At 71.8% G+C, this 57,671-nt stretch carries 44 protein-coding genes (2 of these 44 cut by a window edge); 36 read left to right on the top strand and 8 right to left on the bottom strand.

The window, feature by feature from the left end; genetic code table 11:
- The 8 genes from IT347_05645 to glgC all read left to right on the top strand — a co-directional run.
- On the top strand, positions 1 to 90 hold the 3' portion of the coding sequence (locus IT347_05645) for a segregation/condensation protein A (GenBank protein ID MCC6349059.1). Its footprint begins 846 nt before the window's first position; 90 of the gene's 936 nt are visible here — the last part of the coding sequence; its start codon lies beyond the left edge, outside the window; its stop codon occupies positions 88 to 90.
- Positions 59 to 1,036 (top strand): SMC-Scp complex subunit ScpB, encoded by a 978-nt coding sequence (gene scpB / locus IT347_05640; GenBank protein MCC6349058.1) that lies wholly within the window; start codon positions 59 to 61, stop codon positions 1,034 to 1,036. Before IT347_05645 ends, scpB begins: the two co-directional genes overlap by 32 nt.
- 23 nt (positions 1,037 to 1,059) lie before the next feature.
- Positions 1,060 to 1,554, top strand: a complete 495-nt coding sequence (locus IT347_05635) for a cupin domain-containing protein (GenBank protein MCC6349057.1) — start codon at positions 1,060 to 1,062, stop codon at positions 1,552 to 1,554.
- 10 nt (positions 1,555 to 1,564) lie between these two features.
- Entirely contained in the window at positions 1,565 to 2,881 is a 1,317-nt protein-coding gene (locus IT347_05630; protein MCC6349056.1) for a pseudouridine synthase, read from the top strand.
- A 351-nt stretch (positions 2,882 to 3,232) separates the two neighbouring features.
- On the top strand, positions 3,233 to 3,649 hold the full coding sequence (locus IT347_05625) for a hypothetical protein (protein MCC6349055.1): 417 nt from the start codon (positions 3,233 to 3,235) through the stop codon (positions 3,647 to 3,649).
- A 94-nt stretch (positions 3,650 to 3,743) separates the two neighbouring features.
- Positions 3,744 to 4,859, top strand: a complete 1,116-nt coding sequence (locus IT347_05620) for a hypothetical protein (protein MCC6349054.1) — start codon at positions 3,744 to 3,746, stop codon at positions 4,857 to 4,859.
- Positions 4,860 to 5,084: 225 nt separating this feature from the next.
- Positions 5,085 to 6,326 carry a glucose-1-phosphate adenylyltransferase gene (locus tag IT347_05615; GenBank protein ID MCC6349053.1) on the top strand — a complete coding sequence of 414 codons (1,242 nt, stop codon included), beginning with the start codon at positions 5,085 to 5,087 and terminating at the stop codon, positions 6,324 to 6,326.
- Positions 6,323 to 7,603 (top strand): glucose-1-phosphate adenylyltransferase, encoded by a 1,281-nt coding sequence (gene glgC / locus IT347_05610; protein MCC6349052.1) that lies wholly within the window; start codon positions 6,323 to 6,325, stop codon positions 7,601 to 7,603. The genes IT347_05615 and glgC overlap by 4 nt, the downstream gene beginning before the upstream one ends.
- A 75-nt stretch (positions 7,604 to 7,678) precedes the next feature.
- Here glgC and IT347_05605 read toward each other — a convergent pair whose 3' ends face one another.
- On the bottom strand, positions 7,679 to 9,349 hold the full coding sequence (locus tag IT347_05605) for a LysM peptidoglycan-binding domain-containing protein (GenBank protein MCC6349051.1): 1,671 nt from the start codon (positions 9,347 to 9,349) through the stop codon (positions 7,679 to 7,681).
- A gap of 287 nt (positions 9,350 to 9,636) precedes the next feature.
- Between IT347_05605 and IT347_05600 the strand changes: the two genes are divergently transcribed.
- From IT347_05600 to IT347_05505, 20 genes are all read left to right on the top strand, one after another.
- Entirely contained in the window at positions 9,637 to 12,900 is a 3,264-nt protein-coding gene (locus tag IT347_05600) for a PEGA domain-containing protein (protein MCC6349050.1), read from the top strand.
- A gap of 114 nt (positions 12,901 to 13,014) precedes the next feature.
- The gene (locus tag IT347_05595) at positions 13,015 to 15,420 is read left to right on the top strand and encodes a DNA internalization-related competence protein ComEC/Rec2 (GenBank protein ID MCC6349049.1); all 2,406 of its coding nucleotides are present in this window, start codon (positions 13,015 to 13,017) and stop codon (positions 15,418 to 15,420) included.
- Positions 15,421 to 15,475: 55 nt separating this feature from the next.
- A complete protein-coding gene (gene purN, locus IT347_05590) occupies positions 15,476 to 16,114 on the top strand; it encodes a phosphoribosylglycinamide formyltransferase (protein ID MCC6349048.1) in 639 nt (212 codons plus the stop codon).
- A 13-nt stretch (positions 16,115 to 16,127) separates the two neighbouring features.
- On the top strand, positions 16,128 to 16,880 hold the full coding sequence (locus tag IT347_05585; GenBank protein ID MCC6349047.1) for an HAD family hydrolase: 753 nt from the start codon (positions 16,128 to 16,130) through the stop codon (positions 16,878 to 16,880).
- Between the two features lie 106 nt (positions 16,881 to 16,986).
- Positions 16,987 to 17,862: a phosphoribosylaminoimidazolesuccinocarboxamide synthase gene (locus tag IT347_05580; GenBank protein MCC6349046.1), complete on the top strand. Its 876-nt coding sequence runs from the start codon at positions 16,987 to 16,989 to the stop codon at positions 17,860 to 17,862.
- Positions 17,859 to 19,436, top strand: coding sequence for a bifunctional phosphoribosylaminoimidazolecarboxamide formyltransferase/IMP cyclohydrolase (gene purH / locus IT347_05575; GenBank protein MCC6349045.1), 1,578 nt, complete (start codon positions 17,859 to 17,861; stop codon positions 19,434 to 19,436). The genes IT347_05580 and purH overlap by 4 nt, the downstream gene beginning before the upstream one ends.
- Positions 19,437 to 19,523: 87 nt before the next feature.
- On the top strand, positions 19,524 to 21,062 hold the full coding sequence (gene guaA, locus IT347_05570; GenBank protein ID MCC6349044.1) for a glutamine-hydrolyzing GMP synthase: 1,539 nt from the start codon (positions 19,524 to 19,526) through the stop codon (positions 21,060 to 21,062).
- Positions 21,059 to 23,131, top strand: a complete 2,073-nt coding sequence (locus tag IT347_05565; protein ID MCC6349043.1) for a lytic transglycosylase domain-containing protein — start codon at positions 21,059 to 21,061, stop codon at positions 23,129 to 23,131. The genes guaA and IT347_05565 overlap by 4 nt, the downstream gene beginning before the upstream one ends.
- A gap of 138 nt (positions 23,132 to 23,269) precedes the next feature.
- The gene (locus IT347_05560) at positions 23,270 to 23,917 is read left to right on the top strand and encodes a hypothetical protein (protein ID MCC6349042.1); all 648 of its coding nucleotides are present in this window, start codon (positions 23,270 to 23,272) and stop codon (positions 23,915 to 23,917) included.
- A 57-nt stretch (positions 23,918 to 23,974) separates the two neighbouring features.
- Positions 23,975 to 24,913 (top strand): tetratricopeptide repeat protein, encoded by a 939-nt coding sequence (locus IT347_05555; protein MCC6349041.1) that lies wholly within the window; start codon positions 23,975 to 23,977, stop codon positions 24,911 to 24,913.
- A gap of 81 nt (positions 24,914 to 24,994) precedes the next feature.
- Entirely contained in the window at positions 24,995 to 25,204 is a 210-nt protein-coding gene (locus tag IT347_05550) for a cold-shock protein (GenBank protein MCC6349040.1), read from the top strand.
- A 108-nt stretch (positions 25,205 to 25,312) separates the two neighbouring features.
- A complete protein-coding gene (gene secA / locus IT347_05545) occupies positions 25,313 to 28,285 on the top strand; it encodes a preprotein translocase subunit SecA (GenBank protein MCC6349039.1) in 2,973 nt (990 codons plus the stop codon).
- A complete protein-coding gene (locus IT347_05540; protein MCC6349038.1) occupies positions 28,282 to 28,764 on the top strand; it encodes a DUF494 family protein in 483 nt (160 codons plus the stop codon). The genes secA and IT347_05540 overlap by 4 nt, the downstream gene beginning before the upstream one ends.
- A gap of 214 nt (positions 28,765 to 28,978) precedes the next feature.
- Positions 28,979 to 31,363, top strand: coding sequence for a type I DNA topoisomerase (gene topA, locus IT347_05535; GenBank protein MCC6349037.1), 2,385 nt, complete (start codon positions 28,979 to 28,981; stop codon positions 31,361 to 31,363).
- Entirely contained in the window at positions 31,356 to 32,297 is a 942-nt protein-coding gene (locus IT347_05530; GenBank protein MCC6349036.1) for a tyrosine-type recombinase/integrase, read from the top strand. Before topA ends, IT347_05530 begins: the two co-directional genes overlap by 8 nt.
- The gene (locus tag IT347_05525) at positions 32,272 to 33,384 is read left to right on the top strand and encodes an Ig-like domain-containing protein (GenBank protein MCC6349035.1); all 1,113 of its coding nucleotides are present in this window, start codon (positions 32,272 to 32,274) and stop codon (positions 33,382 to 33,384) included. Before IT347_05530 ends, IT347_05525 begins: the two co-directional genes overlap by 26 nt.
- The gene (locus IT347_05520) at positions 33,381 to 34,196 is read left to right on the top strand and encodes a diaminopimelate epimerase (GenBank protein ID MCC6349034.1); all 816 of its coding nucleotides are present in this window, start codon (positions 33,381 to 33,383) and stop codon (positions 34,194 to 34,196) included. Before IT347_05525 ends, IT347_05520 begins: the two co-directional genes overlap by 4 nt.
- 110 nt (positions 34,197 to 34,306) lie before the next feature.
- Positions 34,307 to 35,197, top strand: a complete 891-nt coding sequence (locus IT347_05515; GenBank protein ID MCC6349033.1) for a 4-hydroxy-tetrahydrodipicolinate synthase — start codon at positions 34,307 to 34,309, stop codon at positions 35,195 to 35,197.
- Positions 35,194 to 35,970: a 4-hydroxy-tetrahydrodipicolinate reductase gene (gene dapB / locus IT347_05510; GenBank protein MCC6349032.1), complete on the top strand. Its 777-nt coding sequence runs from the start codon at positions 35,194 to 35,196 to the stop codon at positions 35,968 to 35,970. The genes IT347_05515 and dapB overlap by 4 nt, the downstream gene beginning before the upstream one ends.
- A gap of 31 nt (positions 35,971 to 36,001) precedes the next feature.
- Entirely contained in the window at positions 36,002 to 38,797 is a 2,796-nt protein-coding gene (locus IT347_05505) for a PD40 domain-containing protein (GenBank protein ID MCC6349031.1), read from the top strand.
- A gap of 37 nt (positions 38,798 to 38,834) precedes the next feature.
- Here the strand turns inward: IT347_05505 and IT347_05500 are convergent, their stop codons facing one another.
- The 3 genes from IT347_05500 to rpsT are packed head-to-tail and all read right to left on the bottom strand — an operon-like array spanning position 38,835 to position 40,769.
- The gene (locus tag IT347_05500; GenBank protein ID MCC6349030.1) at positions 38,835 to 40,091 is read right to left on the bottom strand and encodes a hypothetical protein; all 1,257 of its coding nucleotides are present in this window, start codon (positions 40,089 to 40,091) and stop codon (positions 38,835 to 38,837) included.
- Positions 40,067 to 40,498, bottom strand: coding sequence for a hypothetical protein (locus tag IT347_05495; protein ID MCC6349029.1), 432 nt, complete (start codon positions 40,496 to 40,498; stop codon positions 40,067 to 40,069). The genes IT347_05500 and IT347_05495 overlap by 25 nt, the downstream gene beginning before the upstream one ends.
- A gap of 13 nt (positions 40,499 to 40,511) precedes the next feature.
- A complete protein-coding gene (gene rpsT / locus IT347_05490; protein MCC6349028.1) occupies positions 40,512 to 40,769 on the bottom strand; it encodes a 30S ribosomal protein S20 in 258 nt (85 codons plus the stop codon).
- Positions 40,770 to 41,005: 236 nt separating this feature from the next.
- Here rpsT and uvrC point away from each other — a divergent pair, with 236 nt between their 5' ends.
- From uvrC to IT347_05450, 8 genes are all read left to right on the top strand, one after another.
- Positions 41,006 to 42,829 carry an excinuclease ABC subunit UvrC gene (uvrC, locus tag IT347_05485; GenBank protein ID MCC6349027.1) on the top strand — a complete coding sequence of 608 codons (1,824 nt, stop codon included), beginning with the start codon at positions 41,006 to 41,008 and terminating at the stop codon, positions 42,827 to 42,829.
- The gene (locus IT347_05480) at positions 42,826 to 43,767 is read left to right on the top strand and encodes a tyrosine recombinase (protein ID MCC6349026.1); all 942 of its coding nucleotides are present in this window, start codon (positions 42,826 to 42,828) and stop codon (positions 43,765 to 43,767) included. The genes uvrC and IT347_05480 overlap by 4 nt, the downstream gene beginning before the upstream one ends.
- Positions 43,768 to 43,801: 34 nt before the next feature.
- A complete protein-coding gene (locus IT347_05475; protein ID MCC6349025.1) occupies positions 43,802 to 44,437 on the top strand; it encodes a hypothetical protein in 636 nt (211 codons plus the stop codon).
- 3 nt (positions 44,438 to 44,440) lie between these two features.
- A complete protein-coding gene (locus tag IT347_05470; GenBank protein MCC6349024.1) occupies positions 44,441 to 45,850 on the top strand; it encodes an MBL fold metallo-hydrolase in 1,410 nt (469 codons plus the stop codon).
- Positions 45,847 to 47,844 (top strand): DEAD/DEAH box helicase, encoded by a 1,998-nt coding sequence (locus IT347_05465; protein MCC6349023.1) that lies wholly within the window; start codon positions 45,847 to 45,849, stop codon positions 47,842 to 47,844. Before IT347_05470 ends, IT347_05465 begins: the two co-directional genes overlap by 4 nt.
- Positions 47,841 to 48,968, top strand: a complete 1,128-nt coding sequence (locus IT347_05460) for a hypothetical protein (GenBank protein MCC6349022.1) — start codon at positions 47,841 to 47,843, stop codon at positions 48,966 to 48,968. The genes IT347_05465 and IT347_05460 overlap by 4 nt, the downstream gene beginning before the upstream one ends.
- 214 nt (positions 48,969 to 49,182) lie before the next feature.
- Positions 49,183 to 49,803 carry a tetratricopeptide repeat protein gene (locus IT347_05455; protein MCC6349021.1) on the top strand — a complete coding sequence of 207 codons (621 nt, stop codon included), beginning with the start codon at positions 49,183 to 49,185 and terminating at the stop codon, positions 49,801 to 49,803.
- Positions 49,804 to 49,835: 32 nt separating this feature from the next.
- Positions 49,836 to 51,959, top strand: a complete 2,124-nt coding sequence (locus IT347_05450; protein MCC6349020.1) for a glycoside hydrolase — start codon at positions 49,836 to 49,838, stop codon at positions 51,957 to 51,959.
- A 49-nt stretch (positions 51,960 to 52,008) separates the two neighbouring features.
- Here the strand turns inward: IT347_05450 and IT347_05445 are convergent, their stop codons facing one another.
- The 4 genes from IT347_05445 to IT347_05430 form a co-directional block, all read right to left on the bottom strand.
- Entirely contained in the window at positions 52,009 to 55,128 is a 3,120-nt protein-coding gene (locus tag IT347_05445; GenBank protein MCC6349019.1) for an efflux RND transporter permease subunit, read from the bottom strand.
- Positions 55,125 to 56,258 (bottom strand): efflux RND transporter periplasmic adaptor subunit, encoded by a 1,134-nt coding sequence (locus IT347_05440; protein ID MCC6349018.1) that lies wholly within the window; start codon positions 56,256 to 56,258, stop codon positions 55,125 to 55,127. The genes IT347_05445 and IT347_05440 overlap by 4 nt, the downstream gene beginning before the upstream one ends.
- A 180-nt stretch (positions 56,259 to 56,438) precedes the next feature.
- Positions 56,439 to 57,344, bottom strand: a complete 906-nt coding sequence (locus IT347_05435) for a radical SAM protein (protein MCC6349017.1) — start codon at positions 57,342 to 57,344, stop codon at positions 56,439 to 56,441.
- 247 nt (positions 57,345 to 57,591) lie between these two features.
- Positions 57,592 to 57,671 carry the 3' end of a leucine--tRNA ligase gene (locus IT347_05430; GenBank protein MCC6349016.1) on the bottom strand. 2,362 nt of this gene lie beyond the right edge of the window, so only the last 80 of its 2,442 coding nucleotides appear in the window; its start codon lies off the right edge, out of view; it ends in the stop codon at positions 57,592 to 57,594.

The following is a 57,671-nucleotide window of genomic DNA, read 5'->3' as shown; positions in this document are numbered from 1 at the left end:
GAGGCGAACTTCGCCGAAATCCTGATCCTCCCGAAGCTGCCGGAAGGAAACGACACCCATGCCTCCATCGAACCTGCGCTCGGCGGTTGAAGCGCTGCTCTTTTCCTCGGACCAGCCGCTGTCCTTGATGCTGCTGGCGGAGGCGCTCGAGTCCGACGCCGGGGAAGTGGCCGTGGCCCTGAAGGACCTCGGCGAGGAGTACGCCTCGCGCGACGCCGGCGTCGAGTTGCGCGAGATGGCGGGCGGCTGGTTGTTCACGACGGCCGCCGGCCAGACCGAGTGGGTGACGCGCATGCTGCGCGGCAAGCGCCGCATGCGGCTGTCGCGCGCCGCGCTCGAGACGATGGCGATCATCGCCTACAAGCAGCCGGTCACGAAGAGCGAGATCGAGGCGATTCGCGGCGTGGACGCGAGCGGCGTGCTGGCGACGTTGCTGGAGCGCAACCTCGTGACCATCAAGGGCCGCTCGACCGTGGTCGGCCGCCCGCTGCTGTACGGGACGACGCCCGAGTTCCTCAACTACTTCGGGCTGCGCGACCTCACGGAACTTCCACGCCCGGAGGAGTTGCGCGCGCTGGTCGCCGCCCGCGAGCCGGAACAGCTCGAGATGCTCGAAATGGACCCGGCGAACGGCATGCCGCTCGCGCTCTCCGCCGGCGCGGCGGCAGGCGTCGCGGTCCCGCTCGAGGCGCCTCCGTCGGATTCGGAGGCCGCGCCGTCGGACGCCTTCTCGCTCGAGGACGCCGACGCGGCGATCGCCGCGGCCAAGTCCGCGCGGGCGGAGGCGGCCCTCGCCATGGCGCGGGTCGCGGAGCCGGCCGGGGCGGTGGAGTCCATGTTCGCCGGCGCGGGCGACCTTGCCGAGTCGTCGGACGAAGAGGAAGAGGAAGAGGAAGAGGACGAATACGACGACGACGAGGACGACGATGACGAATACGACGACGACGAGGATGACGCCGACGACGAGGACGATGAAGAAGTCGGCGAGGGCGACCGTCTGACCGCCCGCCTGTCGGGCGACGACTCCGGCCGGTAGCGGGCGCCGCCGTCCCGGTGCCCATGAACGCCGACGCCGAGTTCTGGGTGCGCACGCTCGACCTCGTGCCGCATCCGGAGGGCGGGGTGTTCCGCGAGACGTATCGTTCGGCCGAGACCGCGGGCGGCCTGCCGGACCGCTTCGCCGGTCCGCGCTCCATCGCCACCGCCATCCATTACCTGCTGCGCGCCGGTGAGCGTTCGCGCCTTCACCGCCTGCGCGCGGACGAACTCTGGCTCTTTCACGACGGCGGGCCGCTTCACCTGCACCTGCTCGGCCCCGGGGGCCACCGGCGGATCGTGCTCGGCCGCGACGCCGCGCGGGGCGAGGCGCTGCAGGGGCTCGTGCCGGCCGGCTGCTGGTTCGGCGCCGAGCTGGCCGCGTCGGCCGATTTCGCGCTGGTGAGCTGCACGTGCGCGCCGGGATTCGAGTACGGTGACTTCGAGCCGGGCCGCCGGGCCCCGCTGCTGGCGGAGTTTCCGAACGAGCGCGCCGTGATCGAGCGGCTGACCGATTGAGGGGACGGACATGACGATTCGCCTGAACAAGCTGCTCTCGAGCCGCGGGATCGGCGCGCGACGCAAGTGCGACGCGATCGTCGCCGAGGGTCGCGTGCGCGTGAACGGGCGCGTCGTCCTGGCGCCCGGAACGATGATCGACGAGCGGCGGGATCGCGTGGAAGTGGACGGCCGCCCGCTGCCGAAATCGCAGAAGCACTCCTACTTCGTGATCAACAAGCCGGTCGGGGTCATCACCACGCTCGACGATCCGCAGGGCCGGCGGACCATCGCGGAGTTCCTGCCGCGCGGGCAGAGGCTGTTTCCGGTCGGGCGGCTCGACGCCGACACGAGCGGACTGCTGCTGCTGACGAACGACGGCGACCTGGCCCATCGCCTCATGCACCCGCGCTACGGGGTCGTGAAGGTGTACCGCGTGCGCCTCGACCGCGAGCCCGGCCCGCGGCAGCTGGAGCGGCTCGCGCGCGGCGTCGAGTTCGAGCGCGGCGTGACGAGCGCGCCGGCTCGCGTGCGGCGCATCGATCCGGGCTTCGACGCGATCATGATCGAAATCGCGATCCACGAGGGTCGCTTCCGGCAGGTGCGGCGCATGTGCGAAGCCGTCGGTCTCAACGTCACGGGCCTTCACCGCGTGGGCTACGGGCCCGTCCGGCTGGGACCGCTCGCGCGCGGCATGTGGCGCGAGCTTGCGGACTCCGAGGTCGAGCGCCTGCGAGCCGCCTCGTCGGAGCCGCGACGCCGCGGCGCACCCGCTTCGGCGCCGGAGCGGCCCGCCCGGGTGGCCCGCCGAACGCCGCCGGCCGCGGGGCGCGCCGCGAGGGGCGCGCGGCGGGACGAGGCGGCCGAGGTGGAGGACCGATGGATTCCGGGAGGCGGCTTCGCACCGGAAGCCGGGGATGCCGGCGGGGCGGAGGAATGGCCCGCGCGCGCGAGCCGGGACCGCGGCGACGAAGCATTCCGCTCGCGGCGTCCGAACGTGGCAGGCCGCGGCGAGTCGCCGCCCTGGCACGCACCCGGGTTCCGGCGCGGACCCGCGAAGGCCGGGTTCCGGGAGTCGAATGGTCCGCGCAGCGGCGCCGGGCCAGGACGACGACGCCGGGAGGACGGTAAGCCCCGACGTGGCGAGGCGCGCGGCGGCGACGCGCGCGCTTCCCGAGCAGACCGCGGCACGGGCCAGGGACGCGGGCCCGCGCGGGCCATTTCACCCCGAAGCGAACGCAGGAGTGGGCCGGAACGCGCGCGCCCACGCCGCGAAGCGCCTCCGCGCAAGTCGGACGGACGCCGAAGCAGACCCGAAGATCGCACGAGACGCCCGCGTAACCGCTGATCTACCATAGTCTGTGGCGGTTGCTTCCAGCGGAGGTTGAAGTGCCGCCGAGCCTGCCGACGGCCGCGTGGCGCCCGGGAACGAATCGTGCGCTGGTTGTGCGCGCCGCGTGAGCTCGAGGACCGCGCCGGAACGCGTTCCAAAGTCTTCCCCCCACAGCGTGCCAGCCGCGCAGGGATGCAGAGCCGGCGACAGCGAGCGCACGTGCGACTCGATCTGCTGCACCCGAGAGCGCCCGAGAAATCCGGAACGGACCACGCCCTTGCCGGGGTAGTAGACGGCGTCGGTGCGGGGTCCGAATCCGTGGCGCCCGCGCGGCGTGGGGTGCGGCCCTCGAGCCTGGCCCTCATCGTGATTCTCGCCCTTTCGCTGCTCGGGCAGGGCGAGCGCTACAGCCTCGATCCGCGTTTCCGTTCGCCGAGCAGCACGCTGCTCAGCTACTGGGGCGCGCTCGCGGGCGGCGACTGCGACGAGGTGCTCGAATGCCAGGCCGAGCTGCGTGACGACCTGCCCATGCCGGGCGCGCTGTGGTTCCTGCCTCCGACCGACGAGTTGTGGCTGGACGGCTTCCGGTCCCTGCCCGTGACGAGCGGGCGGGTGCTGGTGACCTACGAAGTGCATTACCGGCCGACGGGGACGGGCGAGGAGCGGATGTTCCAGACCGGCAGCGAGCTGGTTCGCCTGCGCGGGGAATGGCGCATCGCGCGTCCGATCGGCGAGGCGAGCATGCCCGAATGGAAGCCGGTTCCCGGACCGGTTGACATGTAATCCGGCGGCCTCCTAGGCTGCCCTGTCGCCGTCTTCGCGAGCCTGCAGGGCCGCGGGAAACGTCCTTCAGTGGCCGCGTCACCCGAGGAACAGAATGACCCGCGCGTTCGCCCGCCTGGCTCTTGCCGCCGCTCTCACCGCGCTCCTCGCCGTGCCGGCGTCGGCCACCAAGTACGCCGCGGAGTTCCTCAAGATCCCGGTCGGCGCGCGCGCCGTCGGCATGGGCGGCGCCTTCGCCGCCGTCGCTGACGACGCGACGGCGCCCTACTGGAACCCGGCGGGCCTCGTGTACCTGCCGTACCGCGAGGGCTTCCTGCAGCACGCCGAGCAGTTCGGCAGCCTCGTCAACCACAACTTCGGCGGGCTCGCGATGCCGCTCAAGGCGGGACAGGACCGGCGCGCCGCGCTGGGTGTCACGATGACGTGGGTGGGGGTCAACGACATCCCCATCACGCCCCGGCCGGGAGGGCTGCAGCCGGGACAGTGGCTCGACTACGGCACCGACAACGACCCGCTCACTCCCGGCAACGGACAGGGCAATGGCCAGTGGGATCCGGGCGAGCGGCTGCTGCTGCGCTCCGAGGATCTGTTCATGGCGAGCAGCAACGACATCGCGGTCGGGCTGTCGTACGCGCGCCAGCAGGGCCAGCGCTGGTGCTTCGGGGGCACGGTGAAGTTCGTCCGCCAGAGCATTCCCGACACGATTCCGGGCGAGCACGCGACCTCCTTCGGCGCCGGGCTCGACGCCGGGCTGACCTACATGCCGAGCGACGCGGTGACGATCGCGGCGGTCGTGCACGACCTGACCACGACCTTCATCAGCTGGAACAACGGCGTCCGGGAGTCGGTCGCGCCCTCGATCACCACCGCGGCCGGGTTCAACTTCTATCCGGCCCGGGGGCACGCCCTGACGTGGGCGGTGGACCTCGGCTGGAACTTCGAGAACCGCACGTACGATTCGCAGCTCAAGCTCGGCAGGACGACCGCGGAGCTGCGCACCGGGCTCGAGTACTGGTACCGCAACACCGTGGCGCTGCGTTCGGGAATCGGCGGCAAGGATCTCGATTTCGGGCTCGGCCTGCGCTACCGGCACTTCGGCGCCGACTACGCCGCGGCCCTGAGCCGCTTCTTCGCGGCCGACGACCCCGCGTTCCCGGACGACACGGGGCTCGACGCGACGCACCTCGTGAGCCTGTCCTACAGCTGGTGACCCGCATCCCCTGGTGGCGACGCCCGCGCGGCTCCGAGCCGCGCGGGCGAATCGTTTTCGGCCGCGCCGCAGGTTGACCCGCGCGAGCGGGCGTGACTAGGCTCCGCTCCGAATCGTCGTGTGGTCGCACGGGCAGGGAAGACAGCGTTGCCGGAGGCTCCGATCCGTGCGCCCGCGCGTGGTGCGCGGCTCGGCGGGGGACATGCGATGCGCAACATCATGGCGCTGATCCTGTCGGGCGGTGGCGGCGAGCGGCTCGGCGTGCTTTCGGCCGAGCGTGCGGTGAGCGCGCTGCCGTTCGGCGGCAAGTACCGCGTCATCGACTTCTCTCTGAGCAACTGCTGCCACTCGGGAATCGAGCACGTCGGCGTGCTGGCGCAGCACGCGCCCGCCTCGCTCAACGACCACATCGGCGCCGGGCGGCCGTGGGACCTCGACCGCCGACAGCGCGGCGTCGTGATCCTGCAGCCGTTCCAGACGCGCAGCCACGCCGGCTGGTACCGCGGAACGGCGGACGCGATCGCGCAGAACTGGAGTCTCCTCGACGAGCTCCGGCCGGAGCGCGTGCTGGTGCTGTCGGGCGACCACGTGTACCGCATGGACTATCGCGCGCTGCTGCTGGCGCACGAGCAGCGGGGCGCTTCGGTGACGATGGCGGTCACGAGGGTGGCGGCGGACCAGACGCAGCGCTTCGGCATGGTCACGAGCGATCGCGCGGGGCGCGTGCGCGGAATCGAGGAGAAGCCCGAGCGAAGCGCGTCGCCGTTCGCCAACATGGGCGTCTACGTCTTCGAGTTCGGCGTGCTCGGCGAGATGCTGCGCACGCGTCCGGTGGACCTGGTGCTCGACGTGCTGCGTCCGCTCGTCGAGGCGGGCGAGCGTGTCTACGCGAACGAGTTCACCGGCTTCTGGGAGGACGTCGGCACGGTGGCCTCGTACTACCGCGCGAACCTCGAGCTGGTTCAGCCACAGCCGCGCTTCCAGCTTCACGACGCGCGCTGGCCGATCCTGACCCGTGACGAGGAGCGTCCGCCGATGATCGTCTCCGGGTCCGCCGAGATCGAGGACAGCCTGATCGCGAACGGCAGCCGCATCGAAGGGCGCGTCCGGCGCTCGATCCTGTTCCCGGGCGTCCACGTCGCACGGGAAGCCGAGGTCACCGATTCCGTGGTGTTGCCGGACACCCGGATCGAGGAGGGCGCTCGCGTGGACGGCGCGATCCTCGACAAGTACGTGCGCGTGGGGGCGGGTGCGGTGGTGGGCGAGGGCACGCACGCCGGCCCCGCCGAGCTGGCGTGGCTGGGCGGGCTCGTGCTGGTGGGCAAGGACGCGTGGATCCCGCCCGGCGGCCACGTCGAGCGCCCGGCGTCCATCGGCGTCGGCGGCCGCTACGAGGATTTCCAGGACGGCAGGATTCCGTCGGGCGTGATGATTCCGAACCGGCTCTGGTTCGAGGAGATCCGATGAACCAGGCGCGCTACGCCTTCATTCTCGCCGGCGGAGTCGGCAGCCGGCTCTGCCTGCTGTCCGAAAGGCGCGCCAAGCCGGCGGTGCCGTTCGGCGGCAAGTACCGGATCATCGACTTCACGCTTTCGAACTGCGTCAACTCCGGCATCTACGACATCGGCGTGCTGACCCAGTACCGCCCCACGTCGCTCAATCTGCACATCGGAATCGGCCGGCCCTGGGACCTCGACCGTTCACGCGGCGGCATCCAGCTGCTTCAGCCCGCGCCGGGCGCGTTCCAGAGCGACTGGTACAAGGGCACCGCCGACGCGATCTACCAGAACCTCCAGCATCTCAAGCGCCGGCGCGTGGACGAGGTGCTGATCCTGTCGGGGGACCACGTGTACAAGATGGACTACAACGTCCTGTACGCGTTTCATCGAGCGAATCGCGCGCTCATGACCGTCGCCGTGACCGAGGTGCCGGAGAAGGACGTCAGCCAGTTCGGCATCCTCGAGGCCGAGGCGGGCGGTCGCGTCACCGCGTTCAAGGAAAAGCCCAGGGGGCCGGTGAGTTCACGCCTGGCTTCGATGGGCGTCTATCTGTTCGACCGGGAGGCGCTGATCCGCCTGCTCGTCGAGGACGCGGCGATCGCGGATTCCTCGCACGACTTCGGCAAGGACATCCTGCCGCGCATGATCGCCCGCGACGAGGGCGTCTACGCGTATCGCTTTCCGCGCTACTGGCAGGACGTCGGAACGCTCGACTCGTACTACGAAGCGAGCCTCGCGTTCCTCTCGGACCGGCCGCCGCTCGACCTGCACGACAGCTCCTGGGTCATCCACACGCAGAGCGCGGACCGCCCTCCGGTGCGCATCGAGCACGGCGCGAAGATCGCGCACAGCATGATCGCCAACGGCTGCCGCGTGGCCGGCCAGGTCGTGAACTCGATGCTCTTCCCGGGCGTGGACGTCGCGCCCGGGGCGGTCATCCGAGACAGCATCGTCATGCACGATTCCGTCGTCGGCCCGCGCGCGGAACTGCGTCGCTGCATCGTGGACAAGGAGGTCGAGATCGGGCCCGGCGCGCAGCTCGGTCACGGCGAGGAGCGGGCGCCCAATCGCGCCTGCCCGGAGCACCTGTCGAGCGGACTGGTGATCGTCGGCAAGCGTGCGCGGATTCCCGGCGGCATCACCATCGGCCAGAACGCGCGGATCGGCGCTTCGGTCAGCGAACAGGACTTCTCCGCGCCGGTGCCCTCGGGCGGCGTGGTGGACGGTCCGGAGTCCATGCACTGACGGGCGGCGCCCGGAGAACGCGAAGAGCCCCGCGTGCGGTGGCCGCACGCGGGGCTCTCGTGTCCGGCGGTCGCGTCAGGCCGGCAGCCGCAGGCGCTGACCGGCACGGACGAACGAGCTGGAAAGTCCGTTCGCACGCTTGAGCGCGTGAACCGTCGTGCCGTGCCGTTTCGCGATCGAGGACAGGGTCTCGCCCGCGCGCACGATGTGGCTGCCGCGGGAGGAGCCGGAGTGCTTCCGGACCTTGATCTTCAGCGCGGCGATGCTCGCGCTGTCGGCGGCGGCGTTGGCCAGCGCCGCGTCCTCCGGGGAATGGACCCGCAGCCGCTGGCGCACCCGAAGTTTGCCGGAGTCCAGGTTGTTCCAGGTGCGGATGTCGTCCGCGCTCACGCCGTACTGGGCGGCGATGCCTTCGAGCGTCTCGCCCTTGCGAACGATGTGGTTGACGCGGTCGGAGGCGTCGCTGTTGCCGTCGAGCCGGACGGGCAGACCGATCTTTCGGCTGGGCACGTAGTCGGTGGAGGCGCGCGGATCGTCCGGATCGATGACCGAAGGAGTCGGCGCCTGCGCGGAAGCCGGGATCGTCAGCATCATTCCGCGGCGGAGCGGCTTCTTGCGCGACAAGCCGTTCACGGCGGCGAGTTTCGTGGCGCTCACGGAGTAGTCGTGGGCGATCCCGCCGAGCGTTTCGCCCCGGCGCACGCTGTGGCGCACGGTGAGACTCACCGCCGGCAGCTTCGCGCCCTCGGCAAGCCGCTTCTGGATGAGCCCGCTCCTGCCCTCCGGGACGCGCAGCGTGGTGACGCCGCTGGCGCCGGACAGGCGCGTGGTGCGCGCCGCCGGGTTCAGGTCCTTCAGGTCCTCGATCGAGCAGTCGGCGAGCTTCGCGATCGAGCGCAGGTCCACGGCGCCCTTGAAGGCGACCTCGTCGAAACGCATCGGGTCGTCGAACTCGACCTCGGTGAACCCGTACTTGACCGGGTTGCGGGTGATCGCGAGCGCGGCCATGAACTGCGGAACGTACTGCTCGGTCTGCCGGGGCAGCTTGAGGTCCCAGTAGTTCGTCGTGCCCTGCGACTTGATCGCGCGCAGGACCGTGCCTTCGCCGGCGTTGTACGAGGCCAGCGCGAGTGGCCAGTCGCCGAAAATGCCGTACAGGTGCTTGAGGTAGCGGGCCGCGGCCACGGTCGCCTTTTCGGGATCCTTGCGCTCGTCCACCCACTGGTTGACGTTGAGCCCGAAGAGCCGCGAGGTGGATCGCAGGAACTGCCAGGGTCCCACGGCGGCGGCGTAGGAGCGCGCGTTCATGTTGAAGCCGCTCTCCACGAACACGAGGTGCACCAGGTCGGGCGGCAGGCCTTCCTTCTGGAGCACGGTGCGGAACAGCTCCATGTAGCGGCCGGAGCGCTTGAGCCAGCGCTCGAAGGTGCTGCGGCCGGCGCCGGTGAAGAACTCGATCCACTTGAGGACGTCGGCGTTGACCTGCAGCGGAACGTCCTCGATCGCCGGCTGGTCCAGCATGACGCTGTCGGCGAGCTCGGAATCGGCCTGGAAGGGCCCGGGGACGCTCGGCTCGACGTCGGGCAGGGGAACGACCGGCTCGCTGCGCGCGACACTCGCACTGTCGGGACGATTCGTGTCGGGGAGGGGAGCGGAGCTTTCGGCGGCCCGCAGGCTGGCCGGCAGGATCCCCGTCATCAGGACGGCGGCCAGAAGGGCCCGCCGGAGGGTCTTGCGGTCGGTCATGAAAAGGGTCTCCGTCTGCAGTTCCATCCGCTCGGCGGCAAATACTCGCGAAACCTAGCCCCCGCGGCATGCATCTCGCAACGCAAGGAAGCGTCAACTTGCACTCCGCGGCACCGGATCGCGACGGATTGCCGGGAAGAAAGCCCGGCAGCCGCGCTCAACTCGGCAAGTCCTATGCCACAACCTCGCCTGCCGTTGACACTTGCACGGGCGTTGGCTAGCTTGCGCCAGCGGTTCGCGCACGCGCCCGAGCGTGCGGCAAACGCCAACGGGGAGGGAACCCCAGGATGAGTCTCGCCAGCAGACCGGCATCGAGGTGGGCGGTTTCCGCCCGCACCAACGGTGAAGTTCTGACCGCCGGCATCGGCCGGTCCGAGCTCGAGCTCATGGTCCTCGGGATCCCCTCGGGCTTCAGCCCGCTCGAGATCGAGGGCTGGCTCCACGACCTGGCCGGGGTCGCCGTCGAGACTTCGCGAGCCGACGCGCGCACGCGGGCCATTCCGGCGCTCATCCACCACGCGCTGACCGGACTGCTTTTTTCGCACGCCGAGCTCTGGGACAAGCTGGAAGCACCGCGTCCCTGCTCGAGCGCATTCGTGGACCTGCCCGATGGCGCCGCCTTCGGCTGGTGCGGAGAAGCGAGAGTCCACGTGCTGGTGGACGGCGAACCGGTCGAACCGAAATGGGTCCGTGTGCGGGACGAGGCCGGCAGGGAAGCGAAGGCTGCGGTCTTCGCTCCCGGTGTGGACGTGCTGGTGACGCTCGAGTACTGGCCCGGCGGCGAGGACGGCGGCGTCGCCCCCGCGTCCCTGGAAGCCGAGTGGACGAACGCGGCGGAGGACGACGGGCCGGATCATGAATGGCTCGCGTCCGCACCCGCCGAGCAGGATGGAGCCGCGACGCGCGCCGAGGTGACGCCCGCCTGGTTCGCCTCCGCGGCCGAGGAGACGGCGGGAGGCCGGCCTTCTCGTCCGACCGCTCCCGAAGCCGCGCCGTCGGCCGGCACGCCGGCGCAGACCGAAGCTCCCGCTCCGGCCTTGTTCGCGCCCTATCACGAACTGCCCGAGTCGCTGCCGACGCAGCAGCCCGGTCTTTCGGCGCATGATTTCGACCAGCGCCAGTCCACGCCGTCCGTGTGGCCGTCTTCGGGCGTTCCGGAACTGGTGGTGCCGATGCCCACCCGGCCGGAGACGCCGGGCGTGGAGTACGCCTCGCCGCCGGCCGGCGACGAGTTCGAATCGTACGCGCCCGAGGCGCCGAACACGCCCGCACCGGCGGATTCCCGGCCGGCCTCGTCCTCCGCTTCCCCGTCACTGGCCGCGCGCGCGCCTTTCCATTCCGCGCCAGCGGAGCCTGCCCCGGCACCCGTGGAGCGGTTCGAGGCTGCACGAGAGTCGGCCGCGCCGAAAGCCGCGCATCCCGTCGCTCGCTGGCTCGCGCGTGTGATGAAGTGGGGAAAGCCGGATCGCGTCGTGCCCGAGGCCGGGACGGAGCAACCGTCGGTCGGCGGCGATGCCCCTCCGGTTTCCGCCTACGATGCCCTGCTTTCCGAGTCCGTGCCCCCGACGCCCGCCGAGCAATCGGCGATCGAGTTCGCACCCTCGCCGGTTTCGCCGCCGGCGTCCCCGACCGCGCGCGCCGGATTGCGTCCCGCGGGCCTCTCCGACGTGCTCGGTTCGCACGCCGCATCCGCCGGCAGCGCGTCGCCAGCGTGGCGCGAAGCGCCCGCGGCCCCGGCCGCGCAAGCGCCGGCGAGTCCGCCCTCGGGCTCGATCGCGATCAACGAGAAGCTGCAGGCGCTTCTGCGCGAAATCGAAGCGGCCGAGTCAGGCGCCATGCCGCAGCTTTCGCCCGAGATCCCGGCCGATCGGGCGGCGAGTCCGCTGGAGATCGACCATGAACCGGTCGGCGCCGACGAGTCGTTCGGGATTCCGCCGCTGCCGTCCGCACTCGCCGTCGGCCCGCCCGAGGAGGATCGCATCACGGCGATCCCGCCGCTTCCGATCGGGCGGGTGGTCACCTATCCGCCGCCGCGACCCGTCCCGGTCGCTCCACCTCAACCTGCCGCACACGCGCCTTCGTTCGAGCCCACGCCGGGCGAGGTTCCGCAGGGCGCACCGTCCGCCGCTGCCGCCGGCTCACCGCCGGGTCTGAACGTCACATTGCCCGGGCGCGAGACGGGTGCCTTTGAACCCATCGTCCTCGAACGCACGGCACCGCCCGAGGGCCCGCCGCAGGCGACGGACTGGGCGGGGCCCGGGAGCTTCGATCCCTCGTTCGTCGGTCCGCCCGCGCCGGCCGCGCCGGCGGAAGGGGTCGAACCGGAAGCGCCCTTCCCCGTGGTCACGCGCCGCGCCCGCTCGCTCGAAGGCCCTCAGCCCGTCGCGACGGCGAAGTTCGGGATGCCTCCGCATTCGGGTCTCTGGGCTGCCGGCATCGTCACGGTCTTCCTCGTCGGCTGGCTGGTCGGTGGTTTCGCGAGCCCCGGCGCGGACCGCGGCGGACCGGTGATGGCGGCGCTGCGGGCTCTCGGCATCGGCGGCGCGCACTACAGCGTGTCCGTGAACAGTTCGCCGGGAGGCGTACAGATCGAAGTGGACGGCAAGCCACAGACGTCGCTCACCCCGGCGACGATCGAACTGCCCCCGGGCGAGCACGTCGTCCGTCTCGTCATGCCGGGCCTGGGTGCGGTCGAGGTGCCCGTCAAGGGCCGCCGCGGCGAAAAGCTCTCCATTGACGAGTCGCTCAACGGCAGCCTCGAGATTCTCGATACCGACGCCAACGTGCCGATCGCGGTCTCCATTGACGGCAAGAGCGCGGGGTACGCGCCGCTGCGGGTCGAGAGCATCGCGCCCGGCCTGCACGAAGTCGGGTTCACGGGACCCGGCATGCCCGCCTGGGCCCAGACGGTCCAGGTCGGCGTGCGCTCCGGCGCGCAGATGATCGCCCGGCCCATGACCGCCCCGGCCAATGGCGTGATCCAGGTGCAGGCGACGCTCAACGACGAGCGCGGCGCCTCGCCGCTGTCCGGCGCGCAGGTGTACGTGGACGGCGACCTCAAGGGCGTGACGCCGCTGTCCGTCGAGCTGCCGCGCGGCCCGCACAGCCTGCGCGTGACCTGGCGGGGCGAGACCGCGCCGATCCAGGTGATCGACCTGCCGGGCGGCAACCAGCGCTTCGCCGCGTTCAACTTCGGGCTCGATCTCGACGCGGCGCGACTGACCCCGATCGGCAACACGCGAACCTTCCCGGCCGGCCAGCCGAAGGTCGTTTCGGCGGCGGTCGAGGGGCTGGCGGCGTCCGACATCCACGAAGCCTGGCTGCACGTGCGGACTCCCGAGGGCCTGTGGCGGCGATACGAGATGACGCTGCTGCGCAGCGGCGCCGGACTGGTCGTGACCTCGGTCTTCCCCGACAACGTCTTCGACAAGCAGGGGACGACCCGCTGGTACCTGCGCGTCGTCTCGCAGCAGGGCGACGAAGTCTTCTCCGAAGTGCAGCGCTCCAGTCTCGCGCCGGCAGGCGGGACGTCGTCGCGATCACAACCCTGACGCCTTCGTCCACGCCGTCACCACCTGCGCCGCCCGCGTCCCGCGGGCGGCGCGCTTCATTCAAGCGCGGGGCGCGCCGGCACGACGGCACGCTCCTCGCCAGCGCGCGCGGCGATGGGAGGGCGAACCTTCGTTCCGCTGGCGGTGGCGCTCTGGAGCGGCCTCGTGCTCGCCCGCGGCGCCGGTGCCGGCGGAGCGCTCCTCCTGCTGGTCGCCGCGGCGGCGCTCGCCGCGCTCGCGCTGCGGGCGCCGCCGCGCACCGGCGCGCTGATCGTGGCGATCGTCGCGCTGCTCGTGGGCGGCGCGCGCGGGGCGGCAAGGCAGGCGCGACTCGAAGCGCAGCTCGCGGGCCTGCCGGCCGCGGCGGTGTTCGCGCGCGGTGTGTTCGTGCTCGAGGAGCCGGCGCGGCGCGAGGCGGGTGAACCGGTCGCGCTGGCCCGCATCGTCGCCTCGGCGCCGTCCCTGCCGCTCGGGGCGCGGGTGCGCCTGCGGCTGCCGCACGGCTGCTCCGCCGACTGGGGCGACACCGTGCACGCGCTGGTGCGGCTCGAGCGCTTCGCGGGCCAGCGCAATCCCGGCGGCTTCGACGCGGGTCGCGCGGCGGCCTCGGCGGGAGCGGTCGCGCTCGGGAGCGCCTACGGAGCGCTCGTGCGTCCGGCCCGCGGCCTCGTGAGCGTGCCGATTCGGCTGGCCATGCGCGTTCGTCGCGCGATCGAAGCGGCGCTGGAGAAGGGCGCGAGCGCCGGCGCCCGGGAACTGGCGGCTCCACTCCTCTTCGGCGATCGCAGCGCGATGACGCCGGAGACGGACGCACGCCTGCGCGGCGCGGGACTCGTCCACCTGCTGGCGCTCTCGGGACTGCACGTCGTCTGGCTGGCCGCGGTGGTGCGCGGTGGCGTCGCCGCGCTGCGTGGGGGCCTGGCCGCCCGGGCCCTCGCGGGCGCGGCGTGCGCGCTCGGCTACGCGCTGCTCGCCGGCCCGCTGCCGTCGCTGCTGCGCGCCTGCGCCGGCGAGTGCGCGGCGGCGGCGGCGCGGCTGACGCAGCGCGCGCTCGATCCGCTGCAGGCGTTGTCCCTTTCGGCCTTCGCCCTGCTCGCGATGCGGCCCGGCTGGGCCGACGATCTCGGCTTCCAGCTCTCGTGCGCGGCGACGCTCGGGCTCGTCACGTTCTCCGATCCGCTGCTCGCGCCGCTCGAGCGCCGGCCGCGCGCCCGGGCGCTGGCCGTGCCGGTCGCGACGACGCTGGCCGCGCAGCTGGCCGCGCTGCCGCTGCTCGTCTCGCGCTTTCACGCGCTGCCCTGGACGGGCGTCGCCGCGAATCTCGCCGCGGTGCCCGTTTCGGAGCTGCTGCTCGCCGCGGCCTGGCTCGGTGGAGCGCTCGAGGCTGCGCTGCCGGGAACGGGGACGATCTTCCTGCGCGCGTGCGAGCCGCTCGCCGGCGCCCTGCAGGCGATCGCGGCGTTCGCTTCCTCGCCGAGGCTCGCGCTGCTTCCCTGCGGAGGGAACCCCGCGTTGCCGCCGCTCGCGGCCGCGTCGGTGGCCCTGCTCGCCCTCGCGTTGCCGGCCGCACGCCCGCTGGACGCCGGGCTCCGGGGGCGTTCGCACGCGCGCAGCGTCGTGGCGCGTCTCGGCGCGCTGCTGCTGGCCGTGGCGCTGACGGGCTGGTTGTTCGCGGCGCCGCTTGCGCCGCCGCCCGGCCGCTGGTGGCTGGTCGCGGTGGATGTGGGGCAGGGCGACGCGCTGGCGATCGCCTCGGAGGGTCGCTGGTGGCTCGTGGATGCCGGGCCGAGGACGGCGCGCTGGGACGCGGGCGAGGGGAGCGTGCTGCCCTTCCTGCGCTGGGCGGGTGTGCGAAGACTGGAGCGACTGGTCGTGACCCACGACGACGGGGATCACACCGGCGGCGCACCGGCCGTGAGGCGATCGCTGCTCGTGAAGGAAACGCTGGCGCCCTGCGAGCGACCCGGGGTGCGCGGTCCGGCATGGCGCTTCGCGGCGCGCACGCTGGCGCGCGGCGACGAACTGCCCGGGACGCCGGCCTTCCGCGTGCTCTGGCCGCCGCGAGCCGGGGCGGCGGACGAAGCCCTCGCGCGTCGCGGCGACAACGCGGCCGCGCTCGTCCTCGAGATCGGCGAGGGGCGTGGTCGTGCGCTGCTGGCGTCCGATGCCGACAGCCTGGTCGAGACGGTGCTCGCCTGCGTCCCCGTGGTGGCGGTGCTCAAGGCGGGGCACCACGGCTCGGGCAGCTCCACCGGTTCCGCGCTTCTCTCGCGGATTCGGCCGGCGCGCGCGCTGCTCTCGGTCGGTCGAAGAAATGCCTACGGTCACCCGGATGCCGGGGTGCTGGCGCGCCTCGCGCGGATCGGAGCCGTGGTGGACCGGACTGATCGCGGCGGCGCGGTCTGGTACGAACTCTCGGCGGCGGGCGTGCGCAGGCTCGACTGGCGACAGGGCGCGCCGGCTCGTGGCGCACCCGATCCCGCACGGCGGGTCGCGGTCCGTCCCGATCCGCGGCGATGAGCGTGCGCACGCGGCCCTCCTTGCCGGTGCGAGCGCCGTCACGCTAGATTGCGGCGTGCCCGCCTCCAGCCCGGTCCGCATCGCCGTTTTCGCTTCCGGCAACGGCTCCAACTTCGAGGCCCTCGCCGCCGCCGCCCGGCGCGGCGAACTGGGCGGCACGATCGTGGCGCTGCTCAGCGACAACGCCCACGCGCCGGTCCTCGAGCGCGCCCGGCGCCTGGGCATCGAGGCGCTGACGCCGCCCACGGGGTCCTTCCGCACGCGTCTCGAGGACGAACGCCCGTGGCTCGAAGCGCTCGCGCAGCGCGACATCAGCCTCGTGCTGCTCGCGGGTTTCATGCGGCGCCTGCACGCGCCGATGCTCACGGCGTACGCCCGACGGTTGCTCAACATTCACCCTTCGCTGCTGCCGGCGTTTCCGGGGTTGGACGCGATCGGCCGTGCGTGGCGCCAGGGCGTCAGCGTGACGGGCTGCACGGTGCACCTGGTCGAGGACGCGCTCGACGCCGGCCCGATCGTGGCGCAGGCGAAGGTCGCGGTGGTCCAGGGGGAGAGCCTCGAATCGCTGGAGGCCCGGATTCACGAGGCGGAGCACTCCCTGTACCCGCGGGCCGTGCGCCGGTTTCTCGGCGAACCGTGGACCGTCGCCGACGGCCGGCTCGTCTTTCACGCGAAGGAAGCGGCGCATGAGTGAGTCGGACAGGGGTTTGGCTCCAGCGCTTGAAGCGGTCTTCTTCGATGCCGGCGGCACGCTCGTGCGCATCGATTTCGAGTGGATCGGCGAAATGCTTCGCGGGCTGGGCGTCGAGGCGGACGCCGAAGCCGTGCGCCGGGCGGAAGTTCGCGGGCGGCGCATGTACGACGAATCCGCCGCCCGACGCCGGCCGCGGGCGGGTGACGTGCCGCCGAACGCCGCCACGCTGGATGCGCTCGAGGCGTACTACGCCGGCATGCTGGAGGGGGCGGGCTGCCGGCATCCGTTGCTCGAGGAGGCGCTCGCCGCGGTGCACGCGCGCCAGGCTTCGGACGCGAAATTGTGGTCGCGGGCCAACGAAGGCGCGAGCGACGCGATCGCCGGGGTGCTCGCACTGGGCCTGCGTGCCGCGTGCATCAGCAACTCCGACGGACGCGCCGAGGAGCACCTCGTCGAGAGCGGGACGCGGACCGGGCTCGAGTTCGTGGTGGACTCGCAGATCGTGGGTGTCGAGAAGCCGGATCCGGAGATCTTCCGGATCGGCCTCGCGCGCATGGGCGTCCCCGCGGAGCGGGCGCTGTACGTGGGCGATCTCCGCTCGGTGGACGAGGCGGGCGCCCGCGCGGCCGGAATGCACTTCGTACTTCTCGACCCGTTCGGCGATTATGCCGGTGGTTCGGTCCCGAGCATCCCGTCGATCGGCCGGCTGCCGCGACACCTGAGCGAACGTTTCGCCACACCTGCCGGCAGCGACCCGGTTCCCTGAGCAGCGCGATCACCTGAACGGCCGTCCCGCGAGGCGGCGGGAGGAGAACGTGAACGACATCGCCCCCATCGCCGTTGCCCCCGAAGTCCTCGAAGTCCGCAATGCCGTGCCGGACGTCGAGGTTCCCGGCGCGAAGCTTTTCCGGCGCGGCAAGGTCCGGACCGTCTACGAGGCGGGACCCGACCACTTCGTGATCGTGGCGAGCGACCGCCTGTCGGCGTACGACTCGATCCTGCCGACGCCCATTCCGGGCAAGGGCGCGATTCTCTCGCTCATCAGCGCGTTCTGGATGAAGCATCTCGCCAGCGCCCGGCCCCATCACCTGGTCTCGGACGACGCGGCGATGTTTCCGTCCCCCTTTCGCGAGCACGCCGCGCGGCTGCAGGGGCGCGGCCAGCTCGTGCGGCGCGCCCAGCGCATCGACATCGAGTGCGTGGTTCGCGGCTACCTGACGGGCAGCGGCTGGAAGGAGTACCAGCGTTCCCGAAGCGTCTGCGGAATCGCGCTGCCCGCGGGCCTGCGCGACGGCGCGAAGCTCGAACCGGCGATCTTCACGCCGGCGACCAAGAACGACACCGGCCACGACGAGAACATTTCGTTCGAGACCCTGTGCGGGATCACCGGTCGCGCGACCGCCGAAGCGCTGCGCACGCGAAGCCTGGCCCTCTACGAGGAAGCGCGGCGCTGGGCGTGGGACCGGGGCCTGGTGCTCGCCGACACCAAGTTCGAGTTCGGCCGCGTGGACGGGCAGCTGACCCTGATCGACGAAGCGCTCTCGCCCGACTCGTCGCGCTACTGGGACCGGACGGAGTACGAGGCCGGCCAGCTCCTGAGCTTCGACAAGCAGTACGTGCGCGACTGGCTCGACCGCAGCGGCTGGAATCACGAGCCGCCGGCTCCCGTGCTGCCCGCCGAAGTGGTGGAGAAGACGCAGGAACGCTACCTCGAGGCGATTCGCAGGTTGTCGGGAGGGCCTCGATGAACGGTCCGTCGCCGCGGCCGGCCGCGCCGCGGACCGCGACGCCGGGATGGCCGCGCGCGGCGCTGCTGTCGCTGTCGGACAAGTCGGGGGCCGTGGCGTTCGCGCGCGCACTGGCCGGGGGAGGCACCCGTCTGCTCGCGAGCGACGGCACCGCGGCGCATCTGCGGGAGGCGGGCGTCGAAGTCACCGCGGTGGAGCAGTGGACCGGTTTTCCGGAGATGCTCGGCGGGCGGGTGAAGACCCTGCACCCTCACGTCCACGCGCCGATCCTGGCGCGGCGCGATCGGCCGGAGGATCTCGCGGCGCTGGCGGCGCGCGGGCTCGAACCCATCGACCTCGTGGCGGTGACCCTGTACCCCTTCGAGGAACGCGCCGCGCCGCTCGAGGACGCCGGCATGATCGAGGAAATCGACATCGGGGGCGTGGCGCTGCTGCGTGCCGCGGCCAAGAACCACGAGGGAGTGATCGTGGTCCACGACGTCGCGCAGTACACCGAGGTGCTGGAGTCGCTCGCGCGCGGCGTGACCGCGGAGGACCGCCGCCGCTGGGCGCTCGGCGGGTTCACGCGGACGGCCCGCTACGACGGCGCGATCGCCGCCGAGCTCGCGCGCCGCCTCGGACCGCCCGGCGAACCCCCGGCGACGCACGCACTCGTGCTCGAGCGCGCGCGGACGCTTCGCTACGGCGAGAATCCGCACCAGGTCGCGGCGCTGTACGCGCGCGGCGGCACGTTGCACGAGCTGTCCGCCTGGCGCGAAGGCAAGGAACTCTCGTACAACAACCTGCTCGACCTGGAGGCGGCGGTCTCCCTCGTCTGGCGCTTCGAACGCCCCGCCTGCGTGATCGTCAAGCACAACCAGCCCTGCGGCGTGGCGTGCGCCGACACGCTCGAGGACGCCTATTCGCTGGCCCGCGACGCGGACTCCCTGTCGTCGTTCGGCGGCATCGTGGCCTTCAACCGCACGCTCGACGAGGCGACGGCGCGGGCGCTGCACGACCAGTTCGTCGAGTGTATCGCCTTCCCCGGGATCGAGCCCGCGGCCGACGCGGCGCTGCGCGGCAAGAAGAACGCCCGCCTGCTGCGTCTGACGGCGGCAGACCTGGCCTGCGCCGATCCATGGGCCGTGCGGCTCGTCGGCCCGTGGGCCCTGCTCCAGCGGGGCGAACCCGGCGCGCCGCCTCCGTGGCGCACGGTCACGCGGCGCGCTCCGGACCGCGAGGAGTCGGAGTCGCTGCGGTTCGCCTGGGAAGTGTGCGCCGCGGCGCGTTCGAACGCCGTCGTGCTGGCGCGCGGCGAGGAGCTCATCGGCCTCGGCAGCGGCCAGACCTCGCGCGTGGATGCGGTGGACGTCGCGCTCATGAAGGCGCGCCGCGCCGGGCACGACGTGCACGGCGTGGTGCTGGCGAGCGACGGCTTCTTCCCGTTCGCGGACAGCGTCACGCATGCGGCCGAGGCGGGGATTCTCGCGATCGTCCAGCCGGGCGGTTCGGTGCGCGACGCCGAGGTGATCGCCGAAGCCGACCGGCTCGGCGTGGCCATGGTGTTCACCGATCGCAGGACGTTCCGCCATTGAGCGGCCGCGCCCGGGTGGCGGCCAAGCAGACGACCCGGAAGCCCGCCGCCGCGAAGCGCACGGGCCCCGCGAGGAAGGCCTGAGCCGATGAGTCGGGAAATCGTTCTGATCCTCGATTTCGGTTCGCAGTACACCCAGCTCATCGCCCGGCGCGTGCGCGAACTGGGCGTCTACTCGGAGATCGTGCCCGGCACCACGCCGCTCGGGGCCATCCGCGCGAAGCGGCCCTCGGCGATCGTCCTCTCGGGTTCACCCGCGAGCGGCTACCGCGCCGAGGCGCCCATGCCGGACGCCGGAATCTTCGCGCTCGGCAAGCCGCTGCTCGGCATCTGCTACGGCTTCCAGGTGACGCAGCAGCTCATGGGAGGTGAGGTCGCGAAGGCGAAACACGCCGAGTACGGCGTCGCGACGTTCGTCCTGGACCGGAGCTCGCCGCTCTTCGCCGGCGTGCCGAAGCGTTTCCGGGCGTGGATGAGCCACGGCGACGAGGTGAAGTCGCTCGGGCCGCGCTGGCAGAAGGTGGCGCACACCTCGAACTGCGCCTTCGCGGCGGCGCGCCACGAGAAGCTGCCGTTCCACCTCATCCAGTTCCACCCCGAGGTGGTGCACTCGCCCTATGGGAAACGGGTGCTGCAGAACTTCCTCTTCAGAGTGGCGCGCCTGAAGGGTGGCTGGTCCATGAAGAACTTCGTGCGCGAGGCGGTCCGCGACGTCCGCGCGCAGGTGGGAGGGGGACGGGTCCTGTGCGGCCTTTCGGGCGGCGTGGACTCCACCGTCGCCGCGACGCTCATTCACCGCGCGATCGGCGACCGGCTGACGTGCGTGCTCGTGGACCACGGGCTGATGCGCGAGGACGAAGCCGCCGAGGTGTGGCGCGAACTGGGGGAGAAGCGCCACCTGAACCTGCGGGTCGTGAATGCGCAGGCGCGGTTCCTCGACAAGCTCGCCGGTGTCGCCGATCCCGAGCGCAAGCGCAAGATCATCGGCAACGAGTTCGTGGCCGTCTTCGAGGAGGAATCGAAGCGTATCGGCGAGGTGAACTTCCTCGCCCAGGGCACGCTCTACCCGGACGTCATCGAGTCCGCCTCGGCGGGGCACGGCTCGCAGGTCATCAAGTCGCACCACAACGTCGGCGGCCTGCCGGAGTGGATGACGCTCGAGCTGGTGGAGCCGCTCAAGTGGCTGTTCAAGGACGAGGTCCGCGCGCTGGGCCGCGAGCTGGGACTGCCCGCGCACCTCGTGGACCGCCACCCGTTCCCGGGGCCCGGACTCGCGGTGCGCATCCTCGGTCCGGTGAACGGGGCCGACCTCGAGATCGTGCGCCGGGCCGACGCCATCTATATGGAGGAACTGCGGCGCGCGAAGTGGTACGCCCGCACCTGGCAGGCGTTCGCCGTGCTCCTGCCGGTCTCGACCGTCGGCGTCAAGGGTGACGAGCGCTCCTACGAGAAGGTGATCGCGCTGCGCGCGGTGAACAGCGTGGACGGCATGACCGCCGACTGGACGCGCCTGCCGCCCGCACTGCTCGCGCGCATCGCCAGCCGCATCGCCAACGAGGTGCGCGGCGTCAACCGCGTCGTCTTCGACGTGACCAGCAAGCCGCCGGCGACGATCGAGTGGGAGTGAACCGGGGGGCCCGGGTTCGCACCACGCGCGGCGTGTTGTGGGTCGCGTTGCTGGCGCTGACAGCCGCCCCGGATGCGGGAGCGGCGGCGTGGTGGCCGCGGCTCGAAGGCGGCCGGGTGCGCTGGTGCGAGCGGGCCTGCCTGCCCGACCCGTCGCCCGGCGGCGGCACCGGGTCCCCTCGCGACACGCTCGCCCACGACCCGGGCCGCGTGCTGGCCGCCTCGGGGGACACGCTCGGTGCCTGGGCCGCGCGGGCCGCCGATGCGCTCGTTCCCGCGGTCGCGCTGCGCGAGTACGCGCGCGCCTGCCTCGCGCGCGGCCTCGAGGCGCGCGCCGACTCGGTGCTCGCTTCGCCCCGGCTGGCCGCCTCACCGTGGGCCTGGGACGCCGTGCGGGCACGCGCCGAGCTGGCCGTCGCGAGAGGCGACACGGTGCTTGCGGACTCGCTGCTTTCGAGTGCGGCGACGGCTCTCTGGCCCGATGGCGAGCGCGCGGCCCTGTCGCTGTCGCGGGCACGGCTCTCGGCGGCGCGCGGAGACCCCGAACGCGCCGCGGACATCGCCCGGGCCACGCTTCGGCGGTACCCGGCGCTGGGACCCTCCGGCGGTGCGCTCGCCCTGCTCGACTCCCTCGCCCGCTCACGCGGCGAGTCGCTCGCCGTCGCCGACGAACGCGCCGGCGCCGAGTCCGAGGTGCTGCGTGGCGCGCGCGGCTCGGCCCTCCGGCGCCTGCGCCACCTGCGGGCGCGAGTCGAGCCGGCCGAACGCTGGCAGACGACGCTGCGGCTGGCCGAAGTGCTGCGCGGCGCGCGGCAGCCGCGGAGCGCGTTCGCCGCCGCCGAGAGCGCCGCGGCGCACGCGCCGCCTGGCCTGCCGCGCCTGCGCGTCGCGCTCGAGCGCGCGCGCGCCCTGCGCGACGCGGGGGCGACCGACTCGGCGCTCTCGGCGTTCGCGTCCATCGGCCGATCGGACGGACCGGACGGGCTGCGATCCACCGCCTGGTGGGAGGCGGCGAGGGAAGCCGAGGACCAAAGCCGCTGGACCGTGGCCCTGGCGGGGCTGCGCGAGGTGGCACGGCTCGGCGGTTCGCGCGCGGACGAGGCCTGCGTGCGCGCCGGCCTTGCGGAGTTCGCACGCGGCGAGCGGGACTCGGCGCGCAGCTGGTGGCGCCGCTCGCGCTCGGAAGCGGCGCGGTTCTGGCTCGGCGTGGCCCTGCGGAGTGACGAGCGCACGACCGGCGATTCCCTGCTGGCGACCGTGGCGATCCTGCCGGGTTACTCGTTCTACCGCTCCGCGGCTCGCGAGACCCTCGGGGTCACCGGCTGGAGGCACACCGTGGCGGAGCCGGTGGCGGCGGATTCGGGGGCCGGGCTCGTGCGCTGGGACGACGCCTGGGGCCTCGGCGACGACGAGATGCGCGAGCTGGCGGCCAAGCTCGCCGGCCACGAACCGGCGCCCGCGGAGTGGCTGGACGCCGCCGGTCGCGCCTTCCGTCTCGGACGAACCGCGCAGGGCACCCGCTGGGCGGAACGCGCGTTCACGGCCGCGAGCGAGTCGCGCGACGACAGCCTCGCGTGGGCCATCGCGCCGTGGGCCTATCCACCGGCGTTCGAATCCGAGGTCGCCGCCGCGGAGTCGCTCGGCATCGAGCGCGCGCTGCTCTGGGCGCTGCTGCGGCAGGAGAGCCGCTTCGACCCGCGCGCCCGCTCGCGAAGCGACGCGCTGGGCCTGGCGCAGCTCAAGCTCTCGACCGCGGGGGACGTCGCACGCTGGCTCCGGGAGCCGCAGCCGACCGAAGCCGGCCTGTTCGCGCCGGACACCTCGATTCGCTTCGGCGCGCGCTATCTGGCGCGCCTGCGCGAACGCTTCGGCGACCGGGACGCGGTCGCGCTCGCCGCCTACAACGCCGGTCCCTCCACGATCCGGCGCGACTGGCGCGAACTGATCGAACGCGGGGGCGAGGCGCTGTTCGCGGAGTTCGCTTCGAACTCGGACTCCCAGGACTACGCGCGCCGCATCCTCGGCTTCCGCCAGGCCTACCGCGAACTTCGCCCGACGTCCGCTCCTTAAGGATGCCCGCCGGTCCGGCGGACGCACGCCCCGAGAGCGCACCTCGGCGGCGCGGCGCGGACGCGCCCGTTCGCCCGCGCGCCGCGCGGATCCCGCCACCGCTGGCGGTGCGGGATTGCGACGGGCTAAGGTTCCGGCGTGCACGAGCCCACGCCCGCCCCCGTCGGACCGCTCGGGCCTCTGCGTTCACCGCAGTGGCTCTCCGAGGCGCGCCGCAAGGCGATCCACCTCTGCTTCCTGGTCCTGCCGCTCGACCTGCTGCACGAGGTGCTGCCGTGGCCGCGCGGGCGCAAGCAGTTCGAACTGCTGTTCATCGCGCTCACCGCCGGCGCGGTGGCGCTCGACCTGCTGCGCCTGCACGAGGATCGCGTGCGCCGGTTCTTCCGTCAGTTCCTCGGGGAGCTGATCCGCGAGCACGAGCGCTTCAGCCTTCTCGGTTCGACCTACCTGCTGCTCGCCTCGTTGCTGGCGATCGAAATCTTCTCCCAGCCGGTCGCCGCGGCTGCGCTCGGATTCACCGTGCTCGGCGACGCGATGGGCGCGCTCGTCGGGCGCGGCTGGGGACGCCACCGCGTCTTCAACAAGACGCTCGAGGGAGCGGCGGGCTGCTTTCTCGCGTGCCTCGCGTGGGCCGGCTACGTCAGCGCGGTCTCGCCGCTCACGCTTCCGGTGCTGGTGGCGGGCGCGCTCGCGGCGACCCTCGTCGAGATCCTGCCGATCCCGCTGGACGACAACCTCGGCATCACCCTCGCGGCCGGCTACACCATGAAGCTCATGGCCGGCTGAAGGGCCGCCGGAAAGGCCCGCAAGTCCGGCGCCGCGGGGGCCGATAACCCGGCCGAAATGTCCCCATCCGACGCTTCGCCGATCGCGCCGATCGCGCGCGCCCTGCAGCTTTCCGACCAGGGCCGTTTCGCCGAGGCCGTCGAGTGCCTCGCCCGCGGGCTCGAGGCGGTGGGAGGACCGGACGAGGTGCAGCGCTACGCCACCGCGCTCGGCGAGCTCGCCGGCGCTTCGGAGACCGCCGGACACCCGGAGGTCGCCCTGCGGGCGCTCGAAATCGCGACCCAGGTCGTCGAATGGGCGGACTACTGGTGCCAGCTCGGCTGCCTGCGAATGCAGCGCGGGCGGCGGGCCGAGGCGCGAAGGGCGTTCGAGCGCGCCCTCGCCATCAACCCGCGCTACCGGCGCGCCGCCGTCGAGCGCGCGCTGCTCGACGCGCGCGAGGGACGGATCGGCGAGGCGCTCGAAACGCTGCGGGTGCTTGCCGGCGAAGGCAGGGTCGCCGAACCGGGGACCTTCCAGCAGGGTCTCGAGCGGCTCGGCCGCGCCGACTTCGACGACGCGGCGCCGCTGCTGCACGAGGCTCTGGACGCGGGGGACCGCTGGCTCGACGCGCAGATGCAGCGCTATCAGGAACTGCTGCTGCTCCCGGACCCGGCACGTGCGCTGGAACAACTCCGTACGGCGGCGCTCGAGCGGCCCAACTACCCGGACCTGCACCTGCTCCTCGGCGCGCACGAACTGCAGCAGGGAGCACTCGACGACGCGATCGAGTCGCTGGCCCGGGCGCTGGAGCTGAACCCGTCGTTCCACGCGGCACGCATCGAGCTGGCCCGTGCCCTCGAGGCGGTGGGCCAGACCCCGCAGGCGCTCGACCAGATCGCCCTGGTGCTGGAGTGCGAGCCGACCCACTCCGCGGCGCGCCAGCTTCACGATCAGTTGACGTCCCGGCGACCGAACGCCCGCGCCCGCGCCGAGTCCGCCTCCGAACGGTCTTGACCCTGCCGCTCCGCGAGGAGCACCCTGCGTCTCGGGTCCGGGCGAACTCCCGTCGATTTTCCGCACAGGAGGGTCCCCCACATGGCGCGTGGCACCGTCAAGTGGTTCAGTGACCAGAAGGGCTACGGGTTCATCACCGCGGAGGGCTCGGAGGAGTCCGAGGTGTTCGTCCACTTCTCGGCCATCGAGTGCCAGGGCTTCAAGACCCTGCACCCGGGCGAGACGGTGGAGTTCGAGTTGAAGCACGGCAAGCAGAGCACGGTCGAAGCCGCCCACGTCTTCAAAGTCTGAAAAATTCACCGCCCGCTGACCCCACGGCCCGGTGCTACGCACCGGGCCGCGCGTTTGCTCCCGGGGCTGCTTTTGCCCTCGGTTGACGCAGCCTCTATGCTCCGGCCCATGTTCGAGAGCCTTCTCAAGACCGTCTTCGGTTCCAAGCACGACCGCGAAATCCGGCGGGTCCGGCCCATCGTCGACGAAATCAACCGTTTCGACGGGGAGTGGAACGCCCTGTCCGACGAGCAGCTCCGGGACAAGACCGTCGAGTTCCGCCGCCGCCTGGCCGCCGGCGAGGATTCGCTGGACGACCTGCTTCCCGAGGCGTTTGCCGCCGTCAAACAGGCCTGCCGGCGCCAGTGCGGGCAGACCTGGGACGTCTGCGGGATCCCGATCCGCTGGGAAATGGTGCCCTACGACGTCCAGCTGATCGGCGGAATCATGCTGCACGAAGGCAAGATCGCCGAAATGGCGACCGGCGAGGGCAAGACCCTGGTCGCGACCCTTCCGATCTACCTGAACGCGCTCGCCGGTCGCGGCGTCCACCTCGTCACGGTCAACGACTACCTCGCCCGTCGTGACAGCCAGTGGATGGGACGCATCTACGAAGTGCTCGGTCTGACGGTGGGCTGCATCCAGAACCAGATGGATCCCGCGACGCGCCGCGAGCAGTACGCCCGCGACATCACGTACGGAACGAACAACGAGTTCGGCTTCGACTACCTGCGCGACAACATGGCCGTGCGCCCCGAGCACAAGGTGCAGCGCGGCTTCGCCTACGCGATCGTGGACGAGGTGGACTCGGTGCTGATCGACGAGGCGCGCACCCCGCTCATCATCTCGGGGCCGGTGGACGCCGGCGACCAGGGCTTCGACGAGCTCAAGCCGCTCGTCGAACGGGTCGTCCGTGCCCAGCAGCAGTGGGTGACGACGGCGATGGCGGACGCCGAGAGGCTGCTCCAGGACCCCAAGTCGGAGTGGGACGCGAGCGTCAAGCTGCTCCAGCTCCAGCGCGCGGCGCCCAAGCACAAGCGCTTCATGAAGCTGCTTTCGGAGCAGCCGGGCCTCAAGAAGCTGATCGTCCGTGCCGAGCTCGAGTACCTGCGCGACAAGCGCCTGCACGAGCTGGACGAGGAGCTGCTCTACACGATCGACGAAAAGTCGCGGAACGTGGACCTGCTCGAGAAGGGCCGCGCGCTGATGACGCCGTCGGATCCGGAGAAGTTCGTCGTGCCGGACCTGACCGCGCAACTCGCCGAGCTCGAGGGACGCGAGGACCTCGAGCCCGACCAGCGCGTGGCCGAGCGCGACGCGATCTACCGCGCCTACGGCGAGAAGAACGAGAAGATCCACAGCATCGGCGCGCTGCTCAAGGCCTACTCCCTGTACGAGAAGGACGTGGACTACGTCGTGCAGGACGGCAAGGTCATGATCGTGGACGAGTTCACCGGCCGCCTGATGCCCGGGCGCCGCTGGTCGGACGGCATCCACCAGGCCGTCGAGGCGAAGGAGAACGTGCACGTCGAGGGCGAGACCCAGACGCTCGCCACCATCACGCTGCAGAACTTCTTCCGCATGTACGAGAAGCTCGCGGGCATGACCGGCACGGCCGAGACCGAGGCGGGCGAGTTCTGGGAGATCTACAAGCTCGACGTGGCCGTGATCCCGACGAACAAGCCGATCCACCGCCAGGACGAGAACGACGTCGTCTACCGGACGAAGCGCGAGAAGTTCAAGGCCGTCATCGACGAGATCGCGGCCAGCCACGAGCGCGGCCAGCCGGTGCTGGTGGGCACGATCACCGTCGAGGTGAGCGAACTGCTGTCGCGCATGCTCAAGATCCGCGGCATCCGGCACAACGTGCTGAACGCGAAGTTCCACCAGCAGGAGGCCGAGATCGTCGCCGGCGCGGGCCAGCAGGGCGCCGTGACCATCGCGACCAACATGGCCGGCCGCGGTACCGACATCAAGCTCGGCGCCGGCGTGCCCGAACTCGGGGGGCTGCACATCGTCGGCACCGAACGCCACGAGTCGCGGCGCATCGACCGGCAGCTGCGCGGCCGCTCGGGCCGCCAGGGAGACCCGGGCTCGTCGAGGTTCTTCCTGTCGCTCGAGGACGACCTCATGCGTCTGTTCGGCGCCGAGAGGATCGCCGGGCTGATGGAGAAGATGGGGGTCGAGGAGGGCGAGGTCATCGAGCACGGCCTCGTGACCGCCTCGATCGGCCGCGCGCAGAAGCGCGTCGAGGCGCACAATTTCGGCATCCGGAAGCACCTGCTCGAGTACGACAACGTGATGAACAAGCAGCGCGAGGAGGTCTACCGCCAGCGCAACGAGGCGCTCATGAGCGAGGACATCAGCGCGCGGGTGCTCGAGGACGTGCAGGAGGTGGTCGCCGACCGCGTGGACCGCTTCACCGGCGCGGGCAAGACGCACCGCGACGAATGGAACCTGCGCGGCCTCGCCGACGAGCTGGCCTATCTGCTGATGACGCCCGTTTCGTCCGAGGAGCTCGAGGGGGAGCGGCACGAGGACGTGCTCGAGGCGGCGTTGCGCGTCGCCGAGCGCGGCTACCGCGCGCGCGAGGCCGAGTTCACGCCGCGGATCACGCGCGAGCTCGAGCGGCATCTGTACCTCTACACCCTCGACGAGCGCTGGCGGGAGCACCTTCACGAGCTCGACAATCTGAAGGGTGGAATCGGCCTGCGCGCCTACGGGCAGCGGGACCCTCTCGTCGAGTACAAGCGGGAGGCGTTCACCACCTTCGAGACGATGATGGGCGAGACGCGGGAGGAGTTCGTTCAGCGCTTCTTCCGCGTGCAGCTTCAGCCGGCGGCCGCGCAGGAGGTGATCGACGAGGCTCCGCCGCCGCCCCGGCAGATGGTGGCGCGGCACGCCGAGACGCAGGCGTTCGGCGGCGGCCCCGAGCCCGAAGCTCCGGGCGACGCGCCCGCGGCGCCCGTCGAGCGGGTCGCGGCGCAGCCCGTCCGCAACGCTCCGCGTGTCGGGCGCAACGACCCGTGCTGGTGCGGGAGCGGCAGGAAGTACAAGAAGTGCCACATGCCCATTGACGAAGGCGTGGAGAGCGGGACATGAGCCAACACACCGGACCGGACGACGTCGGACGCCTGCTGCGCCTGCTGTGCGACAAGCTCGAGGATCACCTGGAGGGCGACGATCTGGCGCTGGAGACGCTGGGTGAGGCGCTTGAGGAAGGTGGCTTCAGCTCCGAGGACGTGATGTCGGCCGTGCTCGCGATCCGCTGCATCGTGAACGGAGGGGAGCCGGCGGGCTGGGTCGCCGGCGCGCCCGGACGTCATGCGGCCCGCGTGTTGAACGCCGAGGAACGGGAATCGCTGAGCACCGAGGCGTGGGGCTACCTGCTCGACCTGCGGCTGCAGGGCACCCTGGACTCGGAGCAGTTCGAGCGCGTGCTCGAATCGCTGACGGCCAGCGGAGTCCGTCCGGTCAGCGTCGAGCACGCGCGGGACGTGGCGGCGCGTATCGCGCTCGATCACGCGACGGCAGGCGGCAACGGGGAGACGGGGCATGGCGACGTCGAAGTCGCGCACTGACGGCGGCGGCCGCAAGCGCGCCACGAAGACCACGGCCAGGCGGAGCAGGCCTGCGACGGCTTCCGCGGCTCCGGAGCCCGAAAAGCGCCCGGCATCCGGCAAGAGCGCCACCGCCGGGAAGAGCGCGGCCGCCGGGAGAACCGCGGCCGCCGGGAAGCGCGCGGCCGCCGGGCAACGTTCGGTGCCGCGCACGCGAGCCAAGGCGCCGGCCGCGGTGCGACGCAAGGCGGCCGGTCGGGACTCCGCGCCCGAAGCGGACGCGCCCATCGACGAGGCCGAGCTCGAGGCGACATTCGGCAGCAAGGCCGAGGGCAAGAACCTGGTCGTCGTCGAGTCGCCGACCAAGTCGAAGACGCTGAACAAATTTCTCGGCCGCGACTTCTTCGTGCTCGCCTCGAACGGCCACGTCATGGACCTGCCCAAGAGCAAGCTGGGCGTGGACCTCGACAACGACTTCGCCCCGCAGTACGAGCCGATTCCGAGCAAGCGGCAGGTCGTCGCCCGGCTCAGGGCCGCCGCCCGGCGCGCCGCCAACATCTATCTCGCGCCCGACCCGGACCGCGAGGGCGAGGCGATCGCGTGTCACCTCGCCGACCTGCTCAAGGGCACGAAGCGCCCCATCCGGCGGCTGACGTTCAACGAGATCACCCAGCGGGCCGTGACCGACGCGCTCGCGCACCCCCGCGATCTCGACCGGAACCTGTACAACGCCCAGCAGGGCCGGCGCGTCCTCGACCGCCTGGTGGGTTACAAGGTCAGCCCGTTCGTGTGGAACACGGTCAAGTACGGCCTGTCGGCCGGCCGCGTGCAGAGCGTCGCCCTGCGCCTAATCGTGGAGCGCGAGAAGGAGCGCCTGGCGTTCGTCCCCGAGGAGTACTGGACCCTCGACGTGGACTACGAAACGCCGCAGGGCGAGCGCTTCACCGCGCGGCTCACGCGCGTGGACGGCGAGAAGCTCGAGAAGGACCAGCTGCGCGGCGCCGGGGCGGGCGAGCGCGCGGCCGCGCTCGCGGACGAGCTGCGCGGCGCCGCCGCGCGCATCACCGGGATCGAGACGAAGCCGCGGTCCAAGGGCGCGGTGCCGCCGTTCAACACCAGCGCGCTGCAGCAGGCCGCTTCGAACCGGCACGGCTTCACCAGCCAGCGCACCATGCAGATCGCGCAGAAGCTGTACGAGGGCATCGAGGTGAAGGGGCAGGGGAGCGTCGGGCTCATCACCTACATGCGCACCGACTCCTTCCGGCTCTCCGACGAGGCGCTGGCGGAAACGCGCGGCTGGCTCGGACGCGAGTTCGGCCCGGAGTACGTGCCCGCGAAGCCGAACTTCTACCGCAGCAAGAAGGGGGCGCAGGAGGCGCATGAGGCGATCCGCCCCTCGTCCATCGAGCGGACGCCCGCTTCGCTACGGCCGTTCCTCACCGACGAGCAGTTCAAGCTCTACGACCTGATCTGGAAGCGCGCGGTCGCCTCGCAGGCGACCCCGGCCGAGTACGACGCGACCAGCGTCGAGATCGAGGCCGGCCGTCTCGGCCTGCGCGCCGCGGGCAGCGTGCTGCGCTTTCCGGGCTGGCTCAAGGTCTACGGGCGCGACGAGGAGGACGAGGCCGAGGAGGGCCGCCTGCCGGCGCTCGAATCCGGCACGCCGCTGCACGTCGCGGGCGAGGCGACCGCCGGCGGGACGCTCGCTCCGGACGCCGACGCCGTGCCGGAGTCGCCGGTGCGCGCCGACCAGCACTTCACGCAGCCGCCTCCGCGCTACACCGACGCTTCGCTCGTCAAGGCGCTCGAGGAGGAGAACATCGGCCGGCCGAGCACCTACGCCACGATCGTCTCGACGATCACGCGTCGCGACTACGTCGAGCGCGAGGGCCGTTCGCTCAAGCCCACCGATCTCGGCATCCTCGTCACCGACCTGCTGGTCGAGCACTTCCCCGACGTCTTCAACCTCCGCTTCACGGCCGGGATGGAGGAGGAGCTGGACGAGGTCGAGGAAGGCAAGCGCGAGTGGCAGTCGGTCGTACGCGACCTGTGGACGCCCCTGTCGCGGGACCTCGAGCACCTGAAGGGCCGGACGAAGGAGATCAAGGCGGGACTGCAGAAGCCGACCGACATCGACTGCCCCTCGTGCGGCCGCAAGCTGGTCAAGAAGTTCGGACGCAACGGCGCGTTCCTCGCCTGCCCGGGTTACCCCGAGTGCAAGCACACGCAGCCGCTCGACGAGTCGGAGCTGCCGGTGCACGTCGAGGGCGAGTGTCCGGTGTGCGGCAGCAGCCTCGTCGCCCGCAACGGCCCGTACGGGCGGTACATCCACTGCATCCGCCGCCCCGAGTGCAAGTTCACCAAGCCGTTCACGCTCGGCGTGCGCTGCCCGAAGTGCGGCGAGGGCGAGATCGCCGAGAAGCGATCGAGGAAGGGCAAGACGTTCTTCTCGTGCACCCGCTTTCCGGCCTGCGACTACGCGCTGTGGGACCGGCCGCGGCCGACGCCGTGCCCGAGCTGCGGCGCGCCGTTCCTCGTCGAGAAGGTGAGCCGGGCCGGAACGAGCCTGCAGTGCCTGACCTGCAAGAGCCGCTTCCCGCTCGAGGCCGCGAGTGCGTGAGGAGCTGGACGCCTTCCTGCGCGAGCTTTCGGCGGCGCGGCGCGCCTCGCCGCACACCGTCGCGGGCTATCGCCGCGACCTGAACTGGCTGCTGGACTTTCTCGCCCGCGACGGCCGCCCGTTCGCGGCGTCCGCCGGCGGAGCCGCGGCCGACACTCCTCCGTCCCGCGAGCGACCGGTGCCGCGCGAGCGCTGGAATCGCGGGAATCTCGAGCGGGCGCAGCGCGAGCACTTCCGCACCGGTCACGCCGCGACGAGCACGGCGCGGGCGCTGGCGGCATGGCGCACCTTCGAGCGCTTCCTCGCCCGCAGGGACGGCGCGACGCCGCAGCCGGCGAAGGCCCTGCCCTCGCCGCGCAAGCCCGCCCGGCTTCCGCGCACGCTGCCGCAGGTGGAGCTGAACGACGCGCTCGACCGGTTGGCCGGCGCCGACGACGGGCTCGCGTTGCGGGACGGCGCGTTGCTCGAGCTGGCCTACTCCGCCGGCCTGCGCGTGTCGGAACTGGTGGGACTGAACCGGGGCGATCTCGACCGCGCCGGCCGGCTGCTGCGCGTGCGCGGCAAGGGCCGCCGCGAACGCATCGCGCCGCTCGGCCAGCGCGCCCTCGCGGCGCTCGACCGCTACCATCAGGCGGCGGGAGCGGCCTCGCGCCCTCCCGGCGAGCCGTTGTTCGCGGGCCGCGCCGGCCGGCTGTCGGTGCGCACCGTGCAGCGCGTCGTGGCGCGCCGGCTGTCACGGGCCGCCGCCGGGCTGGGCGTGACGCCGCATGCGCTGCGGCACTCGTTCGCGAGCCACCTGCTCGATGCGGGCGCCGACCTGCGCGCGATCCAGGAGTTGCTCGGCCACCGCTCGCTCGCCAGCACCCAGATCTACACCCACGTTTCGCGGCGCAAGCTGCGGGCGGCGTATGCGCAGGCCCATCCGCGGGCCTGAGGCGTCCGCGGCGCGGGCGCCGGCGATCGCGGCCCTGCTCGCGTTCCTGGCCCTGGCGGGCTGCGCGAAGAAGGCGCCGCCTTCGGGCGGGCCGCCGGACCTCGAGCCGCCGCGCGTCGTGTCCGTCTCGCCCGACTCGGGCTCGGCGGGCGTGCCACGCGACGTTCGCGTCTCGATCACGTTCAGCGAAGGCATGGAGCCGCGCGGCACGGGCGAGGCCGTCGAGTTCTCGCCGCCGCTCGAGATCCGGCAGCGCCGCTGGGCCGGGCGCACGCTCACGCTCGTGCCCGCGGAATCGCTGCGGGCCGATCACGCCTACACCCTGTTCATCGGCGGCAACGCGCGCGACCGCCACGGCAACAACCTCGCCGATCCCCGGACCATCGTCTTCACCACCGCGTCCACGTTTCCCGTCGGCAGCCTCGAGGGCCAGCTCGAGGCGGTCGGCTTCCAGGCACAGGGCACGCTGTTGTGGTGCTACCGCGACGGCCGGCAGCCGGACAGCACCGCCCGGGACTTCGACGCGCTGGGCGTCGTGGACCGCACCGGTTCCTTCCGGATCGCAGGGCTGGAGACCGGAGTCCCCTGGCGCGTCTGGGCGTTCGCCGACCTCAACCACAACCGCTCGCTCGAGCCCGGCAGCGACATCCTCGAACCGGCCGACACCGTCGTCACGCTGACTCCCGAACACCCCGCGGCGACCGGGATCCGCTTCAAGCTCGTCAACCAGCGCGCGCAGGGCCGCTTCGGGGGCGTGGTGGTGGACACCATCAGCAGCCAGGCGGGTTCGCTTCGGCTGATCGTGACGTCGGTTGCCGACACGACGCGGCGCCTGCTCTACGAAGTACCGCCCTCGGGCAGCTTCGACCTGCGCATGGATCCGGGGCTCTACCGGGTCCGCGCGTTCCGCGACCTCGACCGGAATCGCGCCTGGAAGCGCGACACCGAGCCCGCCAGCATCGAGGTGGAGGTGCGCATCCCGCCCGGCGGCGAGGTGCTCGGCAACACGTTCGTGCTCTTCCTCCATCGCGAGGCGCAGCCCGCCCCCGAACCGGAGCCGGAGCCCGCGCCGGAGAAGCGGCCGTGACGCTGCGCTTCGTGAAGATGCACGGTGCCGCGAACGATTTCGTCGTGCTCGACCATCGCGCACCCTTCCTGCCCGCGGACGCACGGGCGCTGTTCGCGCGGCTGTGCGACCGGCGCCGGGGCGTGGGCGCCGACGGCGTGCTGCTGCTCGAGAACGACCCGGAGCACGATTTCGCGATGCGCTATCACAACGCCGACGGGGGCGAGGCGGAGTTCTGCGGGAACGGAGCGCGCTGCATCGCCCGCTTCGCCCTGGACCTCGGGCTGGGCCGCGACGGAGCGGTGACGTTTCGCACGGCGGCCGGCGTCAAGAGCGCCCGGTCGGTGCCGGACGGCCGCATCGCGCTCGAGTTCGGACGTGTTTCGGACGGCGAGCGTGTGCGGCTCGAATCCGGCGGGCGGACGGTGGAGGGACGACTGGTCGGTGCCGGGGTGCCCCACCTGGTCGTGCCCGTCGCCGACGTCTCCGGCGTGCCCCTCGCCGAGGTGGCGCCGCCGCTGCGGCACCATGCGCGCTTCGCGCCGGCGGGCGCGAACGTGGACTTCGTCGCGCTGCGGCCCGACGGACGCTGCGCGATGCGGACCTACGAGAGGGGCGTCGAGGGCGAGACGCTGGCGTGCGGCAGCGGCGCGATCGCCAGCGCGCTGTGGGCGGTGCTGGACGCCGGCGCGCGCAGCCCGGTGACGGTGCGCACCGCCGGCGGCGACGACCTGGTCGTGCGGTTCGACTCCGGCCCCGGTGGCCGCGAGGCCACGCTCACCGGGCCGGCCGAGATCGCCTTCCGCGGCGAGTGGACGGACGCCCGGGGCTGAACGCGTCCGGCCGCGGGCGGCCCGCACGCCGCCGGTGCCGAATCCCCGAAAGTGCACTAGGATGCGCCTCGTCGCGGATGCTCCGCGATCCGTGCAGGAGGGGAGCGACGATGTTCGAAGGTCTTTCGGTGGCGATGGTGACGCCGTTTCGCGGCGGCGGGATCGATCGGGAAGCGACCGCGCGCCTGGTCGAGTGGATGATCGAAGGCGGTGTGCAGGGCCTGGTGGTGAGCGGCTCGACGGGAGAGGCCGCGACCTGCTCCGTCGAGGAGCGGCGCCAGCTCTGGGCGTTCGTCAAGGAGCGGGCCCGGGGACGTGTCTGGATCGTCGCCGGAACCGGAACGAACGCGACGGCCGACTCGATCACGCTTACGAAGCTCGCCGAAGAGGTCGGAATGGACGGCGCGATGGTCGTGACGCCGTACTACAACCGGCCGACGCCGAAGGGGCAGGCGGCGCACTTCACGGCCTGCGCGCGGGCGACGAAGCTGCCCGTCATCCTCTACAACGTCCCGGGGCGGACCGGCACGAACACGACGGCCGACGTGCTGGCGATGGTGCAGGACGTGCCGAACATCGTCGCCGTCAAGGAAGCTTCGGGCAGCCTCGACCAGATGTCGCAGGTGAAGACGCGCACGCGCTTCACGCTGCTCTCGGGCGACGACTCGCTGACGGTGCCGAGCATCGCGGTCGGCGGCGAGGGCGTCATCTCGGTCGTGGGGCAGCTCGTGCCGCGCGAGATGCGCGCGCTCACCGATCACGCGCGGGCCGGACGTTTCGCCGAGGCTCGCGCGGCGCACGAGCGGCTGGCGCCGATCTTCAAGGCGGCGTTCATCGAATCGAACCCCGGGCCCGCCAAGTTCCTGCTCTCGGAGATGGGGCTGATCGCCAATGAGCTTCGCCTGCCGCTCGTGCCCGTCGAGCCGGCGAGCGAGCGCGCGATCCTCGAAGCCGCGCGAGGCCTGGGTGTCGCGCTGGCCGGCGCGACCGCGCGCGCGTGATCCGTCTCGTCCTGGTCGGCGCGGCGGGCCGCATGGGGCGCGCGATCGAGGCCGCGGCCGAAGGCGCGGAGGATCTGCTGGTGGTTGCGCGTGTGGACCGCCCCGAGACGTTCACCGCCTCCGACGGCGTCTGGACCTCCGACCTCGGCTCCGTGCTCGAGCCCGGCATGGTCGTCGTCGAGTTCAGTTCGGCGGACATGGCCGCGAGCACCGCGGCGCTGTGCGCCGAGCGGGGTGCGGCGCTCGTCTCGGGCTCGACCGGGCTCTCGCCGGAACAGGAGTCCGCGATGCGCAGCGCGGGCGAACGGGTGGCGGTGCTGCGGGCCAGCAACTTCAGCGTCGGCGTCGCCGCCCTTCGCCGCGTGCTGGCGACCGCGCTCGCGGCCGTGCCGGGCTCGTGGGACGTGGAGATCGTGGAGCGTCACCATCGCCTCAAGAAGGACGCCCCCTCGGGGACGGCGCTGACGCTGGCCGACGACGTGCTCGCCGCGCGCGGGGCGGGCCGCGAGGCGCTGCGCTGCGGACGCGAAGGCGCCGTGGGGGCGAGACCCGCCGGTGAGGTGGGCGTGCATTCGGTGCGCGGCGGCACCTGGGTCGGCGACCACGCCGTCCTTCTGGCCGGCGAGGGCGAGTCGCTCGAACTTCGCCACGTGGCGCAGGACCGGGCGGCCTTCGCGCACGGCGCGCTGCTCGCGGCGCGCTTCGTCGCGCACGCCGCGCCCGGCAGGTATGGTATTGACGCGCTCCTGACCGGGCCGGCAACGACGTCCTGACCGCATCACCCTTCCGGAGACCCGCGTCCGCATGCGCCTCGCCTGCGCGGCCCTCACCGCGTTCCTGCTCGTCACCGCCATGCCGCGGGCGGGCGACGCCCAGGCCTTCGGCCAGAACAAGGTCCAGTATGAGCGCCTCGAATGGGCCGTGCTCGAGACGCCGCACCTCCGGCTCCACTACTACGCGCGGGAGGAAAGCCTGGCGCGGGCGCTGGTGGCGTTCGCCGAGAGCGTGACGGTCGAGTACGACCGGCGCTTCGCGATGAAGCCGCGCCGCAAGGTGCCGCTGCTCCTGTACTCGACGCACCACCTGTTCCAGCAGACGAACGCGACGCCGGAGATGCTGACCGAGTCGGTGGGCGGGTTGACCGAGCTCATCAAGGGCCGCGTGCTGGTGCCGCACAACGGCTCGTGGGCGCGGCTGCGCTGGGTGACACGGCACGAGCTGGCGCACGCCTACATGCTCGAGAAGTTCTCGCAGGTCATGAAGGCGCATCGCAAGCCGCCGGGCTGGCTGCCGCCGCTCTGGTACATCGAGGGCCTCGCCGAGTACTGCGGCACGACGTGGGACGCGGACGCCGAGGGCCTGCTGCGCGACCTGGTGGTCTCGCGCCTGGCGCTCCCGCTGACGCGCAGCGACGCCATCACCGGCTCGGTGCTCATGTACAAGGAGGGGCAGTCGTTCCTGCTGTGGCTGGCCGCGCGGCACGGGGACCGCGGGGTGTTCGAACTGCTGGACAACGCCTGGCGGGCGGAGGATTTCGAAACCTGTTTTCGCCTGACGTACGGCCGCGAACTGGCCGAGGCGGACGAGGAGTGGTTCGAGACCCTCCGGCGGCGCTACCTGCCGGCCGTGGCCAGCCGCGACCGGCCCTCCGACATCGCGCGGCCGTTCCGGCAGGACAGCCGCTTCAACCTCGGCGCGCGCGCGCTGCCCGCGCCGGCCTCGCCCGACACGGCGACGCGCTTCTGCTGGTTCGAGGTGAACGACGGCGCGGTGGACCTGATGCTGAGCGAGCCGGAGCCGAACGGCGGGCGCCGGACGCGCCGGCTGTTGCGCAGCGGCGGGACGCCGATGTTCGAGTCCTTCCACCTGTTCCAGAATCGTCCCGGGGTCTCGCGTTCGGGGCTGGTGGCGGTCTCGGCGCAGCAAGGTGGGCGCGACGCCATCCTCGTCCTCGATCCGCGCAGCGGCGACGTGCGCCGCGAGCTGCGCTTCCCGGAGCTGGTCTCGATTCACGATCCCAGCCCGGCGCCCGGCGACAGCGCCATCGTCTTCACCGCGCAGGACTACGGCGGGCGGAGCGACCTGTGGCGGGCCAGCTGGCACGACGACGACGTGAAGCTGGAGCGGCTCACGAACGACGACTTCGACGACCTCGACCCGGCGACCTCGCCCGACGGCGCGTGGGTCGCCTTCGCCTCCGACCGCTGCGACGAGGGCGGTCGCTACGCGCTCTACCGGCTGTCGCTGGCCGGGGGCGCTCCCGAAAGGCTGAGCTTCTCCGGGCGCGGCGACGACCGGCAGCCGGCGTGGTCCCGCGATGGCCGCTGGCTCGCGTTCCGCTCGACGCGCGACGGATCGAGCGACCTGTGGCTGCGATCGGCGACGCCGTCCCGCGAAGCGCGGAGGCTGACCCGGCTGCTCGGACCCGCGAGCGATCCGGACTGGACGTGGGACGGCCGCTCGCTGCTCTTCACGGCGCAGGACGCGGTCACGTTCCACACCTGGCAGCTGCCGGTCCATCCCGAGTCGCTGGACGTCGAGGCGGAGGATCCCGGCCCGGCCGTCGCGGTGCTGCCGACGGTGTCCCACTCCGAGCCGGCGGAGCGCTACCAGCGGCGGCTCGGGCTCGACCTCGTGCAGAACATGATCGGCACGAACTCCTCGTTCGGCTACACGCAGAGCTTCGGCCAGGTCGCGATCAGCGACCTGCTCGGCAACGAGCAGATCGTGCTCACGCTCGCCAACGACTCGGAGCACTTCGGAGACTTCTGGGACGGCTTCGAGGGCGGCGTCACGTATCTCAATCAGGCCCAGCGCCTCAACTACGGGCTCGGAGTGTTCCGGTTGACCAGCCTGTACGACCCCGACTTCGAGGTGCTGCGCCGCGAGAAGCGCATCGGGCTGGTGGCGCTCGCGAGCTACCCGTTCAGCCGCTTCGAACGCGTGGATGCTTCGCTCGAGGTGCGCCACGCGTCGGACCACCTGCTGCGCAGCGGCGAGGCGCCGACGGTGGACCTGGTCTCGAACTACGTGAGCTTCGTCCACGACAACTCCCGCTGGACCTGGAGCGGACCGATCGGGGGAACGCGCCTCAACCTGACCGCCGGCTTCACGCGGGACATGGCGGGCGGTCGGTCGGATTACGGCACGCTCTACGGTGAGCTGCGGCACTATCGCCAGCCCCTGCCCGGAGTCGTCACCGCCTGGCGCGCGAACGGCTGGGCGAGCTTCAGCCGCGACGCGCACCTGCGCTACCTCGGCGGGCCGACGCGGCTGCGCGTGCCGGACGCGCGCTACGCCTCGGGTCTGCAGACGATCGTGCTCCAGCACGAGACACGCTTCCCCGTGCTGCGCGGGCTCGTGCTGAGCATTCCGTCGCCCTGGCAGCTGCCGACGGTGAGCGGGGTCGCGTTCGGGGACGCGGCCTGGACCTTCAACCACGGGGACGAACGGCGCATCGGCGTCGCCGGCTGGGGGGTTTACCTGGCGGGCGGGTACTGGCCCGCGATCCGCTGGAACTGGATGTGGGTCACCGAGGACTGGCGCCGCTTCCGGAATCGCGCTCCGTACCACGAGTTCTTCATCGCCTACAATTTCTGAAGCGGAGGGACCGGGCGCCGGGCCGGGTCCGGATCCGTCACTGGCCGGGGTCCAGCCGGACCTCGACCGGGTCGGTGAAGCCGGTCCGAACGTCGAGTCGCCTGCCGTCGGGAGCCAGCCGCACCACCGCGCCGTCGGAGCGTGCGACGACCCACACCTCACCGCTGGAACGGTCCACCGCGACGTCGTAGGGGATGCCGGCGTTCGTGACCGTCACTTCGACCGCGAGCGTTTCCAGGCTCAGGCCGAGCAGGCGGGCGCCGCCGTCATCCGCGACCCAGACCCGCCCGCGCGGGCGATCGATCGCGATGCCGATCGGGGCGATCGCCGCCGCGCTCGAGTCGATGGGCGTGCCGTTCTCGGCGATGCGCCAGAGGCGCCCGAGCTCGAACGAGGTGACGTAGGCGACGCGCGTGAGCGAGTCCACGGCGATCCTCGTGGGCGCCCGGACGAACGCCGCGCCGAGCGGAACCCCGAGGGCCGAGAAATGACGCACGCGGTTTCCGCCCCGCTCGCACACCCACAGCGAGGCGTCGAGGGCGCAGGTGGCGATGGCGACCGGGTCGTCGAGCGGGGTGATGCGGCCCGGCGAGGGGACCGAGCCATCGCGGCGGAAGTGGAAGACGGCGCCGGCGCGATCGCAGACCCAGGCGCTGTGGTCGAACGGATGGATCGCGATCGCGTCCGGAGAGGAGATTCCGGGGATGGAGATGGGGAAGGGCGAGCCGGGATCGGAAGCCCAGACGAGGCCGGTCGTGTTCGAGGACGCCCACAGGAAGCCGTCGAAGGAATCCACGGCGATCCGCCCGGCGGCCCCGAAGCGCGTCTCCCGGATCGTGACGTCGCGCCCGTCAGGGGAGAGCCTGAGCACGGCGCCGGCGCCGGGATCGGCGATCCACGGCCGCAGCGGCCCGGGCGTCGCCTCGTCCTCGGCGGGTCCGCCGACCGGCTGTCCGTGCGCCACGAAAACGAGCCGGTAGCGGATGCGTTCGCCGTTGCGGACCGCGGAATCGAGGTACTGACCGGCCTCCGGCGGCAGCAGTGCCCCGAGCGGCCGCCACAGGGAGTCGCTGCTCGTGCGGCGGTAGAGCTGGAAACCGTCGATCGCCAGGTCGCTGCGCTTGTCCCAGCTCAGTTGCACGACGCTCAGGCCGGCGACGGCGTTGAAACCGGTCGGCCGGCCGCCCGTCTGGGGGTTTCGCGGATCGAAGGGATTCGCGCGCTCGCGCTGGCTGCATCCCGCCGTCAGCAGCAGCGCCAGGGCGGCGCTCAGAAGCGCAGCGTGACGGCGCATCGGCCGGGCAGCAGGGCGACGCTCGCGCGCGCCGGGTGCGGGCGCCTGACGAAACGCAGCCAGATGGCGGTCACGATCAGACCCTCGCCGGCGAGCAGCGACGCGCTCGCCAGCTGATCCGCCCTGCGGGTCGCGTCGAATCTCGCCCCGACGGCCGTGGGATCGGTTTCGGCCAGGTAGGCCGCATAGCGCCGGTCGGCGAGCTCGGAGATGGGGAACGAGGCGGCGATCAGTCCCGCTCCCGCGAATGCGCAGGCCCACGCCGCCCGATGGGTCGTGCGCTCGGGCGCCGGGCGCGGCACGACCGGAAAAGGATCGGCCGCCTGTGCGAATGCACGGGCGGCCACGCCGTTCAGCCCGGTGAGGGTACCGGCCAGCAGCAGCGCGGCCGTCCACCGGCGAAACACGAGCGATTTCCGATCAGGCGGGGAGCCGGGCGACGAACTTCGCGAGGCGCGCCTTCTGGCGGCTCGCGGCCTCGCGCTTGATCACGCCCTTGGCGGCGGTGCGGTCGAGCACCGAGGCGGTGCTCCTGAGCGCGGTTTCGCCGGCGCTCTTCGTGGTCGCCGAACGCACGGCCTTCAGGGCGCTGCGCAGTCGGCTGGTCGCGGCGATGTTGCGCTGGCGACTCTTCTCGTTGGTCCCCACGCGCTTGATCGCGGACTTGTGATGCGGCATGGACTCCTCCTGAAAGGTAGGCAGGCTGCGAAAAAGCCGTGAGAAAGTACGGGTGCGCGCGGCGTGTGTCAAGCGCTGCGGCGCGAGCGCATGCTCCGCGAAGGTGCGCGCGGAAGGACGCGCGCCTGCGCGCCCGGGGCCGGCCGGCGAACCCGGGAATCCCCGTTGTGCCGGCGTTCCCGGGGCGTGTAACCTGCCTGCCTCGAGTACCCCCACTCGTGTCTCCGGAGGGGTCCGTGGGCGCGCTGGCTGAGAAAATCGCGATTCTGCCCGCTGTTCCGGGGGTCTACCTCTTCAAGGACGCCCTGGGCGAGGTGCTCTACGTCGGCAAGGCGCGCAGTCTGGCCGCCCGCGTCCGCAGCTACCTCGCGCCCGATCCCGAACGCCCGCGCATGGAGGAGATGATCCGCCGGGCGGCCGACGTGGACACGATCGTGACCGCGTCCGAAGCCGAGGCGCTGCTGCTCGAGTCCACCCTCATCCGCCAGCACAGGCCCCACTTTAACGTGCTGCTCAAGGACGACAAGAGCTTCCCGTTCGTCAAACTCTCGGTTCAGGAGGAGTTCCCGCGCCTGTCCGTGACCCGCCGCGTGCGCGACGACGGGGCGCGGTACCTGGGCCCGTTCACGGACGTCAAGAACCTGCGCCGGACGCTGCGCGACCTGCGCCGGGTTTTTCCGCTGCGCACCTGCCGGAACTTCGAGGACTACCGGCGCCAGGACCGCCCGTGCCTGTACTACCACATCAAGCGCTGCGCCGGTCCCTGCTACTCCCGGGCACGCGTCCGGCCCGAGGACTACCGCCGCCTCGTGGACGGCCTGCTGATGCTCCTTTCCGGGCGCAACGAGGAATTGCTCGGCCAGCTTCGCCGGGAAATGAACGAAGCGTCCGCCGGGCGCCGCTACGAGATCGCCGCCCAGCGCCGCGACCAGCTGCGACTGCTGGAACGGGCCCAGGTGCCGCAGACGATGGTGACCTCGGATCCGCGAGACACCGACGTGCTCGGGCTGGCTCGCATCGGCGAGCGCGCGGCGATCGCGACCCTGCTGGTGCGCGGCGGCCGCGTCATCGGCAAGGAGACGCGGATGCTCGAGCGCGTCGCGGGCGCCGAGGACGGTGCGCTCCTCGAGGCCTGGGTCACGCAGCACGCGCTCGCGCGCACGGACCTTCCGCGCCGCGTGTTCGTCGGGACGCTGCCCGCGAACCATGCCGCGCTGGCCGAAGCGCTGTCGACGCGGGCGGGGCGCACGGTGAGCCTGCTCGCGCCCTCACGCGGGCGGGCGCGGCGCCTGGTGGAGATCGCCGAGCGCAACGCGCTGTCGGCGCTCGAGCAGCTCGCGGCCCGAAGCAGCGGCCGGAGGGTCCGACTTTCGGCGGCGGTTTCGGCCCTGCAACGCGACCTCGGGCTGCCGGCTCCGCCGCATCGGCTCGTGTGCTTCGACATCTCGAACTTCGGGCCCGATCAGGCCGTCGCGGCGGTGGTGGCTTCCGAGGACGGCCGCCCGCTCAAGAAGCTGTACCGGCGGATGCGCCTGCGCCGGCCGGGCCCGGACGACTTCGCCATGATCGGCGAAGCGGTCGAGCGCTACTGGACGCGCGTCGAGTCCGACGAGCTTCCGCGTCCCGACCTGGTCGTGATCGACGGAGGCGCGGGGCAGCTTTCCGCCGCGCGCGCCGCCCTCGACCGCGTGGCCACGCGTCCGGTGGCCGCCATCGGCCTCGCCAAGCGCGAGGAGCTCGTGGTGCGCGAGGGCGCGCCCGACCTGCGCCTGTCGCGCCGCTCGCCCTCGCTGCGCTCGCTGCAGCGGCTGCGCGACGAGGCGCACCGTTTCGGACTCGAGTACCACCGCGCGCTGCGCTCGCGCGCCCGGATCGCGAGCGTGCTCGACCAGGTGCCCGGCGTCGGGCCGGCCCGCCGGGCCGCGCTGCTCAAGGCATTCGGTTCCGTCGCCGCGCTCCGGGGCGCCGCCGTCGGCGACATCGCGGTGCGCGCGCACGTGCCGCTCTCGCTCGCCCGGCGGGTGGCCGAGCACCTCGCGGGGCGGGAGGGCGCGGCGTGAACACGGCCTCCCACGCGCCGCGTCGCCCGAACGCGCCGGGGACGCCCGGGCTCGTGCCCGCGCTCGAGGCGTGGCTCGACGAAGTGCGAAAGGGCCGCCGATTGAGCCCGCGCACCGTGGACGCCTATCGTCGGGATCTCGAGGACTACCGGACGTTCGCTTGCTCGCACCACCTCGCGGGCTGGGGCGAGGCCAACGTGACGTTCGTGGACGGCTACTTCGCCTCGCTGCAGCGCCGCGGACTGTCGGCGGCGACCGTCGCGCGCCGGAGATCGACGCTGCGTGGCTTTCACTCGTTCCTCGCCCGGGTCGGCGGGCACACGGACGACCCGGTCGCCGTGCTGCCCGCGCCGCGCCGCGAGCGCCGCCTGCCGCACGCACTCGCGCTCGGCGACATCGAACGGCTGCTGGCGCAGCCGGGGGGCGATTCGACGCTCGCGCTGCGCGACCGGGCGATGCTCGAACTCGCCTACGCGTGCGGCCTGCGCGTGTCCGAGCTGGTGGGCCTCGAGCGGGCGACCGTGGACCTGCACGAGCGCTCCCTCACGGTGACCGGCAAGGGCGACAAGCAGCGGCTGGTGCCGTTCGGACGGGCCGCCGCCCGGGCGCTGGCGGCCTGGCTCGAGCACGGACGTCCGCGGCTCGCCGCGCGGGCCCGGCACGACCGGGTGTTCTGCAACGCGCGCGGGGGCCCGCTCAGCCGGATGGGCTGGTGGCGAATCCTGCGCGGTCACGCGCGGCGGGCGGGGATCGCGACCCGCGTTCATCCGCACGCGCTCCGGCATTCCTTCGCGACGCACCTGCTGGAGGGAGGAGCGGACCTGCGCATCGTGCAGGAGCTTCTCGGGCACGCGTCGGTCACCACCACCGCCATCTACACGCACCTCGACCGCGGCTACCTGCGCGAGGTGCATCGCCAATTTCATCCCCGCCCCTGACGCGGGGCGCACGACCGGGGTCGTGGAGGAATCGATGACGAAGGGTCTTCTCGTTGGGATCGTCGCGGCGATCGGGCTCCTGTCCGCCGGCGCGGCGGGCGCGGCCAGTATCGTCGTGCCGCGTGCCGGGCAGGTGGGCGTCGGACTCCATGGCGACTTCGGCACGCTCGCGGACGCGGGGTCGCTCGGCCAGGAGTTCGGCTCGGGATTCGGGCTCGGGGTGCGGCTGCGCTATCGAATGCGCTACGAGCGCGCGATCGGCCTGAGCTTCGACATGCACCAGCTCGACTCGCGCCGGCTCGGCTTTCCCGAGGGTGCGTTTCTCGGCCCGCGTTCGGCGACGGATTCGCTGCTGACCCGCGACCGGCTGATGCTGAACCTGACCGGCTTCGACTTCTACCAGATGTTCGACACCCGGACGAAGTCGGTGAAATGGATTTCGCTCGGCGCCGGCCTCGCGCAGGTGTCGGCCCGGCTGTCCGACGGCGAGACCCAGTATCCGCTCGCGGGGGACGGCACGTTCCTGGCGGTGGGCGCGGGCGTCGAACGGTTCGTCTATCGCAGCTGGGCGCTGGACTTCGCCGCCCGCTACCAGACCGTGTTCTTCGACTCCTCGGTGAATCACGACCTGCAGGTGTCGGTGGGAGTCCTGTTCTATGCCGCGTATTGACCGATGAGCGACCGGCCGAGCATCGCGTTCCACGGCGCCGCGCGGACCGTGACCGGCTCGCGGCACCTGCTTCGCTTCGGCGACCGCACCTGGCTCTTCGACTGCGGCCTCTACCAGGGGCATCGCGACGAAGCCGAGCGCGTGAACCGCACGTTCCGCTTCGCGCCCGGCGACGTGGACGCGGTCGTGATCTCGCACGCGCACCTGGATCACACCGGCAACCTGCCGACGCTCTCCGCCCAGGGTTTTCGCGGGCCCGTGCACATGACTCCCGCGACCGCGGACCTTTCACGGGTGATGCTCGCCGACAGCGCGTTCCTGATGCAGAAGGATGTCGAGCACGTCAACAAGCACGCCGCCGGCCGCCGGCCGCCGCGCACGCCGCTCTACTCACCCGCGGACGTGGACGCCGTGCTGGCACGAGTCGAGACGCACGGCTATCACCGGGACTGGGAGCTGTTCCCTGGCGTCCGGGTGCGTTACGACGACGCCGGCCACATTCTCGGCTCGGCGCTCACCAGCTTCGAACTCACCTCGGGCGGCCGCTCGCTCAGGCTGTTGATGGGCGGTGACCTCGGCAGGCCCGGGAGGCAGATCCTGCGCGACCCCGAGGTGCCGGTGGGACCCGAGGTGCTCGTGCTCGAGAGCACCTACGGTGACCGGCTGCACGGGGACGATCGCGCGACGATCGACGGGCTGGTGGACATCGTCCGACGGACGGTCGAGCGCGGGGGGCGGCTCATCGTCCCGGCCTTCGCGGTCGGGCGAACCCAGGAGCTGGTCGCGACGCTCCACGACCTGATCGAGGCGGGCCGGCTGCCCGACGTGCCGATGTTCGTGGACAGCCCCATGGCGCGCAACGCCACGCGCATCTTCGTGAAGCACCCCGAGTGCTTCGACGCCGAAACCGCGGCCCGCTTCGCCACCGGCGACGGCTCGCCCTTCGGCTTCTCCAGGCTTCGGTACGTGGGTACGGCGGACGAATCCCGGGCGCTCAACGATCGTGAGGGGCCATGCGTGATCATCTCGGCGTCCGGCATGGCCGAAGGAGGCCGGGTGCTGCACCATCTGCAGCACGGGCTCGGTAACGAGCGCAATACGGTGCTGTTCGTCGGCTACCAGGGCGAGGGCACGCTCGGCCGGCGGCTGAAGGACGGGGCGGAGACGGTTAACGTCTTCGGAGAACCGGTGCGTGTGCGGGCCGAGATCGCCTCGCTCGACGGCTTCAGCGCGCACGCGGACCAGCGCGAACTGCTCGAGTGGGTCGTGAAGCTCGCGCCGGCGCCGCGCACGATCTTTCTCGTGCACGGCGAGCTGCGCCCCGCCGAGACGCTCGCCGCGCTGCTGCGCGAACGCATCGGGGCCGAGGTGCACATTCCCGAACTGGGGCAGGAGTTCGACCTGTGGGCGTGAGCAGCCGATACCAGGTGGGGCTGCGGCTCCATCATCCGCTGTTCGGCGAGGGCCTGATCGTCGAGGTGCACACCGATCGCGGTCGGGAGGTGCTCGAGGTGGTCTTCGGCGGCGAATTGCGCCGGCTTTCGGCGCAGCGCGAGTGGGTGATCGTGGACGGACCGGTCGGCGCTCCGGCGGCCGCGGGGGACGCGACCGACGGCGGGAGCGGGAACGGCGCCGCGGCCCGGGTCGCCGCGGGGGCGGTGCTGGCGGTGCGGCGGCACTGGCACCCGCAGGGCGAGGAACTGCTGCGCCGCTGGCTCACGAACCGGGCCGAGCCGCAGCGGCACTTCGACCTGCGCGCAGGGGCGGAGGAGTGGGCGGGCTGGGCGGGCGCCGACCGTCTGCAGTCTCTCGATTCCCTGCGCGGCGTCGAGCGCTTCCCGCACCAGGTGGACGCTTGCCTGCGAATGCTGCGCGACTTCGGAGGCCGCGGCATCTTCGCGGACGAGGTCGGCCTCGGAAAGACGGTCGAGGCGGGCATCGTGCTCAAGGAGTACCTGCTGCGCGGCGCGGTTCGCACCGTGCTCGTGCTCGTGCCGGCCTCGCTTTGCGAACAGTGGCGCGCGGAGCTGTGGGAGAAGTTCGAGCTCGACTTCGTGGTCTCGCGCGGCCCGGCCGGTCAGTGGGGGCGCCATCCGCTCGTCATTTCGTCGCTCGAGACCGCGCGGCACGAGCGGCATCGCCGGCGGGTGCGGGGGGCCAACTACGACATGGTGGTCGTGGACGAGGCGCATCGGCTGCGCAACCACCTGACCCTCGGCTGGAAGTTCATCAACGACCTGAACCCGCGCTACCTGCTGCTGCTCACCGCGACGCCGGTGCAGAACGACCTGCGCGAGCTGTACAACCTGGTGACGCTCGTGCGCCCCGGGACGGTGGGCACCTTCTCCCAGTTCCGACGCGACTTCCTCTCGGGGCACGACAAGCGCACGCCGCGCAACACGCCGCGCCTGCGCCGGCTGCTGCAGAGCGTGATGATCCGCACGAGGCGCGCGGACACGAAGCTGACGTTCGCCCCGCGCCGGGTCGAGTCGCTGGCGGTCCAGCAGCCCGCGGCCGAGCGCCTGCTCTACCGGCAGATCAGCGAGTTCGTCGCCGACGCGGTGCGCGGGGACCATGGCCAGCCGGGCAAACCCCACTACTTCACGCTCATGGTGCTGCAGAAGGAAATGGGCTCCTCGTGGGCGGCGGCCGCCGGCACGCTGCGCAAGCTTGCGGCTCACGCGGACGGCTTCGATCCGAAGCGGGTTCGCGCGTTCGCCGACCGGGCGGCCGAGCTGCGCGACGACACGAGCAAGGTGCGAACGCTGTTGCGCTGCATCGCCTCGCTCAAGGGCGAGAAGGCCATCGTTTTCACGCAGTTCCGCGCCACCCAGGACGCCATCCTGGACGCCCTCCGAGAGGAAGGGGTCACGCACGCCATGTTTCACGGCGAAATGGGTTGGCGCGAGAAGGAGGAGGCGCTCGAGGCGTTTCGGCAGCGCGAGCAGGTGCTGGTCAGCACCGAGGCGGGTGGCGAAGGCCGCAACCTGCAGTTCGCGCGCATCGTCATCAACTACGACCTGCCGTGGAACCCGATGCGCGTCGAGCAGCGAATCGGCCGGGTGCACCGGCTGGGGCAGGAGTATCCCGTCCGGGTGGTCAACCTCGTGGCGCGCGGAACCATCGAGGCGTACGTGCTCGAGATCCTCGAGCGCAAGATCCGGATGTTCGAGCTGGTCGTGGGCGAGATGGAGGAGATTCTCGGCGCCTGGCAGATGCAGGGCTCGTTCGAGGACGAGGTGTTCAAGCGCTGGATCGAGTCGCGGGACCCGCGATCGCGCAAGCGCCGCTTCGGCGAGCTGGCGCAGCATCTGGTGACCGCCCGCAAGCTCTACCAGCAGCAGCGCGACAACCAGAGCTGGCTGTTCCGCGGCACGCAGGAAAACGATGAGGAGGGCGGCGCGTGAAAGCGCGGCGCGGCGCCCGTGCCGCGAAGCCCGAGGCGCGCCGGTCGCTGCCCGCGTCCGGCGTGCCTCGGGGCGAGACGGCGGCCGAGCAGCCCGAGTGGCGCGCCTTCGTGGGGAGCTGGTTGGAGACGGCCGGCTGCAGGGTCGAAGCGGCGCCGCGCGGCGACTGGGAGGTGGAGCTGGCGCCCGGCCTGCAGAAGCGCTGGCGGCGGCAGCGCGTGCGGCTCGTGTTCGATCCGGTCCGCCCGACGGTGCCGCGTGGCGCCTGGTTCACCGCGCCCGGCAGCACGGCGGGCCGGCGCATCCTCGAGGCCGCGCTCGCCGAACCGATGTTCACGCGGCGCACGGCGCTCGCGCAGGTGCCGGGCGCGCCGCCCACCGGGCTCGCGACGGTGTGCAAGGTGCGCGGACTCACCTGGGGGCCGCCGCGCCTCGGTCCGGTTCGATACGAACGGCGGATGGCGTTTCACGCCGTCATCACCCGCTGGGGCGGCCTGCCCTGGCAGGAGCAGTGGGTCGTGCTGGTCGGCGCCGGCGGCGAAGTGCTCGAACGTGCGCAGGCGCCCCAGGTGCCCGAGGTCCGTCCCCGCGAAGGTCTCTACCAGATGGGCGAGGAGCTCGAACCCGGCCTGCGCGAGCGCTGGCTGCAGAGCGCCCGGGAAACCCTCGAGGAACTGGCGAGCGAGCGGGAGCGGGAGTGGGAGGTGTCGGTGGGGCGGCTTCGCGATCTCGAACTCGAGCGGCTCGGGGCGTTCTTCTCGGCGCGCATCGAGGAGGAGGAGGACCGGCTGCGGCGGCGGACCGGCGGCGACGACCACGAGATGGACACCGGCGACGCCACCTCGCTCAAGCTCGAGTGGGAGCGGCGCGCGGCCGAGGTGCGACAGCGATGGGAGATGCGCACCGAGGTGAGGCTCTGGGGACTCGAGGAGTGGTCGTGGCCGGTGGCCGAGATCGAGCAGGAGCTCCGTTCCGGGGCGGTGCACGTAAAAGTCAGGGCGAAGGTGGACGTGGCCCGCGGCCGTCCGGCGCTGCCCGCCTGCCCGACGTGCGAGCGAACAGCGGAAATCCTGGTGCGTGCGCGCGGGCACGTGGCCTGCGCCCTGTGCGCGACCGGCGACTGACACCAGGACGGCCGCGGGCGCGGCGAAGGCGGCAGCGGTCCGACCGCGCGGGGCGCGGGTCGGCTTGACCGGCGGACCGGCCGGCCGTTAAGGTTTCCGCCGCTTTCGGCCTGTGAGTGGCCGCTCGAACCGTCGTCGTACGCCGCGTTCACGGAGGTTTCACTTGTCGCTGGAGTCTCGGAAGGGGACCGCGCTGCAGGATCCCGGCGCGGAGATGCTGGATCGGCTGACCTCGCTGTGGGAACGCTACAGCCGCATCATCCTGGGCGCGCTCGTCGCGGTGGCCGCGGTGGCCGCGGTCGCGTACTTCACGATCCGCTCCAACGAGACGCAGGAAGTCGCCGCTTCCGAGAAGCTGGCGCAGGCAAACTCGCTGTTCTGGCAGGGCGACTACGACCGCTCCAAGACCATCGCCGACGAAGTCGCGCGGCAGTACGGCGGCACCCCGAGCGGGATCGACGCGCTGCGCATCTCCGGTGACGACGCCTACTGGCGCGGCAACTGGAAGGACGCGATCACCCAGTACAGGGCCTACCTCGGCAAGAAGGGCACGGGCCTGATGGGCAATGTCGTGCGCCGCAGCCTCGCGTACGCGTACGAGAGTGACCGGCAGTACGCCGAGGCGGCCAAGCTCTACGACGGTCTCGTGGGCGCGTTCGACCGCGAGTCGAGCGGCGAGTTTCTCGCCGGAGCGGCCCGCTGCCAGGAGGCGCTCGGCAACAAGGCCGGGGCGATCCAGCGGCTGCAGCGCCTGACCGACGAGTTCGGCGAAACGAGCTACGCGAGCCGCGCGCGCGTGAAGCTCGCCGAACTGCGCGCCCTCTCCTCGAACTGATCCGCGGCCTCGAGGCCGCGCCGGGACGACCCATGTCGCAGGGTGTCGACCTCGTCTTCGTCTGGCACCACCACCAGCCGGACTACCGCCGGCCGCGCGACGGCCGGGCGATGCTTCCGTGGGTGCGCCTGCACGCGACGAAGGACTATCTCGACATGGCGCTCCATCTCGAGCGCCACCCGAAGCTCAAGGCGACGTTCAACTTCGCGCCATCGCTTCTGGAACAGATCGAACATGCGCTCTCGGGAGGAGCGGACGCCCTGTTCGAGCTGCTCGCGGCCCCCGCGGGAGCGCTCGACGCCGCGGCACGCGCCGAACTGCAGGCGCGCACCCGACTGGCCCCGCGCTGGGCTCACGTGCGCTGGCCGCAGTACGCGGAGCTGTGCCGCCGCCTGCGCGCTCCCGCGGTGGCGAGCGAGGCCGAGCTGCTGCGGCTGTGCGTGCATTTCCTGCTCGCCTGGCTCGACCCGACGCTGCTGGGTGAGCCGGCGGCGGCGGCCGCGGACGCGGCTCTGCGCGAAGGCCGCGCGGGCACCGCCGAGCGGGACGCCCTGCTCGCGCTTCATGCCGAGGTGCTCGCCCGCGTGCTGCCGGCCTACCGGCGACTGGCCGGGCGGGGCCAGGTCGAGTTGACGTGTTCGCCGGCCTTCCACCCGATCCTGCCCCTGCTCGTGGACGTGCGGACGGCGAAGCGCTCGCGCCCGGACCTGCCGCTGCCGACCCGGGAGTTCGCGGCGCCCGAGGACGCACGCTGGCAGGTCGAGCGAGGGCTCGATCTCGCGGCGCGCTCGTTCGGCGCACGGCCCACCGGCATGTGGCCCTCGGAAGGCGGGGTCAGCCCGGAAGCGGCCGAGATCCTCGTGGCCGCCGGCGTTCGCTGGGCGGCCACCGACGAACTCGTGCTCTGGCGATCGGTGAAGGACGCCGTCCCGGGAAGGGAGTCGCTCTACCGGCCGTGGATCCTGCCGACGCCGGCGGGGGAGCTGGCGCTCTTCTTCCGCGATCACGAGCTCTCGGACCGTATCGGCTTCGTTTACAGCACGTGGGATGCCGCGGAGGCGACCGAAGACTTCCTGAGGCGCCTTCGGGGGATCGGCGAGGCCCACCGGGCGGCCGGACGGGACGGCCGTCCCGTCGTCAGCGTCATCCTCGACGGCGAGAACTGCTGGGAGCACTACGCGGAGGATGGCCGGCCGTTCCTCGAGGCGCTGTACGCGGCGCTCGCGGAGGCGGACGACATCCGCACGCGCACGCCGTCGGAGGTGCTCGCGGACGGACCCGAGCCCGGAAGGCTCGCGTTCCTGCACTCGGGCTCGTGGATCGACGCCGACTTCCATATCTGGGCCGGGCACCCGGAGAAGAACCGGGCCTGGGAACTGCTGGCGCTCTCTCGCGCCGCGCTGGTGAGAGAGGGGCGCACCCGGGATTCGCACCCGGTCGCCTGGGAGTCGCTTGGCGCGGCCGAGGGGTCGGACTGGTTCTGGTGGTTTGGCGAAGACAATTACACGGCGGACAAGGCGTTGTTCGACAGCCTCTTCCGTGCTCATCTTCAGGCGGCGCATGAGCACGCCGGACTGCCAGTTCCGAACGTCCTGCTGCGCCCGATCGCGAACCGCCTGCCGGTCGCGGCCGGGCGCCTCGAGCCGACCGGGCTCGTGCGGCCGGTGATCGACGGCCACCTCACGCGCTTCTACGAGTGGCACGGCGCCGGTTCGTGGGATCTGGCGGGCGGCGGCTCGATGCATCGTGTCAGCGCCCCGCTCGCCACCCGCCTGCATTTCGGCTTCGACTCCGAGCGGCTCTACCTGCGCGTGGACTTCTCCGGCGGAGGCGCACCCGGGGGCGAGGTTTCGGCGGAGATCGAGGTGCTCTCGCCCGCACCGCTTCAACTCGACGTCGGCATCCTGCGCGTGGGCCGGTGGCGTTTCGGCACGGGCGGGCCGGAGGCTGCGCCGCCCGCGGGTGAGGCCGCGCTCGAGGAGATCCTCGAGCTGGCCCTGCCGTTCGCCGTGCTCGGAGTTTCGGCTGGGCAATCACTCGAACTGTTCATCCATCTTCGCAGGGGCGGCGAGCGGCTCGACTCGCTTCCTCCGGGCCAGCCGCTGCGCGTCGTGCTGCCGGGTGCGGACTGGGAAGCGATGAACTGGAACGTCTAGGCGTGCCCGGAACGGGCGCCCCAGCGGGGCGCCGGGATTCTGGAATCGCCTAGCCGACCTCGGGTTTCGCCGGACCCGCGGCCCCGACGCGGGTCCGCGAAGCGCGGCGATGGGTCAGCCACTGCTGGAAGGCGTCGAGATAGGTGTAGATGACCGGCGTCACGTAGAGCGTCACGACCTGCGAGAACGCGAGCCCACCGACCACGGCCAGGCCCAGCGGCCGCCTGGATTCGGCGCCCGCGCCGAAGCCGATGGCGATCGGCAGGGTGCCCATCAGCGCGGCGAGGGTCGTCATCATGATGGGGCGGAACCGGATGAGGCACGCCTCGACGATCGCCTCGCGGGCGGGCCTGCCCTCGTTGCGCTCGGCGTCCAGCGCGAAGTCGATCATCATGATCGCGTTCTTCTTGACGAGGCCGATGAGCATGATCACGCCCACGAACGCGTAGATGCTGAGCTCGGTGCGGAAGATCCAGAGCGTGAGCAGCGCGCCGAACCCCGCGAACGGCAGGCCCGAGAGAATCGTCAGCGGATGGATGAAGCTCTCGTAGAGCACGCCGAGCACGAGGTAGATGACGAGCACGGCGAGCAGCAACAGCCAGGCGAGCCCGCGCTGGCTGTCCTGGAACACCTGGGCGGTGCCGGCGAAGTTCGTCGAGATGGTCGAGGGGAGCGTGGCGCGCGCGCTTCGCTGGACCTCGTCCACGGCCTCGCCCAGCGACACGCCGGGCTTCAGGTTGAACGAAAGTGTCACCGCCGGAATCTGCCCGGCGTGGTTGACGCTCAGGGGGCCGAGCGTGGGCGTCAGCGTCGCCACGGCGCCGAGCGGAACGAGCGAGCCGGCGTCCGACGCCACGTACAGCTTCTGAAGCGCGGAGACGTCTCGCTGGTGCTCGGGTTGCAGCTCGAGGATCACCCAGTACTGGTTGGTCGGCGTGAAGATCGTCGAGACCTGGCGGGAGCCATAGGCGTCGTAGAGCGCCTGCTCGATGGATTGCGCGCTGACCCCCAGCGCCGCCGCCCGGTCGCGATCGATGTTGACGTTCACCTGCGGGTTGCGGATCTGCAGGTCGCTGGTCACGTCCTGCAGGCCGGGGAGCGTCTGCAGCTTCGCGAGCAGATCCTCGGAGGCCTCGTAGAGCGCGGCGATGTCGGTGGACTGCAGGGTGAACTGGTACTGGCTCTTCGAGAGCCGTCCGCCGACGTTGATCGCCGGCGGATTGCTGAGGAAGACCCGGATGCCCTGCACCTGCGCGAGCTTGGGCTGCAGCTCGTGGATGACTTCGTCCGCGGAGAGCGAGCGCTGGGAGCGGTCCTTCAGGTTCATGAAGATGCGGCCCTGGTTGGACGACGAGTTGGGGCCGCCGGCGCCGACGGACGACATGAAGTCGCTGACGTTGGGATCCTTCGCGATGATCGCCGCGATCTGCTGCTGGTGCGCCGCCATGGCTTCGAACGACGTTCCCTGGTCCATCTCCGTCGTCGCGAAGAGCTGGCCGGTGTCCTCGCTCGGCACGAAGCCTTTCGGGACGATCCGGAAGAGTCCGATCGTGCCGATGAGAATCGCGAGCGTGAACAGCATCGTGGCGCGCCGGTGTTCCATCACCCACAGGAGCGTCCGGCGATAGAAAGCCAGCGTGCGCTCGTAACCCTGTTCGATCGCGTTGTAGACGCGCCCGTGCTCCTGCCGGTGCTCGGTGCGCAGGAAGCGTTCGCACAGCATCGGCGTGAGCGTGAGCGAGACGACGCCGGAGACGAGGATGGCGGTGCTGATGGTGATGGCGAACTCGTGGAAGAGCCGACCCAGAAGTCCGCCCATGAAGAGCACGGGAATGAACACCGCGACGAGCGAGACCGTCATGGAGACGATGGTGAAGCCGATCTCGCGGGAGCCGTCGAGCGCCGCCTGCAGCGGCGGCTTACCCATTTCCATGTGCCGGTGGATGTTCTCGAGCATGACGATGGCGTCGTCCACCACGAAGCCGACCGAGAGCGTGAGCGCCATCAGCGACAGGTTGTCGAGGCTGAACCCGCACAGGTACATGACCGTGAAGGTGCCGATGACGGACAGCGGCAGGGCCACGCTGGGGATCGCCGTCGCCGGAAGGTTGCGCAGGAACAGGAAGATGACCAGCACGACGAGCACGAGCGTCAGGAGCAGGGTGAACTGGACGTCGGTGACGGAGTGCTGGATGGAGAGCGAGCGATCGTTGAGCGCGTGGACTTCGACCGCGGCCGGCAGTTGCGGTTCAAGCTCGGCGAGCAGCGCCTTGACGCCGCGCGTGACCTGGACGGTGTTCGTCCCCGGCTGACGCTGGATCGCGAGCGCGATGGCGCGCTGGCCCTTGTACCAGCTGGCGACGCGGTTGTTCTGCACGTCGTCGAGGACGTCGCCGAGATCCCGCAGGCGCACGGGCGCCCCATTGCGGTAGGCGACGACGATGTCGCCAAACGCCTTCGCGTTGGTCAGCTCACCCGAGGCCTGGACGGTCGCGGTCTTGTTCGGTCCCCACAGGATGCCGGTCGGCAGATTGACGTTCGACCGCGCGATCGCGTCCGAGACGGCCCGGATCGGGATGCCGCGCGCGGACAGCGCCTGCGGATCGAGCCGCACCCGGACCGCGTACTTCTGCGATCCGTAGATCTGGACCTGGGCGACTCCCTGCACCATCGAGATGCGCTGCGCGAGGAAGTCCTCGGCGTATTCGTTGAGCTTCGAGAGCGGCAGCAGCGGGGAAGTCAGCGCCAGGAACATGACCGGGCGGTCGGCCGGGTTCACCTTCTGGTACGAGGGCGGGAGGATCCCCGACGGCAGCGAGCGCAGCGTCTTGGCGATCGCCGCCTGAACGTCCTGCGCGGCGGCGTCGATGTTGCGGCCGAGCGTGAAGGTCAGCGTGATGCTGGTCGAACCCTGTCCGCTCGTGGACGTCATCACGTCGAGGCCGGCGATCGTGGCGAACTGCTTCTCGAGCGGAGTCGCGACGGCCGAGGCCATCGTCTCGGGGCTCGCGCCCGGCAGGCTGGCCGAGACGGAGATGGACGGATAGTCCACGTTCGGCAGGTCGCTGACCGGCAGGTGCGTGTAGGCGATCGCACCGAAGAAGACGAGGCCGAAGGTGAGCAGCGCCGTCATCACCGGACGCCGGATGAACAGCGCGGAGAGGTTCATGGGCGTGCCCGCACCGGAGCGCGGACGACGACGCGGGCGCCGGGCGAAAGACGAAGCTGGCCGTCGGTCACGACGAGCTCGCCCGGCTTGAGGCCGTCTTCGAGGATCGTCTGCTCGTCCACCGTGCGCCGGGCGGTCACCGGGCGGATCGAGACCGTCGAGTCGGGGTTCACGACGTAAACGTAGGGGCCCTGCTGGCCAATGGTGACGGCCGGCTCGGGGACGACCAGCGCCTTCGCGTCGGTGTACAGCACGAGGCGGGTGTCCACGAACTGGCCGGGAATGAGCTGGCCGCGGCGATTTTCGAACTCGCCCTTGAGCAGGAGCGTTCCCGTCTGCGGATCCACGGCGTTGTCCACGAACGCGAGGCGGCCACGGCGCCAGGTCGAGTCGTTCACGGACGAACGCACCTCGACCCACGCGGTCTGCCGGTGACGCATCAGCTCGCGCACCGCGTCCTGCGGAATGCTGAAGGTGACCCGGATGGGCTCCACGCGGTTGATGGTGACGAGCGGATCGCTCGTCGCCGCCTTGACGTAGTCGCCGACGTTGACCAGCCGGCGCCCGGTCCGGCCCGAGACGGGGGCGCGAATGGTGGCGTATTGCAGGTTGAGCCGCGCCGCCTCCATGGCGGCCGAGTCGGCGCTCACCGTGGCCGCCAGCGCCTCGGCCGAGGCGTTGCGCTGTTCGAAGTCGGCCTGCGACGTCAGCTGCTGCGCCAGCAGTTGTCGCGCCCGGGCCGCGTCGAGACGGGCCGCGTCCGCCTGCGCGCGGTCGCGTGCGAGTTGCGAGCGCCATTGCTCGAAGGTCGCCCGGAACGGCCGGGGGTCGAGTTCGAACAGCACCTGCCCCTGGCTCACGTCGCTGCCCTCGCGGAAGCCGACTCGCACGACGACGCCGCCGACGTTGGAACCCACCTGGGCGCTCTCGATGGCTTCGACGGTGCCGGTGGCGATGAGCGCGTAGGGAACATCCTGTTGGACCGCGACCGCGACGGTGACCGGAACCCGCGGGCGGCCGGTCTTGCGCCCGGCTCCGCAACCGGCGGTCAGCGCGAGCGCGAGAAGCAGCAGGCAGGCGAGGATGCCGCGGACGGGGGTGGGCGGGATGCGTCGTGGCGGTTCGATCATCGGGGGGGGACCGTGGGGTGGAAGCCCTGCGAGCCTGGGCCGGAGCGCCACGAACGGTTCGCGACGTATGCGCCAGTCTAGCCGAGTCGTGTGGGGGTAAGTCAGCGGCTTGTCATCGAATCGGCCGGAGACGCGCGCCCGTCCCGGGTGAGGGCGCGTCGGGCAGGAAAACCGCGGCCGTCACAGGCCGAGGCCGAGCTGGCGCGCCAGCACGGGAGGCTCGGGCTCGATGGCCGGCCGGGCGGGCTCGCGCCGGGCCACGCCGCGCACCAGTGTCGCCACCTGGTCGCCAAGGGCCTTGATCCGGGACCGCTCGAGGTGCGCCCTCCCTCGAAAGTCGTTTTCCAGAGCGACGCGCACCTCGGGCCAGGTCCGGTCCAGCTCCGCGAGGAAGTGTTCCCGGGTGCCGGGGCGCAGGTAGAGGAGGTTCGTCCAGATCTTCTCGGCGCCCGCGTCGCGAGCCGCCCGGACCACCTCGGCGATGACCGCCGGGGAATCCGAGAGCCCCGGGATGATCGGAGCCATCGCGATCCCGACGCGAATTCCGGCGTCGGCCAGCGCCCGAACCGCCCGGAGCCGCTGTCGCGGCGGCGGCGCGCCCGGTTCGGTCAGTTGCGCGACGCGATCCTCGAGGGTCGGCAGCGAGATCTGCACGCTGACCTTCGCCCGCGCCGCGGCCGTCGCGAGCACGTCGAGGTCGCGAACGACGAGCGGGCCGCGTGTCAGGATCCCGAACGGGGTCGCGGCCCCGGCGAGGGCGACCAGGCACTCGCGCGTCAGCCGATAGCGCCCCTCGGCCGGTTGATACGGATCGGTGGCGGCGCCGACGGCGACGAACCCGCGCTGCCACGAACGACGCGAGAGTTCGCGCCTGAGCACTTCGGCGACGTTGACCTTCACGCGGATCGAGGTGCCGTAGCGCGAGTCCGAGGGACGCTCGGCGCGCCGTTCGAAGGCGCGCACGTAGCAGAAGGTGCAGCGGTGGGCGCAGCCCATGTACGGGTTCAGAGACCACTCGAACGGCATTCCGCGAACCGGGTTCAGGGCCGAGCGGCAGGGCTCCTCGCGGTATTCGGGGCGCGACATGAAGGCAGGGATACCGCAGGGCAGGCACCTGCACAAGTGGGCAGTCGCGAGACCATTCGAGGGGGCCGAGTCGTCCATGTCGCATAAGAGATATTATGTAACGCTACGGATGGAAATCGGTCGCCGTTCCGGGTTCGAACCCGGGCGGGCGCGACGCCGGCCTTCCCCGCCGGGCCAGCGCCGTGCGGGTCAACGCGGGTCCGCCTCGTGTGTCCAGACCGCGAACCGGGCGCTCCCCGTGGATTCCTCAGACCGCCGCGACGACGACGTTGAGAAGCTTGTCCGGCACGTGGATGATCTTGCGGACCGTCGCTCCCTCGACGTACC

This window comes from Candidatus Eisenbacteria bacterium (assembly GCA_020847735.1).
Classification (GTDB): Bacteria; Eisenbacteria; RBG-16-71-46; order RBG-16-71-46; family RBG-16-71-46; genus CAIXRL01.
The sequence above is the reverse complement of the archived record's forward strand: the minus strand, read 5'-3'. Positions and strand labels throughout refer to the sequence as shown.

Coding starts and splice junctions, on each gene's coding strand:
- scpB (MCC6349058.1), top strand. CDS start 59: ATGCCTCCATCGAACCTGCGCTCGGCGGTTGAAGCGCTGCTCTTTTCC.
- IT347_05635 (MCC6349057.1), top strand. CDS start 1,060: ATGAACGCCGACGCCGAGTTCTGGGTGCGCACGCTCGACCTCGTGCCG.
- IT347_05630 (MCC6349056.1), top strand. CDS start 1,565: ATGACGATTCGCCTGAACAAGCTGCTCTCGAGCCGCGGGATCGGCGCG.
- IT347_05620 (MCC6349054.1), top strand. CDS start 3,744: ATGACCCGCGCGTTCGCCCGCCTGGCTCTTGCCGCCGCTCTCACCGCG.
- glgC (MCC6349052.1), top strand. CDS start 6,323: ATGAACCAGGCGCGCTACGCCTTCATTCTCGCCGGCGGAGTCGGCAGC.
- IT347_05605 (MCC6349051.1), bottom strand. CDS start 9,349: ATGACCGACCGCAAGACCCTCCGGCGGGCCCTTCTGGCCGCCGTCCTG.
- IT347_05600 (MCC6349050.1), top strand. CDS start 9,637: ATGAGTCTCGCCAGCAGACCGGCATCGAGGTGGGCGGTTTCCGCCCGC.
- IT347_05595 (MCC6349049.1), top strand. CDS start 13,015: ATGGGAGGGCGAACCTTCGTTCCGCTGGCGGTGGCGCTCTGGAGCGGC.
- purH (MCC6349045.1), top strand. CDS start 17,859: ATGAACGGTCCGTCGCCGCGGCCGGCCGCGCCGCGGACCGCGACGCCG.
- guaA (MCC6349044.1), top strand. CDS start 19,524: ATGAGTCGGGAAATCGTTCTGATCCTCGATTTCGGTTCGCAGTACACC.
- IT347_05555 (MCC6349041.1), top strand. CDS start 23,975: ATGTCCCCATCCGACGCTTCGCCGATCGCGCCGATCGCGCGCGCCCTG.
- IT347_05550 (MCC6349040.1), top strand. CDS start 24,995: ATGGCGCGTGGCACCGTCAAGTGGTTCAGTGACCAGAAGGGCTACGGG.
- secA (MCC6349039.1), top strand. CDS start 25,313: ATGTTCGAGAGCCTTCTCAAGACCGTCTTCGGTTCCAAGCACGACCGC.
- IT347_05540 (MCC6349038.1), top strand. CDS start 28,282: ATGAGCCAACACACCGGACCGGACGACGTCGGACGCCTGCTGCGCCTG.
- IT347_05525 (MCC6349035.1), top strand. CDS start 32,272: ATGCGCAGGCCCATCCGCGGGCCTGAGGCGTCCGCGGCGCGGGCGCCG.
- IT347_05515 (MCC6349033.1), top strand. CDS start 34,307: ATGTTCGAAGGTCTTTCGGTGGCGATGGTGACGCCGTTTCGCGGCGGC.
- IT347_05505 (MCC6349031.1), top strand. CDS start 36,002: ATGCGCCTCGCCTGCGCGGCCCTCACCGCGTTCCTGCTCGTCACCGCC.
- IT347_05500 (MCC6349030.1), bottom strand. CDS start 40,091: ATGCGCCGTCACGCTGCGCTTCTGAGCGCCGCCCTGGCGCTGCTGCTG.
- rpsT (MCC6349028.1), bottom strand. CDS start 40,769: ATGCCGCATCACAAGTCCGCGATCAAGCGCGTGGGGACCAACGAGAAG.
- IT347_05475 (MCC6349025.1), top strand. CDS start 43,802: ATGACGAAGGGTCTTCTCGTTGGGATCGTCGCGGCGATCGGGCTCCTG.
- IT347_05470 (MCC6349024.1), top strand. CDS start 44,441: ATGAGCGACCGGCCGAGCATCGCGTTCCACGGCGCCGCGCGGACCGTG.
- IT347_05455 (MCC6349021.1), top strand. CDS start 49,183: ATGCTGGATCGGCTGACCTCGCTGTGGGAACGCTACAGCCGCATCATC.
- IT347_05450 (MCC6349020.1), top strand. CDS start 49,836: ATGTCGCAGGGTGTCGACCTCGTCTTCGTCTGGCACCACCACCAGCCG.
- IT347_05445 (MCC6349019.1), bottom strand. CDS start 55,128: ATGAACCTCTCCGCGCTGTTCATCCGGCGTCCGGTGATGACGGCGCTG.
- IT347_05440 (MCC6349018.1), bottom strand. CDS start 56,258: ATGATCGAACCGCCACGACGCATCCCGCCCACCCCCGTCCGCGGCATC.
- IT347_05435 (MCC6349017.1), bottom strand. CDS start 57,344: ATGTCGCGCCCCGAATACCGCGAGGAGCCCTGCCGCTCGGCCCTGAAC.